This window comes from Acetobacter lovaniensis, from assembly GCF_014207635.1.
Lineage (GTDB): Bacteria > Pseudomonadota > Alphaproteobacteria > Acetobacterales > Acetobacteraceae > Acetobacter > Acetobacter lovaniensis.
On the sequence record NZ_JACHIE010000002.1, the window covers coordinates 229,456 to 287,126 of the forward strand.

Annotated in this window: 49 protein-coding genes and 2 pseudogenes (2 of these 51 only partly in view); 23 read left to right on the plus strand and 28 right to left on the minus strand. The window is 54.7% G+C overall.

The genetic code is table 11. The features are described 5' to 3' along the window. The 3 genes from HNR55_RS04280 to HNR55_RS04290 form a co-directional block, all read right to left on the minus strand. Positions 1 to 1,003 carry the 5' portion of an 8-oxoguanine deaminase gene (locus HNR55_RS04280; RefSeq protein ID WP_166111816.1) on the minus strand. Its footprint begins 446 nt before the window's first position, so the window shows 1,003 of its 1,449 coding nt (coding positions 1–1,003); the start codon lies at positions 1,001 to 1,003; the stop codon falls past the left edge of the window. 50 nt (positions 1,004 to 1,053) lie between these two features. Beyond that, on the minus strand, positions 1,054 to 3,501 hold the full coding sequence (locus HNR55_RS04285; RefSeq protein ID WP_166112115.1) for a TonB-dependent receptor: 2,448 nt from the start codon (positions 3,499 to 3,501) through the stop codon (positions 1,054 to 1,056). 158 nt (positions 3,502 to 3,659) lie between these two features. Beyond that, complete coding sequence (locus HNR55_RS04290; protein ID WP_166111819.1) at positions 3,660 to 3,848, minus strand: hypothetical protein; 189 nt, start codon at positions 3,846 to 3,848, stop codon at positions 3,660 to 3,662. On the opposite strand from HNR55_RS04290, the gene HNR55_RS04295 reads away from it, so the two are divergent. The 6 genes and pseudogenes from HNR55_RS04295 to HNR55_RS04320 all read left to right on the plus strand — a co-directional run bounded on the left by HNR55_RS04295 (position 3,844) and on the right by HNR55_RS04320 (position 9,865). Next, positions 3,844 to 5,151: an allantoate amidohydrolase gene (locus HNR55_RS04295; RefSeq protein ID WP_253545160.1), complete on the plus strand. Its 1,308-nt coding sequence runs from the start codon at positions 3,844 to 3,846 to the stop codon at positions 5,149 to 5,151. The genes HNR55_RS04290 and HNR55_RS04295 overlap by 5 nt on opposite strands. Beyond that, positions 5,148 to 6,374, plus strand: a complete 1,227-nt coding sequence (locus tag HNR55_RS04300) for a pyridoxal-phosphate-dependent aminotransferase family protein (RefSeq protein WP_166111821.1) — start codon at positions 5,148 to 5,150, stop codon at positions 6,372 to 6,374. The genes HNR55_RS04295 and HNR55_RS04300 overlap by 4 nt, the downstream gene beginning before the upstream one ends. A 33-nt stretch (positions 6,375 to 6,407) precedes the next feature. Further along, positions 6,408 to 6,812 (plus strand): oxalurate catabolism protein HpxZ, encoded by a 405-nt coding sequence (hpxZ, locus tag HNR55_RS04305; protein ID WP_166111824.1) that lies wholly within the window; start codon positions 6,408 to 6,410, stop codon positions 6,810 to 6,812. A gap of 15 nt (positions 6,813 to 6,827) precedes the next feature. Continuing rightward, positions 6,828 to 7,016 (plus strand): DUF4089 domain-containing protein, encoded by a 189-nt coding sequence (locus HNR55_RS04310; protein ID WP_166111827.1) that lies wholly within the window; start codon positions 6,828 to 6,830, stop codon positions 7,014 to 7,016. Next, positions 7,013 to 8,362 (plus strand): AtzE family amidohydrolase, encoded by a 1,350-nt coding sequence (locus HNR55_RS04315; RefSeq protein ID WP_166111830.1) that lies wholly within the window; start codon positions 7,013 to 7,015, stop codon positions 8,360 to 8,362. Before HNR55_RS04310 ends, HNR55_RS04315 begins: the two co-directional genes overlap by 4 nt. Positions 8,363 to 8,907: 545 nt before the next feature. Continuing rightward, positions 8,908 to 9,865 (plus strand): annotated as a pseudogene (locus HNR55_RS04320) (DDE-type integrase/transposase/recombinase). Positions 9,866 to 10,078: 213 nt separating this feature from the next. Here HNR55_RS04320 and HNR55_RS04325 read toward each other — a convergent pair. From HNR55_RS04325 to hisC, 6 genes are read right to left on the minus strand one after another with little or no spacing between them, the layout of a single operon-like run. After that, positions 10,079 to 11,002: an electron transfer flavoprotein subunit alpha/FixB family protein gene (locus tag HNR55_RS04325; RefSeq protein WP_166111833.1), complete on the minus strand. Its 924-nt coding sequence runs from the start codon at positions 11,000 to 11,002 to the stop codon at positions 10,079 to 10,081. Between the two features lie 2 nt (positions 11,003 to 11,004). Then, positions 11,005 to 11,754 carry an electron transfer flavoprotein subunit beta/FixA family protein gene (locus HNR55_RS04330; RefSeq protein ID WP_166111837.1) on the minus strand — a complete coding sequence of 250 codons (750 nt, stop codon included), beginning with the start codon at positions 11,752 to 11,754 and terminating at the stop codon, positions 11,005 to 11,007. After that, positions 11,751 to 12,707 carry an isopenicillin N synthase family dioxygenase gene (locus HNR55_RS04335; RefSeq protein WP_166111840.1) on the minus strand — a complete coding sequence of 319 codons (957 nt, stop codon included), beginning with the start codon at positions 12,705 to 12,707 and terminating at the stop codon, positions 11,751 to 11,753. Before HNR55_RS04335 ends, HNR55_RS04330 begins: the two co-directional genes overlap by 4 nt. 44 nt (positions 12,708 to 12,751) lie before the next feature. Continuing rightward, positions 12,752 to 13,336 carry a HutD/Ves family protein gene (locus HNR55_RS04340; protein WP_166111843.1) on the minus strand — a complete coding sequence of 195 codons (585 nt, stop codon included), beginning with the start codon at positions 13,334 to 13,336 and terminating at the stop codon, positions 12,752 to 12,754. Beyond that, entirely contained in the window at positions 13,336 to 14,721 is a 1,386-nt protein-coding gene (locus tag HNR55_RS04345; RefSeq protein WP_166111846.1) for an FAD-binding oxidoreductase, read from the minus strand. The genes HNR55_RS04340 and HNR55_RS04345 overlap by 1 nt, the downstream gene beginning before the upstream one ends. 39 nt (positions 14,722 to 14,760) lie before the next feature. Further along, positions 14,761 to 15,894, minus strand: coding sequence for a histidinol-phosphate transaminase (gene hisC / locus HNR55_RS04350; protein ID WP_166111849.1), 1,134 nt, complete (start codon positions 15,892 to 15,894; stop codon positions 14,761 to 14,763). A gap of 305 nt (positions 15,895 to 16,199) precedes the next feature. On the opposite strand from hisC, the gene HNR55_RS04355 reads away from it, so the two are divergent. The 7 genes and pseudogenes from HNR55_RS04355 to HNR55_RS04385 all read left to right on the plus strand — a co-directional run. Then, entirely contained in the window at positions 16,200 to 17,018 is an 819-nt protein-coding gene (locus tag HNR55_RS04355) for a phytanoyl-CoA dioxygenase family protein (RefSeq protein WP_166111852.1), read from the plus strand. Between the two features lie 24 nt (positions 17,019 to 17,042). Next, positions 17,043 to 17,933, plus strand: coding sequence for a substrate-binding periplasmic protein (locus HNR55_RS04360; protein WP_198911909.1), 891 nt, complete (start codon positions 17,043 to 17,045; stop codon positions 17,931 to 17,933). A 5-nt stretch (positions 17,934 to 17,938) separates the two neighbouring features. Next, positions 17,939 to 18,655: an amino acid ABC transporter permease gene (locus tag HNR55_RS04365; protein WP_166111855.1), complete on the plus strand. Its 717-nt coding sequence runs from the start codon at positions 17,939 to 17,941 to the stop codon at positions 18,653 to 18,655. Next, on the plus strand, positions 18,652 to 19,434 hold the full coding sequence (locus tag HNR55_RS04370; protein WP_166111858.1) for an amino acid ABC transporter ATP-binding protein: 783 nt from the start codon (positions 18,652 to 18,654) through the stop codon (positions 19,432 to 19,434). The genes HNR55_RS04365 and HNR55_RS04370 overlap by 4 nt, the downstream gene beginning before the upstream one ends. A gap of 105 nt (positions 19,435 to 19,539) precedes the next feature. After that, the gene (locus HNR55_RS04375; RefSeq protein ID WP_166111861.1) at positions 19,540 to 21,006 is read left to right on the plus strand and encodes a purine-cytosine permease family protein; all 1,467 of its coding nucleotides are present in this window, start codon (positions 19,540 to 19,542) and stop codon (positions 21,004 to 21,006) included. A gap of 431 nt (positions 21,007 to 21,437) precedes the next feature. Further along, complete coding sequence (locus tag HNR55_RS04380; protein ID WP_242005431.1) at positions 21,438 to 23,981, plus strand: TonB-dependent receptor; 2,544 nt, start codon at positions 21,438 to 21,440, stop codon at positions 23,979 to 23,981. 316 nt (positions 23,982 to 24,297) lie between these two features. Continuing rightward, positions 24,298 to 24,818 (plus strand): annotated as a pseudogene (locus tag HNR55_RS04385) (IS5 family transposase); the annotation flags it as partial. Positions 24,819 to 24,896: 78 nt separating this feature from the next. Here the strand turns inward: HNR55_RS04385 and HNR55_RS04390 are convergent. The 5 genes from HNR55_RS04390 to HNR55_RS04410 all read right to left on the minus strand — a co-directional run bounded on the left by HNR55_RS04390 (position 24,897) and on the right by HNR55_RS04410 (position 31,647). Continuing rightward, positions 24,897 to 25,994 (minus strand): alpha-hydroxy acid oxidase, encoded by a 1,098-nt coding sequence (locus HNR55_RS04390; protein WP_242005432.1) that lies wholly within the window; start codon positions 25,992 to 25,994, stop codon positions 24,897 to 24,899. 95 nt (positions 25,995 to 26,089) lie between these two features. Further along, the gene (hutH, locus tag HNR55_RS04395; protein ID WP_166111866.1) at positions 26,090 to 27,649 is read right to left on the minus strand and encodes a histidine ammonia-lyase; all 1,560 of its coding nucleotides are present in this window, start codon (positions 27,647 to 27,649) and stop codon (positions 26,090 to 26,092) included. A 3-nt stretch (positions 27,650 to 27,652) separates the two neighbouring features. Then, positions 27,653 to 29,350 carry a urocanate hydratase gene (gene hutU, locus HNR55_RS04400; protein WP_166111869.1) on the minus strand — a complete coding sequence of 566 codons (1,698 nt, stop codon included), beginning with the start codon at positions 29,348 to 29,350 and terminating at the stop codon, positions 27,653 to 27,655. Between the two features lie 98 nt (positions 29,351 to 29,448). Next, complete coding sequence (gene hutG, locus HNR55_RS04405) at positions 29,449 to 30,243, minus strand: N-formylglutamate deformylase (RefSeq protein ID WP_166111871.1); 795 nt, start codon at positions 30,241 to 30,243, stop codon at positions 29,449 to 29,451. 30 nt (positions 30,244 to 30,273) lie between these two features. Further along, entirely contained in the window at positions 30,274 to 31,647 is a 1,374-nt protein-coding gene (locus tag HNR55_RS04410) for a formimidoylglutamate deiminase (RefSeq protein WP_166111874.1), read from the minus strand. Between the two features lie 153 nt (positions 31,648 to 31,800). On the opposite strand from HNR55_RS04410, the gene hutI reads away from it, so the two are divergent. Both hutI and hutC read left to right on the plus strand, forming a co-directional pair. Continuing rightward, on the plus strand, positions 31,801 to 33,030 hold the full coding sequence (gene hutI / locus HNR55_RS04415) for an imidazolonepropionase (RefSeq protein WP_166111877.1): 1,230 nt from the start codon (positions 31,801 to 31,803) through the stop codon (positions 33,028 to 33,030). 101 nt (positions 33,031 to 33,131) lie between these two features. Further along, positions 33,132 to 33,860 carry a histidine utilization repressor gene (hutC, locus tag HNR55_RS04420; protein WP_166111880.1) on the plus strand — a complete coding sequence of 243 codons (729 nt, stop codon included), beginning with the start codon at positions 33,132 to 33,134 and terminating at the stop codon, positions 33,858 to 33,860. Between the two features lie 23 nt (positions 33,861 to 33,883). Here hutC and HNR55_RS04425 read toward each other — a convergent pair whose 3' ends face one another. Together HNR55_RS04425 and HNR55_RS04430 are read right to left on the minus strand one after the other, a co-directional pair. Next, entirely contained in the window at positions 33,884 to 35,029 is a 1,146-nt protein-coding gene (locus HNR55_RS04425) for an acyl-CoA dehydrogenase family protein (RefSeq protein ID WP_166111883.1), read from the minus strand. A 55-nt stretch (positions 35,030 to 35,084) separates the two neighbouring features. Further along, positions 35,085 to 36,239, minus strand: a complete 1,155-nt coding sequence (locus tag HNR55_RS04430) for a CaiB/BaiF CoA transferase family protein (RefSeq protein ID WP_166111886.1) — start codon at positions 36,237 to 36,239, stop codon at positions 35,085 to 35,087. Between the two features lie 95 nt (positions 36,240 to 36,334). Here HNR55_RS04430 and HNR55_RS04435 point away from each other — a divergent pair, with 95 nt between their 5' ends. Next, on the plus strand, positions 36,335 to 37,228 hold the full coding sequence (locus HNR55_RS04435) for a LysR family transcriptional regulator (RefSeq protein WP_166111888.1): 894 nt from the start codon (positions 36,335 to 36,337) through the stop codon (positions 37,226 to 37,228). Between the two features lie 475 nt (positions 37,229 to 37,703). On the opposite strand, the gene HNR55_RS04440 is transcribed toward HNR55_RS04435, so the two are convergent. Next, positions 37,704 to 38,791, minus strand: a protein-coding gene (locus HNR55_RS04440; protein WP_166111891.1) for an IS3 family transposase whose coding sequence is annotated in 2 segments (ribosomal slippage) — positions 37,704 to 38,530 and positions 38,530 to 38,791 — 1,089 coding nt in all. Because the reading frame shifts where the segments join, the coding sequence is not laid out codon by codon here. A gap of 75 nt (positions 38,792 to 38,866) precedes the next feature. Here HNR55_RS04440 and HNR55_RS04445 point away from each other — a divergent pair. Next, positions 38,867 to 39,583, plus strand: coding sequence for a UxaA family hydrolase (locus HNR55_RS04445; RefSeq protein WP_415453760.1), 717 nt, complete (start codon positions 38,867 to 38,869; stop codon positions 39,581 to 39,583). Between the two features lie 265 nt (positions 39,584 to 39,848). Here the strand turns inward: HNR55_RS04445 and xdhC are convergent, their stop codons facing one another. The 8 genes from xdhC to HNR55_RS04485 all read right to left on the minus strand — a co-directional run bounded on the left by xdhC (position 39,849) and on the right by HNR55_RS04485 (position 49,337). Beyond that, positions 39,849 to 40,712 (minus strand): xanthine dehydrogenase accessory protein XdhC, encoded by an 864-nt coding sequence (gene xdhC, locus HNR55_RS04450; protein WP_166111897.1) that lies wholly within the window; start codon positions 40,710 to 40,712, stop codon positions 39,849 to 39,851. Beyond that, entirely contained in the window at positions 40,693 to 43,074 is a 2,382-nt protein-coding gene (gene xdhB, locus HNR55_RS04455; protein WP_242005449.1) for a xanthine dehydrogenase molybdopterin binding subunit, read from the minus strand. Before xdhB ends, xdhC begins: the two co-directional genes overlap by 20 nt. A gap of 10 nt (positions 43,075 to 43,084) precedes the next feature. Further along, entirely contained in the window at positions 43,085 to 44,590 is a 1,506-nt protein-coding gene (gene xdhA / locus HNR55_RS04460) for a xanthine dehydrogenase small subunit (protein ID WP_166111903.1), read from the minus strand. Positions 44,591 to 44,652: 62 nt separating this feature from the next. Next, positions 44,653 to 46,113 (minus strand): nucleobase:cation symporter-2 family protein, encoded by a 1,461-nt coding sequence (locus HNR55_RS04465; protein WP_166111906.1) that lies wholly within the window; start codon positions 46,111 to 46,113, stop codon positions 44,653 to 44,655. 3 nt (positions 46,114 to 46,116) lie between these two features. Beyond that, positions 46,117 to 46,449, minus strand: coding sequence for a hydroxyisourate hydrolase (gene uraH, locus HNR55_RS04470; RefSeq protein ID WP_086646588.1), 333 nt, complete (start codon positions 46,447 to 46,449; stop codon positions 46,117 to 46,119). Continuing rightward, entirely contained in the window at positions 46,446 to 46,964 is a 519-nt protein-coding gene (gene uraD / locus HNR55_RS04475) for a 2-oxo-4-hydroxy-4-carboxy-5-ureidoimidazoline decarboxylase (RefSeq protein WP_166112127.1), read from the minus strand. The genes uraH and uraD overlap by 4 nt, the downstream gene beginning before the upstream one ends. A 26-nt stretch (positions 46,965 to 46,990) precedes the next feature. Continuing rightward, a complete protein-coding gene (gene puuE / locus HNR55_RS04480) occupies positions 46,991 to 47,887 on the minus strand; it encodes an allantoinase PuuE (protein WP_166111909.1) in 897 nt (298 codons plus the stop codon). Between the two features lie 28 nt (positions 47,888 to 47,915). Further along, the gene (locus HNR55_RS04485; protein WP_166111912.1) at positions 47,916 to 49,337 is read right to left on the minus strand and encodes an NAD(P)-binding domain-containing protein; all 1,422 of its coding nucleotides are present in this window, start codon (positions 49,335 to 49,337) and stop codon (positions 47,916 to 47,918) included. 151 nt (positions 49,338 to 49,488) lie between these two features. Here HNR55_RS04485 and HNR55_RS04490 point away from each other — a divergent pair, with 151 nt between their 5' ends. Both HNR55_RS04490 and guaD read left to right on the plus strand, forming a co-directional pair. Then, positions 49,489 to 50,391, plus strand: coding sequence for a LysR family transcriptional regulator (locus HNR55_RS04490; protein ID WP_086646586.1), 903 nt, complete (start codon positions 49,489 to 49,491; stop codon positions 50,389 to 50,391). A 21-nt stretch (positions 50,392 to 50,412) separates the two neighbouring features. Further along, positions 50,413 to 51,762 (plus strand): guanine deaminase, encoded by a 1,350-nt coding sequence (gene guaD, locus HNR55_RS04495; RefSeq protein WP_166111915.1) that lies wholly within the window; start codon positions 50,413 to 50,415, stop codon positions 51,760 to 51,762. Here guaD and HNR55_RS04500 read toward each other — a convergent pair. After that, complete coding sequence (locus tag HNR55_RS04500; RefSeq protein ID WP_166111918.1) at positions 51,759 to 53,351, minus strand: gamma-glutamyltransferase family protein; 1,593 nt, start codon at positions 53,349 to 53,351, stop codon at positions 51,759 to 51,761. The two genes, guaD and HNR55_RS04500, sit on opposite strands and share 4 nt — an antisense overlap. Positions 53,352 to 53,572: 221 nt before the next feature. On the opposite strand from HNR55_RS04500, the gene HNR55_RS04505 reads away from it, so the two are divergent. Then, positions 53,573 to 54,169, plus strand: a complete 597-nt coding sequence (locus HNR55_RS04505) for a nucleoside 2-deoxyribosyltransferase (RefSeq protein WP_166111922.1) — start codon at positions 53,573 to 53,575, stop codon at positions 54,167 to 54,169. 13 nt (positions 54,170 to 54,182) lie between these two features. Here the strand turns inward: HNR55_RS04505 and HNR55_RS04510 are convergent, their stop codons facing one another. Next, positions 54,183 to 54,569, minus strand: a complete 387-nt coding sequence (locus HNR55_RS04510) for a hypothetical protein (RefSeq protein ID WP_166111925.1) — start codon at positions 54,567 to 54,569, stop codon at positions 54,183 to 54,185. A gap of 162 nt (positions 54,570 to 54,731) precedes the next feature. On the opposite strand from HNR55_RS04510, the gene HNR55_RS04515 reads away from it, so the two are divergent. After that, a complete protein-coding gene (locus tag HNR55_RS04515; protein ID WP_166111928.1) occupies positions 54,732 to 55,520 on the plus strand; it encodes an META domain-containing protein in 789 nt (262 codons plus the stop codon). 306 nt (positions 55,521 to 55,826) lie between these two features. Further along, on the plus strand, positions 55,827 to 56,519 hold the full coding sequence (locus tag HNR55_RS04520; RefSeq protein ID WP_166111931.1) for a hypothetical protein: 693 nt from the start codon (positions 55,827 to 55,829) through the stop codon (positions 56,517 to 56,519). An 87-nt stretch (positions 56,520 to 56,606) separates the two neighbouring features. Here HNR55_RS04520 and HNR55_RS04525 read toward each other — a convergent pair whose 3' ends face one another. Beyond that, positions 56,607 to 57,002, minus strand: a complete 396-nt coding sequence (locus HNR55_RS04525) for a hypothetical protein (protein WP_373318177.1) — start codon at positions 57,000 to 57,002, stop codon at positions 56,607 to 56,609. A 252-nt stretch (positions 57,003 to 57,254) separates the two neighbouring features. Here HNR55_RS04525 and HNR55_RS04530 point away from each other — a divergent pair, with 252 nt between their 5' ends. Beyond that, on the plus strand, positions 57,255 to 57,671 hold the 5' portion of the coding sequence (locus HNR55_RS04530; RefSeq protein ID WP_166111934.1) for a YoaK family protein. The gene runs 258 nt beyond the window's last position; 417 of the gene's 675 nt are visible here — the first part of the coding sequence; its start codon is at positions 57,255 to 57,257; its stop codon lies off the right edge, out of view.

Consider the following 57,671-nt stretch of genomic DNA (forward strand, 5'->3'; position numbering starts at 1 on the left):
CACCCAGCAGGCTGGCCCCATCGTTGGAGGCGGAGCCATCCACCCCCAGCCCCACACGCACACCCGCTGCCTGCATCTGCCGCACCGGGGCGATCCCCGATGCCAGCCGCATGTTGGAACACGGGCAATGCGCGACACCTGTTTGCGTGCGGCCAAAACGGGCCATGCCATCCGCGTCCAGCTTTACACAGTGCGCGTGCCAGACATCGGCCCCGACCCAGCCCAGTGCTTCGGCATATTCTGCCGGGGTCTGGCCAAAGCGCTCGCGGCTGTAGCTGACATCATGCTCATTTTCGGCCAGATGCGTGTGCAGCATGGTGCCTGTGGCACGGGCCAGCATTGCCATGTCCCGCATAAGCTCCCGGCTGACCGAAAAAGGCGAGCACGGTGCGCCCGCGACCCGCAGCATGGCAAGGGGTTCGGGGTCATGGTAGGTTTCGATCAGGCGTTGCGTGTCGCGCAGAATATCGGCCTCACGCTCCACCAGCGCATCGGGTGGCAGGCCACCCTTGCTCTCCCCCACGCTCATGGCACCACGGCAGGCATGGAAGCGCATGCCCATGGCAAAGGCGGCTTCTATCTGGTCATCCAGCCTGCACCCGTTGGGAAAGATGTAGAGATGGTCACTGGTTGTGGTGCAGCCTGAAAGCAGCAGTTCCGCCATGGCCGTGCGGGTGGAGACCTGCACCATCTCCGGTGTAAGCCCCGCCCAGATGGGGTAGAGCGTCTTAAGCCAGCCAAACAGGGAGGCATCCTGTGCCTGCGGAATAACCCGTGTGAGCGACTGGTACATATGGTGGTGGGTGTTCACCATACCCGGCAGCACCACATGGCCCTGCAGGTCTATAACGTGGTCAGCGCCGGGCGGGGGCGCAACCTGCCCCCCACCCAGCGCCACAATCTGCCGCCCTTCTACCAGAACCCACCCGTTTTCCAGTTCGGTGCGTGCGTCATCCATACACACCAGTCTGGTTATGTTTGTGAGCAAAGTGCGGCGTGGCATGCAAACTCCTGTAACGCCCGGCAGAACCGGGCGTGTTGCTGGCGGATACCTTAGAAGGACGTGGACACGGAACCTACCATGGTAAAGCGTGGCTCCACCATGAAGGAGTTGCCATAACCCAATCCACCCGTGCTGCTACCGCTGCCGCTCCACACCGGGTGCGAGTTCAGGTCACTCCCCCGGTAAACAGCCCCCATGGCCCCCGTGCGGACGATAGACCCGGTCAGGTTGGTAAAGTTCAGCTTGAACGTAGGCGATTTGAGGAAACCAAACGGCTTGAAGTGATAGCCGAGCGAGAGCGTGTTGGTCACATACCCCGGAATACGCTGGTCGTCGGCAATGCTGACAGACTGCGGGCCGGTATAGTGCACGGAACCGTTCGCAAAAAACCCTTTATAGGTATAGGTCAGACCAAAGTTTGCCATAACCCGCGGGGCCATGATGGCCTGCGTGCCCTTGGAGTGGATCATCGTATTGTCGTTGGGATCATACACGTTGCTATCCTGCGTAGCGTGCAGATACTCGACCGACGCATACGGGCTGAAGCCATGGTAGGACGTGCCCGCGATCATGAAGTCGAACCCGCGCATGGTCTGGCCACCGATGGACATGGGTTTGAACTGGTTCATCCCCATATACTGGTCCACAATACGGTTTGTAACGTTGTAGTTGAAGAAGGACATATCAACCATAACGTATTTGTTGTGGTAGCGGTAACCCAATTCTTCCTTGATGGAATACTGGTTTTTGGGAATGGGTGTCCCCGCGTACAGCCAGCCCAGATCGGTGGCACTTGGCTGACGGTAATCCCCCTCCGCGTTCACGTAAATCTGGTTGTTCTCGTTAATCTGGTAGCTGATGGACAGCTGAGGCAGAGGCTCGGTTGTATTCGCGCCCGAGTTGGAGCCGGTCGGGTGGTTTGTATTCCCCATCCAGCCATTATTCCAGGTGTTGGACATGACAAACTTGAACCCGGCATTGATCAGCAGGCGGTTGTTCAGGTAGCGCGACTGGTTCTGGATAAACAGCGAGTGCAGTTCATACCCTGCGGTCTGGCCGAAAGTGGAACCAACCAAATGTGCAGACGCAGTAGGGCCAGAGGCTGCCCCATTGGCCAGAGTTGTTGCGGTTGGGTAGGACTGAATGGTCTGGTTGTTTTCGTACCAGTAACCAAAGCTCAGGTGGTTGTGCTTATCAATATCATACCCAAGTTTGGCGACCACACCGACCTGTCGCGCCTCATTTTCCAAAAAGTAGTTGGTCATGTTGGTACCAGATGGCACGGCCTGACCCGTTGACGCATAGTTCCCGCCTACGAGGCTATTTGTCACAGGGTTTGTATAACCGGCCACCCCACCGGGGGAGGCATCCCAACCCTGCCCGAAGCTGAAATAGGGCTGGATGTCGAATGTCAGCTTTTTGGGCAGAACAATATGCACGGGAGCGGTCAGGAAAATCTCGTTCCAGTGGTCGTTATTGTTGCGCCAGTAATTGACATCCTGCGGGTTGGCAGAGCGGCCATAGCCTTGGCCCGTGTGCTTGTATTGGGAGAACTGCTCCGCGGTCGGGTAGTTGTCGATCACGAAATCTTCGGAGTTCCATGACAGGAACAGATGGGCGTTGGACCCGTTGTCCCAGTCCTTGCGCACGCCAAAATCGATATGTTTGCGCTGGTTGCTGCCTGCGCCCATCCAGCTCCGGTCATGCGTGTTGGAGAACGAGAAAAAGCTCTTGATCCCGGTCCTGCCGATCTCGCCGGATTCCAGACGGATGAACTCGCGCGAGAGGTTGTTGGTGCCGTAGGAAAAATCGACCATGCCGCCCATTTTTTCGGACGGCAGATGCGTGCGCGAGTTCAAGACCCCACCTGCGGCGGACATCACCGGCAGGTCACGCGCGGCACTGCCGGGGGTGACGCTGACTTCATCCAGATTTTCCGAATCAATGTCTTCGGTCAGGTATTTGGCAGCTGCGGCCGGTGCACCATCCACCATGAGCGCCATATCAAGGTCTGTCAGCCCGCGTGACTGGATGGACCCGCCCTGCATCCCCGATGCATCGGGGGTCATGACGTTCAGGCTGGGCAGGTTCTTGACCAGATCAAGCGGTGTGGAGGTGGGGCTGCGCATATTGATGTAGTCTTTGGTCACAGTCTGCACCGCATGAGGGGCCACTTCCAGACGCATCATGCCACCACCGCCTGAGCGGGCCGTACGGTTGGATGCAACCGATACTTCCTCTGCGCCACCAGCCTGCACCGATTTGTTGGCTGGCACGGCATGGGCATGCCGGGCCGATACCCTGGCGGCCGGAGCATGCCCTGCCTTGCCAGCAACCGGCACGCTCTGGCCAGCCGTGGCGGCAAAAGTCTGCCCCACACCCTGCACGCTGGCGCAGAGACCGGCAACACAGGCCAGACAGGTCAAGGTCGCAAGGCGCTGCCGATAGGTCAGGGATGAACCGACAGAACGGCGAGGGAGAAAAAATCGGGAAGGCATGGTGAAGTCTCCCAAAAGCAGAAGCTGGAGCAGGGATAAAAGCGGCGGGTCAGGCATTATCGCGGCGTGTTCCCCAGCCGGTTACCTCAGGCGGGGGATGTTCCGAAACGCTGCCCATGAACGATACGATTCCGATATATAATTGCGAGTTCCCTTTCTCACAAAATAAAAAAAAGCACTTTCTCATTGCTTTTTTCAGCACGGGGGCCGCGCTCAATTTTGCAACGCGAAATTGCCTTTTTTGCTTTTGGGAGAACGGACCAAATCCGTCTATGATTACCAGACCACGCCAGCAGCTCTGGCAAAACCCGATCAGGCATTTGCATACCAAGGACAGAACCAATCACCCAGACCCCGCCCTTCCCCCAAGGCCCGGCAGAGGCCAGCAAAAAGGACTCCCGTCCGGTCAACCGGTGTGACCACCTTGGCGCACACCCTTTTTCCGACACGCAGGACGGTCTTTTTCGGGCTTACCTGTCCCCTGCCCATGCCGCCACCTGCAAACAGGTTACCCTGTGGATGCACGAGGCAGGCATGACCACCCGCACGGATGCGGCAGGCAACCTGATCGGCCGTTACGAAGGGCAGGCCCCCGGTGCCCCAGCACTCCTTATCGGCTCACATCTGGACAGCGTGCGTAATGCGGGCCGTTATGACGGCACGCTGGGTGTCATGCTGGGCATAGAGGTCGTGGCCCATCTGGCCGCTCAGGGTGAACGCCTGCCTTTTGCCATCGAGGTCATCGGGTTTGGGGATGAGGAAGGCTCGCGCTTCCCTACCTCCATGCTTACGTCACGCGCGGTGGCAGGCACGCTTGACGCCCTCCCCCTTGACACGGTGGATGCCAGCGGCACCACCTTGCATGATGTTCTGCGCCAGAATGGTCTGGACCCCGCCCGCTACCTTGAAGCAGCCTACAGACCCGAACAGGTTGTCGCTTATCTGGAAGCCCATATAGAGCAGGGTCCCGTGCTGGAAACCGCCGGGCTGGGTGTTGGCGTGGTCACGGCCATTGCCGCGCAATACCGCTTCAAGGTGAGCATACAGGGTGTGGCGGGCCACGCCGGCACCATGCCCATGTCCTTGCGGAAGGATGCGCTGGCCGCAGCCGCACAGGCCATGGTGGCCATCGAACGCATTGGTGCAAATGGCCCGCCCGATCTGGTGGCAACCGTTGGCCAGTTGCATGTCGGCCCCGGTGCCAGCAACGTTGTGCCCGGCCAGACCACCTTCAGTCTGGATATCCGCGCAGGCACAGCGCAGGTGCGCGACCAGGCCACCACCCGGATTTGCGAAGCCTTGCAGAACATTGCAGACGAACGCGGCGTGGACCTGAGCATTGAACTCCAGAACGACCTGCCCGCCACCCCCTGCAACCCCGCACTAACGGCCTGCCTTGCGGCATCCGTCACCCGCATAACCGGGCAGGCGGCGCACCATCTGGTCAGCGGTGCGGGGCATGATGCCATGGTCATGGCGGCCCTGACCCCGGTGTGCATGCTGTTCCTGCGCTGCCATCAGGGAATCAGCCACAACCCCGCAGAAGCCGTGCGGCATGATGATGCCCATACGGCTTTTCTGGTCATGCTGGATTTCATACGCGCATTTGCCACCACAACCGCACACAAACCAACGGAGTTTTCTGCATGAGTTCCACGTTTTTCCGGCAGATTGACCCACCCCAGCGGATGTTGATGGGCCCCGGCCCCATTAACGCGCATCCGCGTGTGCTGCGCGCCATGTCGGCTGACATGCTGGGCCAGTTTGACCCGGAAATGACAGAGTACATGAACGAAACCATGGCTCTGTACCGTCAGATTTTCATGACACGGAACCAGTGGACCTTTCTGGTGGACGGCACGGCCCGCGCAGGGATTGAGGCGGCTCTGGTCTCCCTTGTGGAACCGGGCGATAAAATCCTGCTGGTGCGGGCCGGGCGTTTTGGCCTGCTGCTTTCCGAAATTGCAGAGCGCATCGGGGCGGAAATCTGCGCACTCGACCTGCCATGGGGGCAGGTAGCCACGCTGGAACAGATTGAAGACGCACTGAAAACCCACAAACCGGAAGTGTTCGCCTGCATTCATGGTGATACCTCCACCACCATGGCCCAGCCCCTGGAAGGGGTTGGAGAACTCTGCCGCAAATACAACGTGCTTTCTTACACGGATGTTACCGCAACGCTGGGCGGCATGGCCATTAACACGGATGTGTGGGGGATTGATGTAGTCTCCGGCGGGTTGCAGAAATGCATGGGCGGGCCCCCCGGCTCCGCCCCCATAACCGTGTCGGACCGGGCGGCGGAACACATTATGGCCCGCCGCCATGTGGAAGCAGGAATCCGGGCCGAAGGCACGGCCAATGGCAACCGGGCACGCATTTTGTCCAACTACTTCGATCTGGCCATGGTCATGGATTACTGGTCGGAAAAACGCCTCAACCACCATACCGAGGCCACGACCATGCTCTACGGCGCGCGAGAAGCCGCCCGCATTGTGCTCGAAGAAGGTCTGGATGCCCGCTTTGCCCGCCACGCACAGGCCAGTGCATGCCTGATTGCGGGGCTGCGCGCCATGAACCTGCGCATTTTTGGGGATGATGCCCACCGCATGACCAACGTAACCGGTGTGTGGATCCCCGATGGTGTGGATGGCGAGGCCATACGCACCCGCATGCGCGATGATTTTGGCATAGAAATTGGCACGGCCTTTGGCCCACTGGCAGGCCGTATCTGGCGCATTGGCACCATGGGGTACAATGCCGTCAAACATAAGGTGCTGTTAACTCTTGGCGCGCTGGAAGCCTGCCTTGCTGCACAGGGCCACACCCTGCCCCGTGGTGCGGCCGTGGACGCCGCACTGGCCGAATGGCCATAACCCCAAGGCCACCCGCAAAAGGACGGCACGCGCATGACATTGGATGACGCCCAGACCATCCTCGCACTCACGCACTGCTCGGACCAGTACGAACGCGCACTGGCCGAAAACGATGTGGCCGCGCTGGACGCCCTGTTCTGGCAGGGGCCACAGACCGTGCGCTACGGTGTGGGGGAAAACCTTTACGGCGCGGAAGAAATTGCCGCCTTCCGCCGCAACCGCACAGGTGGCTCGCCCCCGCGCACCATGTTGCGCCGCGCCATAACCCCCATTGGCACTCAGGCGGGGGTTGTCAGTCTGGAATTCCGCCGCATCGGCTCCACCCGCACGGGTCGGCAGATGCAGACATGGATCAACACGCCCGATGGCTGGAAAATTCTGGCGGCCCATGTATCCATCATGGCCGAACAGCCAGAAACCGAACGCCCCACACTGTAAGGAAAGGAGCATGCCATGACCACGCCTCCCTTCTCTGATGAGGTTCTTGTCGCTGCCCGTGCGCAGGCCATGGATCTTGACCTCCCCCCGGCCTGTATTGCTGGCGTGATTGTCAACACCCGCCTATTGCAGAACTATGCAGCCCTTGTAAGGGATTTTCCACTCCCCGACACATGCGAACCAGCGGGAGACTACACACCATGACCCGCTTTGCAAGCGCACTGGGTATTGCGCAGGACATCCGCACAGGCAAACGCAGTGCGGCCTCCGTCATGCAGTCGGTGCTGGCTACCATCAACCAGCATGATGCCGCCATTCACAGCGTAACCCACCTGTTTGCACAGCAGGCCATGGAGCAGGCTCAGGCAGTGGATGCCCTGCTGGCCCGCAAAAAACCCCTGCCCCCGCTGGCCGGTGTGCCTTTTGGGGTCAAGGACCTGTTTGACATTCAGGGCCATGTCACCACCGCAGGTTCCATTGTGCTGCGCAATACTCCCCCCGCCACGCAGGATGCCACCATTGTGGCCCGCCTGCGCGCAGCCGGAGCCATTGCCGTTGCCACACTCAACATGGATGAATTTGCCTACGGTTTTGCAACCGACAACGCCCATTACGGCATAACCCGCAACCCGCACGATACAAGCCGTATGGCCGGTGGGTCCTCCGGCGGGTCGGCGGCCGCTGTTGCTGCCGGTTTTTTACCGCTCACACTGGGGACAGACACCAACGGGTCCATCCGTGTACCGGCATCATTATGCGGGGTATGGGGGTTAAAACCCACATTCGGCCGCCTCCCGCGGGAGGGGGCCTATCCTTTTTCCGCCAGTCTGGACGTAGTGGGGCATTTTGCCGGAACGCTGGATGACCTTATGGCCGCCTTTTACATCATGGCGGACACACCAGCCGAACCCGAACCCCAGACCCTGCGCGCCGCATGCCTTGGCGGCTGGTTTGCGCAGAACCTCAGTCCCGCCCTTGCTGCGGCCATAGGCCGGGTCTGCCAGCATCTTGGTCTGTCAGGCAGTGTGGAACTGCCACAGATACCAACTGCCCGGGCTGCATCCTTCCTGATTACAGCGGCAGAAGGTGGCACGCTTCACCTGCCCCGCCTGCGCGCAGCGGCGGAGGAATACGACCCCGCAACCCGCGACCGGCTTCTGGCTGGCGCCATGCTGCCTTCCAGCACCTATGTGCAGGCACAACGCTTCCGCCGCTGGTTCCGCCGGCAGGTGCATGCCATGTTTGAAGAGGTGGATGTGCTGATTGCTCCTGCCGTTATGTGCGAAGCCCCCCGACTGGATGACCCCACCATCATGGTTGACGGCAAACCGGCCTCCGCCCGTGCCAATCTGGGCCTGTACACACAGCCTATCAGCCTGCCCGGCCTGCCCGTACTCTGCCTGCCGCTCAGGAACACCGGTACCCTGCCTCTGGGCCTGCAACTGGTAGCGGCTCCCGGGCGCGAGGCGGCCCTGTTCAGTCTGGCACGCAAGCTGGAACAGGCTGGTCTGGCCGGACGCTGCCCTCTTGAGGCGCAACAGGCTGCGTAAAAAACACAACTCCATCCCCAGACCCGTTATCAACCGCGCACCGGCAGCAACACCGTGCCCCCAACGGATAAACCCTTGCGTTGTTATTATGACCAAAAGACTATCCGTTAACCTGAGCAACTCTTGGAGACGCAAAAATTAATTTGCATAATCTGGTAAAATTACTCAGCCATCATCCATATAATATATATAAATCAATGATTTGGTAGAAAAATCAAGCTTCTCTCTATTGAGAAACGTTTGAGAAAGTGCCGGATTTTTACTCCGGCAGAAAACGTAGGTGTCTTAGTGGCTGTTATGAAAGTCCATTACCGGCCAAAAACCTTGAGTCATACTAACGTCATTTACCGAATAAATGGCAGTTAGCTGCGCTCATAAAAACAACCTGGTTGAGTCTTAACTCAACCAGGTTGTTTTTCATTTAGTCGATGGGAGTAGCCAACCCCTCTTGCTGGCCTCATTTTGCAACCATTCAATGATACCTCTAAGTGTTTAGTCTCAGGATTTGCTGGTGTAATATTTTCACATGAGTGGAAGGAAGCCTTATGGGACAGATACGTCACAGGAGCGCTACGACCACGCACGCCATGCGAGCGGCAATACAATGATCACAGGCTTCGCTCACGGCACTGAGTGAGGAGTTCGGGATCAACCCGAAAACGGTAGCAAAGTGGCGGCGACGCCAGAGTGTTGAGAATCTGTAGACTGGTCCCAGAGAGCCGCGCTCAACTGTCCTGTCCGAGACGGACGAAGCGATGATCATGGCTTTTCGTTGGCACACTTTACTGCCTCTGGATGATGACCTTGATGCTTTGCAGGCCAGTTCCCGCATCTGACATGCTCAGCGCCGCATTGCTGTCTTCAGCGTCAGGAAATTTCACGCCTACCTGACATTGAAGGGGACAAACTGACGCGACAGCGCTTCAAACCCTATCCGATCGGGTTCTTCACATTGATATTGCCGAAGTTCAGACTGCCGAAAAAAAGCTTTACCTTTTCGTCACCATAGACCGCACAAGCAAGTTTGCAGTGACGCAACCAGAGGACAAAGCCAACAGACGAACGGCCTGAAAATTTCCCGAATATCTTCTGCGCATCGTTCCCTATCGGATACGGACCATGCTGACCTACAACGGCATCCAGTTCGCCGAGCAACTCCGCAACCAAGACGCGACTTGGTCAGGTTCCATGCGTTTCGACATGATCTGCGAAGCCAACGGGATCAAGCATAGCCTGACAAAGCCCAATCATCCCTGAACCAACGGGCAGGTCGAGCGGATGAAGCGTACGATCAAGGAAGCAATCGCCCAATGTTTCCATTACGACAATCACGAGCAGTTGAGGACGCACCCCAATGACTTCATCGCGACCTATAACTTCGCGCGAAGGCTCAAGACCCTGAACGGTCTTATACTCCACGAATACATCTGCAAAACCCGGACTTCAGAACCAGAAAAATTCATCATCAATCCAAGCCATCAAATCCCGGGACTAAACAATTAGCCAGCATTCCCTGAAACAATCAGGAACAGCCATTCAGGGTCAGCGCAAGACAAAATATATTTATCTGTATACTACAAACCGGTTGTCTTTATTTGAACCAGCCCCCCACACACACAGATCTTCCAATTAAACTATTTTAATTTCCAACGGCTTAGCAGATTCAGGCGCAATAACAGTTTTCACCGCCGTGCCCACACTCCATATGTTACAAAATTACACCAAAGCCTTGGTCAGTTGTGGCACCACATCGAACAGGTCTCCCTCAATCGCATAATCCGCAATCTGGAAAATGGGAGCATCTGGGTCTTTATTAACAGCCACAATTACGCGGCTATCCTTCATGCCAGCCAGATGCTGAATGGCACCGGAAATGCCAAAGGCCAGATACAGTTCCGGCGCAACAATTTTACCTGTTTGGCCAATCTGATAGTCATTCGGCACAAACCCAGCATCCACTGCAGCACGCGATGCGCCAATGGCGGCCCCCAATGCGTCGGCCAATGGTTCAAGAATTTTAAATTTCTCTTCGCTTTGCAAACCTCGTCCACCAGAAACTACAACCCGAGCGGTTTCCAGATCCGGACGTTCTGAAACTGATAGATGTATTGCAATAAATGTGGAAACCACAGATTCCGGCACAGAAGCAGCAACCTCAATAACAGCTGCCTCTCCTGTAAACGGTGCGGCGTCAAACGCGGCACTCCGAACCGTCAGAACCTTTTTCTTGTCACGGGATTGCACTGTTGCCAGAGCATTCCCTGCATAAATGGGACGAACAAACGTATTGGCATTCACAATACAAATAACATCCGGTATAGGCTGCACATCCAGCAGTGCCGCAACACGCGGCAATACATTTTTGCCGAGTGTGCCAGCAGAAGACAAAATATAATCATAACCAGCAGCAAGAGAGACAATAAGGGCAGCCAGAGGCTCTGCCAACTCATGAGCATAACATGGGTCTGTCGCGTGCAGAACTTTGGAAATTCCCCCAATGCTGGCTGCGGCTTGAGCAACGGCATGTCCCCCTGTTACCAGCACATGGACATCACCCAACCGAGTTGCAGCCGTTACGGCACTAAGCGCCGCTTTTTTTATCTGACCATCTTCATGGTCTAGCAATACCAGAGAAGTCATTGTCAGATCACCTTTTGTTCATAGCGGAGGTGTTCGACCAGTTCACTTACCGAGCCTACCCTAACACCAGCAGAACGCGACGGTGGAGCCGTCACAGAAACAATGCTCAAGCGAGATGCAACATCCACCCCAAGGCTTCCGACATCAAGTGTTTCAAGCGGTTTTTTCCGCGCCTTCATAATATTAGGCAATGAGGCATAGCGTGGCTCGTTCAAGCGCAGATCCGCCGTAATAACGGCTGGAAGCCTGAGAGAAATCTCTTGCGTGCCCCCATCAATTTCTCGGCTGACATGGACCTGACCCGCAACCATATCTACCTTACCCGCAAACGTGCCCTGCCCCCAACCCAACAAACCAGCGAGCATCTGACCGGTTGCATTCATGTCATCATCAATGGCCTGTTTGCCAAGAATAACCATGCCGGGTTTTTCTCTCGCAACAAGAACCTTGAGCAGCTTGGCAATACCCAGTGGTTCGAGGTTTTCTTCAGAAAGCACAAGAATAGAACGGTCCGCACCCATTGCCATAGCAGTCCGGAGGGTATCCTGCGCCTGCTGCACGCCAATGGATACCGCCACAACCTCCGTCGCAACTCCTTTTTCCTTCAGACGCACAGCTTCTTCCACTGCAATTTCATCAAAAGGATTCATGGACATCTTGATGCCTTCGGTTTCCACACCGCTGCCATCAGTCTTCACTCGAGGCTTTATATTGTAATCTACAACCCTTTTAACCGGGACTAGAATTTTCATGATATTTTTTTCTTTTGTGAGTCACTGATACGCCCCATGATATATGCCCCCGCTGTAACAGGAGCATAATGAGACGCTTGTGTTTCAGGCAAACCCAGATCGTGCGGGTCAATAATCGCACCAAAATCAGGATCGTAAAATGTAGCTATGGAAAAGCGCTCTTTTCCTGATTTGTTTAAAACACGATGCATGTTTGACCGGTACCGATCATTGGACCAGCGACACAACAGATCACCAATATTAATAACTAAAGTACCAGGAATTGGCACCGCAGACACCCATTCGTTCTGTAAGTTCTGCACCTCCAGACCACCGGTATCATCCTGCCACAATAATGTAATGCACCCATAATCAGTATGGGGCGCAACGCCATAGGTTATACTTTCGGATTCAGGGCACGCTTCCGCAGGCGGGTACCAGATTGCCTGAGTCCGCTGCAATGGATAATGATATTTTTTTTCGAAAAAACTGCTGTCCAAATTCAAGGAATTTGCAACTGCTTTCAAAAGTACCTGACCACATGCACCAACTGCCTTATAATACTCTAAAAATGCCTCCCGAAAAGCCGGACGGCCTTCTGGCCAGATATTGGGACCTTGCAACTCGTTTTGTGGTAGCGATTGTCCAGATGCAGGAGGAAATTCAGGACCAATCTGGTAAAATTCCTTACAATCCGGATGATCCGCACCGTACATAATGGTACGGTTGAGAGCATTAAACCCACGCACTGCCTGCTTGGGCCGGTAGCGGTCTTTTTCAGAAAGCGGAAGATGGAAAAAATCCAACGCCTGCTTTTTTAACTCTGTTATACAGTTCTCAGAAATTCCATGATTTTTTATATAACAAAATCCAGATGACACAAACGCATCATGAATCTGCTTTCCCACCAAGACATCATCGCCTTCACGGGCTGGAGCAAGATCAATAACGGGAATAAAGTTATCTTGCGTCATGTTCTTATCTTATCCCTTTTCTTGAACATAGAACTCTCAGAATTTTATGTTCTTATGTAATATAAGGAGCTTTCTTCTTCCATCGGTTCCAGAACAGTGTTCTGCACAGTTTCAGATGTGCAATACCAAACTGCTCCTGCCGTAACAGAGTGTTCCACACCTCCTGAGCACATGATCCAGCGTCCTGTTGAAGGAAACAAAAAATAATTATTTTTTGTTTGACCAGTGTTCCGGATAGAAAATCTTTTTTGATGCAGAACAAAATCCTCTTTCTGCTCTGCATGTCCTGAATGGCGAAGCATCAGATTCAGGGCCCGCACAGCCCCACTCGGACATGACGACAACACCTCGTCCTCCCCGGCAAACACATACGGCTCGCAAAATGCTTCAAGCGTATGGCACCATGCTCCGGTCTTTTCACGCAGGACAAGTGCGCCCCTGCCAAGAAGTGCGATGGAACGTTGCCAGCCAGCAAAAGCAGAAAATGGCGCATCGTACAAAAGATCGGCAACACTCAGCCGCCACGCAGGCAAAGTGTGCGTGTTATCCTCTGCGATAATCCGCGTTACACCCTGACCATTGCGCCACGGCATAGCGGTTACATGTGTAAAAAGACGCCGCTGCCACATCAGTTAACCGGGTCCGGCAGCATTTTACCGGGATTAAGAATATTGTTGGGATCAAAGCTCGCTTTAAGCATCCGCATAACATCCAGCGCATCACGCCCATGCTCGCGTTCCATAAACTCCTTTTTGCCCAAGCCAACACCATGTTCACCGCTACACGCCCCGCCAAGAGAAAGCGCACGACCAACTATTTTACGATCCAGCTCAAGCGCACGCTCCAGCCCATCGTCTTCAGGAGGCACAAGAATAACCGTATGGAAATTCCCATCCCCCACATGGCCCACAATCGGCGCAATAAGACCGGATTCCTCAATATCGTGCTTGCAACCAGCAATTAGTTCTGTCAACGCGGAAACAGGTACAACCGCATCTGTTGCAATGCCACGATGGTGAGGACGGTAAGCAAGACAAGCCCAAAACACATTATGTCGCGCCTTCCACAGTTCGTTCCGTTCTTCTGGGTTATTGCTCCACATAAACCCCTTGCCATTATTGTCAGCAACAATTGCCTCCATCGTTTCCACCTGCTCACGCACAGCAGCAGGAGCACCATGGAATTCAAAAAACATGGTTGGCAAAACTTCATAACCAGTCAACTTAGAATACTGGATACAGGCATCCATCTGCACTTCATCCAGCAACTCCATCCGCCCGATCGGAAGACCGATTTGCATAGTGGTCACGGCTGTATTAACGGCATCTTCCAGTCGGTCAAACTGGCAGACCGCCGTGGCTATGGCTTCTGGCAATCCGTGCAGACGTAGCTGCACTTCCGTAATAATACCAAGAGTGCCTTCCGAACCAACAAACAGGCGTGTCAGGTCATAACCCGTTGCAGATTTGCGCACACGTCCACCTGTACGAACAATACGCCCATCTGCCAGAACAACCGTAAGGCCGAGTGCATTTTCCCGCATGGTGCCATACCGCACAGCAGCCGTACCTGATGCACGCGTGGCGCACATGCCGCCAAGCGTTGACTCGCCTCCTGGATCAACCGAAAAGAACAGCCCCGTATCGCGCAGGTAAGCGTTCAACGCGTGCCGCGTAACACCTGCCTCCACCCGACAATCCAAGTCCTCTGCATTAAGCTCGACAATCCGTGTCATGCGGGAAAGATCAAGGCTAATCCCCTGCTCGCTCGGCGTAACATGCCCTTCCAGTGAGGTGCCACCGCCAAACGCCACCACAGGCACGCCATGCTGATTACACGTCCGCAAGACTGCAGAAACCTCTTGCGTGCTTTCCGCAAAAATGACTGCACCGGGCAAACATGCTGGCTGCCACCCCTCACCATGCGCATGATGGTCACGCATGGCCTCGCTGCGGGAAATACGGTCCCCAAACATTTCAGCCAAATCGTTTAAAGCATGTTCAAGCGCAGCCATAACTAACTTTCCTGATCAGAAAACGAGCAACCTGTTGGATTACAGAACTAAATCAGCCAGAGCCCGCAGCATTATGTTATTTTCCTCAGGCAAACCGATGCTTATGCGAATCCAGTTTTCAAAACCTGCTTCCTTCCAGGGCTTTATGATAATGCCCCGCTCCAATAATGCCGTGGACAGCTTGTCAGCCAGCATGGGAGTACGAACAAAAACAAAATTCGTCCATGTAGGAGCAACAAACAGTCCTTGCGTAACAAGAAGCTGCACCACCCGTTCTCTTTCTGCAACGGTTTTGCTTACACAGTCCTGCATATATGCGGTATCGGCCAGTGCGGCACATGCAGCCACCTGCGCAGGCATGTTGGTATTGAATGGATCACGCACACTATCCAACGTAGCCGTAACATCAGCCGAAGATGTCAAAGCATAACCAATACGCAAAGCCGCCAGACCATACGCCTTTGAGAAAGTGCGCAGAATAATCCACGGCCGCGCCTGTTTTTCCAAAATAGCGCGCGCATCAGGATAATCTGGGTCTTGTTCCGCATATTCCCGGTAGGCTTCGTCCACCACAATCAACGTGTCAGGCGGGCATGCTTCTATCAGCGCGCGCAGAGCCTCACCCGTCATCATGCATCCGACCGGATTGGAGGGATTGGCGAACATGAGAAGTTTGGTGGGCTGATGCACCGCCGCCAGCATTGCTGCATAATCAAACGTAGCTTCAGCAGTAATAGGTACTGCATCAACTACAGCCCCCATCATGCGTGGACAAATCTCGTGCAGACCGAAAGCGGGCCTAACAGTAACAACCCGATCTCGGGGAGAAAGATAGGCCTCGGCAATCATCCGAATAATCTGCTCGGACCCGTTGCCAACCAGAACGCGATCATGCGCAATGCCACAGGTCTTAGCAATATCGGAGCGCAATGTTGCGGCTCCGGCATCGGGATAACGCCCCAAACGACCCATCAGCACATCCCATCCGGATTTTACCAGATCAGAAGGCCCATATGGATTTTCATTACTACCAAGTTTGACAATATTTTTAAGGCCATAGCGCCGCTGGACTTCCTCTTCTGAAAGACCAGAATTATAGCGCGGCAACCCGGAGACCTCTGGTCGACATAATGGCTGCCGAGCCAATAGCGAAAGAGCCACAGTGTCTGACATCGTGAAGAAACCTCCTGCCTAACGTGGTAGGCCTCATTAATGTATAGACATGTTATGGCTGTAAAGAGCAAAAATCTGCCATTCTCCAATTCAATGACTGATTTCATCACTACTCATCGCAAAAATGACAGAAAACCGGGAAAATATTACACTGTCAAAACGACAATGAAAAAGTCTTAATATACCAGCAAAGTCTGCATTCCCGGCAAAGTCTCCAGCGCGTCGCACGTCAGCACGTTTCTGCTTGACCGTCAGTGTACATACAACGTATGGTTTTGATATCGGAACGTAAGGAAAAAATGCTTATGGCACTTCCTATATCTCCACCCATATTAGACGAAATGACGGTTCGTACTTTTCAGGCCGAGGGTGTAACCATTGTACGTGGCGCCTTTACTGACTGGATAGAACCTTTGCGCGCGGGTCTGGCTGCTACCATGGCTGCTCCTAGCCCTTTGGAGCGCTCCTACCACCCGGAAGGGTCTGCTCCTTTTTTTCAGGATCTATGCAACTGGCAACGCATTCGTCAGTTCCGGGACTTTGTTGAAAAATCCTCGGCTGCCCAGATCGCTGCACAGCTTATGGAATCGCAGGAAGTCCGCTTTTTCCATGACCATGAACTTGTCAAAGAACCCGGCACGACCCTGGTTACACCCTGGCACCAGGACAGTCCGTATTATTGTGTGACAGGCGACAAAACACTCAGCCTGTGGATTCCTCTGGACCCTGTCTCCAAGGCACAATGTCTGGAATGTGTTGCAGGCTCACACCTATGGGGTGTCACCCATCGTCCTCGTCGCTTTGATGGTTCACGTCTTTATGAGAATGATACAATGCCCGAAATGCCGGATATTGATACAGACCGTGATGCCTATGCCATTCGGAGTTGGGATATGGCGCCAGGCGACGCCATCGCATTTGACTTTCGCATGATTCATGGCGCACCCGCTACTACTGACAGCACGCAAAGACGACGCGTCTTTTCAGCCCGATGGGTAGGAGACAACGCACGCTTTGCAGACCGTGCCGGCAAAGGGTCTCCTCCATTTTCGCATGTTGTCCTGAAAGAGGGAGACCTTTTGGATGGTCCAGACTTTCCCTTGATTTACAAAGCTATTTCCTAATCAATACGAGGAGGAGGGATTGGCATGAAAAACTATTATCTTTTTTTGCCCCGTATCCTTCTTCTTGCGGGTTGCATGGCGTTCACCTCCGTGATGTGCGCCCCCGCACAAGCGGATTGCCTGGATGACATTCATAAAGCGGGTGTTCTTACGGCAGGCAATGCCTTGTTGGGCGCGCACCCTTCCCTTTGGCAGGAAAAAGACGGCACTTATCACGGCATTGATGCCGACCTTTTGCAGGAACTGGCAAAACGTCTGGGGATTCCACACTGGCAATTTATTATTACCGAATGGACCTCTCTGATCCCCGGACTGAAAGTAGGTCGATGGGATATTGTGCTCTCTGACCAGACCATTACTGAAGAGCGCATGTTTTATGCGCATATTGCCTACTCTCACCCCTATTTTCTGCTTTATGACCGTATTATTGTGCTCGGAAACTCACCCTTGCACACTGTGGCGGATCTTAAAAATGCAACCTTAGGGTCCGTTTTAGGCACAACCGATTCCCTTACGGCGCATTCTCTGGTTGACAGAGGACTGGCTGCGAAAGTCAGTGAGTTTAATACATTTGGTGACCCCTTTGTCGCGCTCAAAAATGGCCAAATCGACGCCATTGTCGTTGATCAGGCAACATTGCAGTCTCAAAAAGAACATTTTGCAGACCTTCGCACCTTAGGACCACCACTTTTTTACGACGCCAAACCGGCGTGGAAAGAAGCACAGGCCAAAGCCCACTATAAACTCGGCAGTGAAGGTGTTGTAGTGCGCGGCAACTGCCCGCGCCTATTGGACGAGATTAACCACGCCATGGACAACATGAAGCAGGACGGCACCATCCGCACAATTTTAAAGCGCTACCATGTTTGGGAAGCGCTTGAAGACCACCTTACCCAGAACGAACAGACGGAGTAGAATAGATGTCTGTTTTTTGGTCTGAAGCACAGGAATATTTCCCATTTTTGTTAGTGGGAGCCAAAGTTACTCTTGAACTCTCTCTTATCAGCATGCTGGGAGGTATGGTTCTGGGTTTTTTAGCAGCCATTGGTCGCCTATCAGAAAGGCGTTTTATACGCTGGCCCTTGGAAGTCTATGTGGAAATATGGCGCGATACTCCGCTTATTGTACAGCTTTTACTCATTTACTTCTCACTGCCTGAATTTGGTATTGTTCTTTCTGGGTTCTGGGCGGGTGTTCTGGGCCTGACCTTAAATTTGTCAGCTTATCTTTCGGAAGTCTATCGTGCGGCCATTATGGCCGTTGACCCTGGACAAAGAGCGGCGGCAATCTCTTTGGGCATGTCACCTTTTCAAGAGTACCGCAGGCTTATTATGCCACAGGCTTTTGTCGCCTGCCTCCCCACACAGGGCGGATATTTTATTGCGCTACTCAAAGACTGCTCTTTGGTTTCCTTTATTTCGGTCAATGAACTCCTGCGTCATGCAACCATTGTCATATCCAATACATTTGACAGCATGAACATATATCTGATGGTTGCCGTAATCTACTTCTGCATGAGTTTTGCCAGTGCGCGTTGTGTCGGTTGGCTGGAACGCACCCTGACCCCTGAACGCAGAAAAACAGTGGGCGTAAAACCGATCATGTCGGAACTGGCAGAAGAGGATAACACCTTATGAGCCGTGCACCCTCTCCCGTTCTTCATCTTGAGCAGGTCTATAAATCCTATGGAGAAACGACTGTTTTACGCGGTGTTGACCTGAAGGTTTTCCAAGGTGACGCTGTTTTTCTGATCGGTCCCAGTGGCGGAGGCAAATCAACCCTCTTACGCTGCATCAATTTTCTTGAATACCCAGATGCCGGAACCATTACTGCTCTAGGGGAAAAGCTTTGCAGCCAGAACCGCACTCATTTTGAAATTGCTCCAGAAAAAACACTGCGCCATGCACGAGCCCGCATGCCCATGGTTTTTCAGCAATTCAACCTGTTCTCACATCAGACCGTGTTGGAAAATGTTATGGAAGGCCTCATAACCGTTAAAAAAATTCCACGGCTGGAGGCTATGACTTTGGCACGTACGGCACTTGACCGTGTTCACATGCTCCAAAAACAGAACAATTATCCAGATCAACTATCCGGCGGACAAAAACAACGCGTAGCGATCGCCCGTGCACTGGCCATGGACCCACCTGTTATTTTGTTTGACGAGCCAACCAGTGCGCTTGATCCAGAACTGGTCAGTGGCGTGCAGGCCATTATACAGGACCTTTCCGCGCAGGGGCTGACTTTGCTGGTAGTCACCCATGATCCCGCTTTTGTACAGTCCACAGCCCATACAGTCTGTTTTTGTGGTGATGGCTACATTCTGGAAAGCGGCACGGTGAATGATATTTATGGCAATCCTCGCAACGAGCGCGTACGTAAATTCGTTCAATCTTCAGGTATCCAGCGTGTCTGATTCTCTTGTTTTTATTTCGATAAAGAAACATGATAGCGCTCTCGTAACCATACTCCAGCAAGCAAGCGCACACTCTCAGACGCACACGGCATTCAGGACCCAAGCATGACTTTAAACCAGACCAATGCACACGCCCCTGCCAGTGCTGCAACCATAGAACAGCGCACGATTTACCCCATCCCTCATTCTGAACGCATGGGGCATCCACGTGACCTGTTTTCTGTGTGGTTTGGCACTAACACGACCATTCTTACCGTTATTACGGGAGCACTGGCGACAATCATGTTCCAGCTCCCTCTCACAGCGGCCTGCGTGGCCCTGCTCCTAGGTAATCTGGTCGGGGGCGTTTTTATGGCTCTGCATGCAGCGCAGGGACCACGTCTTGGCGTGCCACAAATGGTGCAAACATGCGGGCAGTTCGGCTCAATGGGTGCCGTTCCCATGATCTTGCTTGTTGTGTTCATCTATGTCGGATTTTCGGCTTCGAATCTTGTTGTAGGAGGAGAAGGATTTCAACTAGCCTTGCCCTGGCTAGGTTACACAGGCGGAGTGCTGGCCGTTACCATACTCTCGGCTTTTCCTGCATTCTGGGGTTACAGAACCATCCACACCATTACCAAGCTCATATCCTGGAGTTGTGGCATCGCGATTATATGGGCTCTTGTTTGCATTTTTGGTAACACGCAAGCTTATGTGCTTCTGGGCAGTTTTGGCCATACCTCATTGTCTGGCTTTATGGGGGCTGTGTCGGTTGCGGCTCTCTGGCAACTGGCTTATGCGCCTTACGTTTCCGATTATTCACGTTACCTGCCTAACAGCAAACAGGGGGCACGACATGCTTTCCACGCCACCTACTGGGGATCAGCGCTCGGCACACTTCTGCCTATGTTTCTTGGAGCCATACTCGGCATCATCACTCCAAGAGGCAATGAAGTCCTACCTACGCTCATGCAGTATCTTGGTGGGTCTGGCTCCCTGATCATGACCATGCTTGTCATTGGTATTACAGTCGCCAACGGCATGAGCATTTATTGCGGAAGCCTGTCATCACTCATGCTGCTACAAATGTTCTACCCTAAAAGTCACTTTGGCGTACGGACACGTATTGCTGTTACGGCGAGCCTGATGCTTTTTGTACTGATCCTGACTATGCTCATGACTCATGATTTTATGGAAACATATACAGATTTCCTAAATCTTCTCATGATTATCATGATCCCGTGGACCTCCATCAATCTTATTGATTACTATCTGGTGCAGCACGGTTCTTACGATGTACCGTCTTTTTTTCGGTCAGATGGAGGTTGTTATGGGTATTACAATGTTCCTGCTCTCATATGTTATGCGCTAGGCATTGCTGTCCAAATTCCTTTTGTATCCAACCATCTTTATACAGGTCCATTAGCGCTACAACTGGGGCGTACAGATATCTCCTGGGCGGTTGGTCTGGTTTTAACATCGCTGATCTATCTACTCATGACAAAAAATATCTCCCGACCACTTCATTCTGAAAATCTGTACAACAAGGTCGACAGTGATGATGATAGCACCAATGCTGGATCGTCATTCTGACACGCTCTCAAAATACCCATCGGCATGAACGGATCAATGCGCTTACGGTGAATGAGCTGCCTGATCGAGAAAAGATCAGGCAACTGGCGCGCAAGAACCGCGACCTACGGTAGATCTGTAAGATCCCGCTTAATGCCTCTACATATCCGCTGGTTCATGCCATAACATGCTCCATTGATGAAGCACCGGCGGGTATATGGTTCCGGGCCAGACAGAAAAATCCCTCTGTTCCACGTCCACAATTCAAGCATTGCCTGAACAGACGTACCACCCGCCATCATATCCTGAAACAGGGTTAGGCGTAGATTCAGCACTCTCCACCCAATGCAACTATAGTGCTTATCCATCTGACATCTGCATTAAAATTCTCTCAAAAACCACAGATAAAAAATATTTCGATTCCGTTTTAAAATTCTATTGACCTAACTCGTATGGACAACCTAGGGTTCCTACATATCTTGGTTCGCCAAAGAAACGAGTCACGAACCCAAGACGATAAAATATCTTGTCTATATCTATTTTTATCCTGCGCCTCTAGCAGCCCGGTGGAGTTCAGACGCATGAGACACAGCACCTTTTCTCTGACCAGACTTTTACTCTTCTCCTCCATGTTCATCTCTGTTGGCAGCGCAAATGCCCTGGCAGCAACATCCACAGCAACCGATAAGCCCTCCAAGGTTGTTGCAAAGCGGAAGGCCGCCCCCACGCATGAACCGGCAAGCTATCTGAGCTCCACCTCAGAACAGTTTGAGGTCACATCAAGCCATGTACCCCATGGTGCGGTTGTTACCATCGGTCAGAAGCTTTTGTCCCAAGCCCCAGCTGGAACCAATCCACTTAAAACTCTGGCGCAGTTGCCGGGTATCATGTTCCAGTCTGCCGAACCACAAGGTATTGATATTTGGTCTAACCAAGTGTTCATGCACGGTTTTCAGCAACAGCAGATCGGTATGACTCTGGATGGCATGCCATTGGGCGAACAGAGTGTACGAAACTATAATGGCCTCAACACCATTCAGGCCATTTCATCAGAAAACGTGTCGCGCATTGTCGTATCCCAGTCAGCTGGAGCGGAATCGGTTGCAGCGACCAACAACCTTGGCGGCTCGTTTGACTATGTCTCACGCGATCCCTCCCACAAACTTGGTGGCACAATAAACCAAGGCTTTGGTAGCTATGGGAATTTCCATACCTTTCTGCGTGGTGACAGTGGTGACCTGAACAGCTCAGGAACCCGCTTCTATACCTCTTACATGCGTCAGGACGGACAGATATGGAAGGGAACGGGCGACCAGTTCATGCAACAGGTCAACGCCAAATTCGTACAACCCATCGGGCAAAGCAGCAGTGTTTCCGCTTTTTTCGACTGGGCTGACCTACACCAGTTCTCTACGGCCGATGCATCGCCCGAAGTGCTGAACAACGTAGGTTATAATGTTTCCAACTACTACAATGGCAAACAGAGTGGTCTTCAGCAGGCAATCAATGCGGCGAATGGCCAATACCCGGCGGGCTTTAACAAGCTACAGGACCCTGCGGACTCTGCTTATTATGATGCCGTACTGAACACAACCGACACTTTTGGTGGCATTAAGGCGCACCTGCAACTCACCGACAAACTCACGTGGGACACAACTGCTTACGGACACGGTGAAACCAACCAGACGACATGGACAACTCCTTATTACCCCTCCCCCAACGGCTCGCCTCTTTCCGAACTGGTCAAAGAGCCGTCCATCCGACGTTTTGGTATGATTTCCCAACTGCACTACAACATTGCACATAACGAAATCAGTGGTGGCGTATGGTATGAAAACAACCACTACCAGTCACCCATGTATGCCTATTCAATGCCCAATATTGTTAACGGGCAATTGACATCACCACTGCCCGATCCTCTTGGGCATTGGTCAGACCCCTTCGCCAAAATTTATAACCAGACATACAACACCAATACCTTTACCGCTTTTGTGCAGGACACTTACCGGATTTTGCCCAATCTTGCGCTACATTTTGGCTTTAAGTCTGTTCTGGCAACAACCAATGTTGGTAACGGCTACATTAACGATGACTACTATGGCGCAGGTTCCAACATTACGAGTGGCGTTGGGCTAACAACGTCCAAACCCTTCCTGCCACACATCAGCGCCGACTGGCACTTCCTCAAACACCATGAACTGTTTTTTGATATTTCAGAAAATGTTCATACATACGCACAATCTGGCTACAAACTCTCCGCATCGCCTTTTGCGATCTCTCAAACCGCATTCGATACAGGCCGCAACTCTTTCCGTCCAGAAACGGACTGGACCTATGCTGCTGGCTACCGCTACAGCAGCCAGATCATTGGTGCCTCCGTTTACGCCTACCGCACCAACTTCAACAACCGTTTGCAGCAAGTCACATCAGGTTCCGCCGTCAATCCCATTTCCACCGTTGCCAACGTGGGTGGTGTCACCATGAACGGCGTGGACGCGGCAATTACCATCATGCCCATCAAGAACCTGTCCTTTACGAACAGTGTTAGCTACAACCATGCGACTTATGACAATGATCTGGTAGAATCTGGCACTCCCTACCAAACACGCGGCAAACAGATTATCAATTATCCGCGCTTCATGTATAAAACACGCCTGTCATATGAATGGAAAGGCCTGACAGCTTACGTGGATGCAAGCTACACGGGCAAGCGTAACTACAGCTATATTGGGGACGTCAAGGTTCCTTCATACTGGATGACCAACTTGGGCGTACAGTACAATCTGGCCAAACTGCCCGCCTTCAAAAAGTCGGTTGACTTTGTACATGACCTGACTCTCAACCTGAGTGTTACCAATATTCAGAACACCCGCTATATCGCCACCATGGGCGAAAACGGCAACCCGCTCAGCATTTCCAAAGGAGCGATGGACTTCCAGTCCATGCTGGTAGGTGCGCCGCGTATGTTCTTTGGATCAATCAGCACCAATTTCTGACCTGACTCTACTTTCGAACACGACCAAAATCCTGCCACGGTTAGCCTTGTGGCAGGATTTTTTCATATTCTGGCCAATCTGTTTTCCAACACAATAGCATGACGGCAAAGCCAGTCTTACTCTACCAACAAGAGATATAGACACGTGCCGGATAGTAACTCCCTTCATAAACACCAGTCTCGCATTGTAACCGATGGTGTTGCGCGGGTTATACAACGTGCGTTTTACGAGCGACTGGTCTAGGCTCAGGACCTATTAATTTATTGAACTGAGCGAGAGGTTGTGATTCACAGGCTTACCGATGGAGGGTGGGCCTGTGAATGATGTGTTTACGCTGTCTGAGCGCCAGATGGAGCAGATTGAGCCGTTTTTCCCTCTGGCGCACGGAGTGCCACGCGTGGATGACCGGCGTGTTCTGAGTGGGATTGTTTATGTAATCCGTAACGGTCTTCAGTGGAAAGACTCTCCGAAAGCGTATGGTTCGCACAAGACTTTGTATAATCGCTTTATCCGGTGGAGCCGCCTCGGTGTTTTTGACAGGATCTTTGTCGCCCTGACAGAACAGGCTGGCCGTTCGAAGCGTCTGATGATCGATGCAACACATCTCAAAGCACACCGGACATCGGCGTCCCCGCTCAAAAAGGGGCTTTTCCCCGCCATATCGGACGGACAAAAGGCGGCCTGAACTCAAAACTTCATGCCATGTGCGATGATCAGGGCCGACCTGTCCGCCTTCATCTGACTGCTGGACAGGTCAGTGATTTCAAAGGTGCTGATGTACTGCTGGCGGACCTGTCGGATGAGACAGAGGAAGTCATCGGTGATCGGGGATACGACCGCGGCACTCATACATTCATGTCCGCAATCCACATCGCAGCAAACTTCATCTTCTATCTTAAAGAATGAGTCCTGAGCCTAGCTCCTGCGCAGCATGGCAGGTCCGGCACTGCGCAGAGTTTCCACGCACGTTGTACCAGCAAGCGCCATAACATCACGAATTTCACCTTGCAGCCCATCAATCATCTCGGTCAGTGTGGCTTCTCCACCGGCTGCCAGCGCCCATGCCCACGGCCGCCCCAACGCGACCAGAGAACTTCCCTGCGCCAGCGCGCACACCACATCTGCCCCACGCCTGACACCACTGTCCATGACGACAGAGCAGGTTGGTCCTGAAGATGCAACAATATCTGGTAGCACGTCCAACGTAGCAGGAGATGGGTCCAGTTGACGCCCACCGTGATTGGAAACCATAACACTATCTGCTCCCACTGCCACACAGCGCGCCGCATCATCAGGATGCATGACACCTTTAACCACAAGATTGCCCCCCCATTGCGCACGCAGCCATTCCAGATCTTTCCATGTCAGGCTGGGATCAATTTGCGATGCAGCGGTTTTAGCCTGCTCCAGCAATGTTCGCCCCAACCCATATGGCTGTAAATTCCCCAAAACTGGCATGCCATGCCGCACCATATTCAAGCTCCAGCGCCATGCCCGCGCAAACGAAAGCATTTGCGCCACAGACGGGTTGGTCAGACGCCTGAATCCGTTTTTTTCATCCCGCGGTCTCAACGGTGTAATCGGGGTATCAACTGTCAGCATAAGTGTACGCACGCCACATTGCCTGGCGCGGTTTATCATATCACGTGTGATCTCACGATCACAAAAAACATAAATCTGAGCCAGGATATCCGTACCTTGCACGGCGCAGATATCCTCCAAGGATGTAATGGAAAATGTTGAAACACAAAAAGGAATTTTTTTCTTTTCTGCGGCACGCGCCGCCATAAGGTCCGCTCCGCAACGCATCATACCCGCAAACCCGACCGGAGCCAGCATAAATGGGGCCGCACAGTCATAACCCAACCAACGTGTGGCCGTAGAAACCTGCGAAACATCACGCAGGCAACGCGGCACTATGGTCCATTTTTTAAACGCATCCCTGTTGGCCTGCACACTGACTTCGCCATGCGCGCCTCCTGCCACATAATCCCGAAACAAGCGGGGCAGCATCCGTTCTGCTTTTTGTTGTAAGTTCTCTAATCCTACAAACACCATAAGCATACCTTACGTAAAAACCCCCGGGCTGGATGACCCGGGGGCATTCATCAGCCCGGCAATACACCACACTCAGGCAAGGGTACCAGCGCTTTTACACGCTCAGCCATAACGCCTTTGGTGATCAGGGCGCGCATAGCTTCAATATCTGGTGTGAAAAGCCTGTCCTGCGCAAAGAACGTAATTTTCTCACGCACGGCATCTTTTGCCGCCTGCAACGGTTGAGACGTTGCCAGCGGGGCCAGAAAGTCCAGCCCCTGCACCGCAGCCAAACATTCGATAGCGATGATGGTGCAGACATTCTCCACAATATCTTCCAGACGTCTGGCAGCAAAGGTGGCCATGCTTACATGATCTTCCTGATTGGCCGATGTTGGCAAACTGTCCACACTGGCAGGATGCGCCAATGTCTTGTTTTCCGACGCCAGAGCCGCCGCAGTGACCTGAGCAATCATAAAGCCGGAGTTCAGTCCGCTATCTTGCACCAGAAACGGCGGTAGACCACTCATCTGCGCGTCCATCAACATGGCAAGACGACGCTCAGAAATGGCCCCGATCTCAGACACGGCAATGGCAATTGTATCCGCTGCAATAGCCACGGGCTCCGCATGGAAATTACCACCCGAAATCATTTCATCCGTATCGGCAAAATGAATGGGGTTATCCGATACCGCATTTGCTTCCGTCACCAACGTTACAGCCGCATTCCGCAATGTATCCAGACATGCCCCCATAACCTGTGGCTGACACCGCAGGCAGTACGGGTCCTGCACACGTTCATCCCCCTCCCTGTGGGAATCACGGATGGGCGAGGCCTCCAGCAGGCTACGGTAAACTGCCGCCGTTTCAATCTGCCCGCGTTGACCACGCAGCACATGCAGGCGCGGGTCAAATGGTGCATCAGTGCCCCGCGCGGCATCCAGCGTCAGCCCCCCGGCAACAAGTGCTGCCTGAAACACGCGCTCTGCCTTGAACAGGCCAGACAATGCCAGCGCGGTGGAAACCTGTGTGCCATTAAGCAGCGCCAGACCTTCCTTGGGGCCCAGCACAATTGGCGTCAGCCCTGCAGCTTTCAGCGCCTCAGCACCCCTCAGCTTTTCACCCCTGTAAAAAGCGTGTCCTTCACCAATCAACACCGCACTCATATGGGCCAAAGGCGCTAGATCACCAGAAGCGCCAACAGAGCCTTTTTCTGGAATAACCGGCACAATACCGCTGTTGAGCATGGCGAGCAGAAAAGTTACGACCTCTTTACGCACACCCGAAAAACCTCTGGCCAGACCATTGGCTTTAAGCAACAGAATCAGGCGTACAACGGCTTCGCTCATGGGAGCGCCAATACCTGCGGCATGGCTAAGCACCAGATTGCGCTGAAGATCCTTGAGCCTGTCATCTGGAATGCGGGTTTTGGCCAGCTTTCCAAACCCCGTATTCACCCCGTAAACAGGCTCTCCACGCGCAACAATCCGTTCTACAGAAAGGGCAGCCTGATGCAGAACGTCCTCCGCCTCAGCGGCCAGTTCCACTTTGATGGATGTTGAGAAAAAGAAAGAACGGATTTCGGCATAAGTTAATTTGCCGGGGTGCAGAGTGAAGGATGCAGCAGTCATGTTTTAGGCTCCACGCGTAATCATTGGCAGATCAAGAGATTTTTCGTGAGCGCAAGATACGGCAATATCGTACCCGGCATCCGCGTGACGCATCACGCCTGTTGCGGGATCGTTCCACAGAACTCGTTCCAACCTGCGGGCAGCTTCTGGTGTGCCATCCGCCACAATAACCATGCCCGAATGCTGAGAAAAACCCATACCCACACCACCACCATGGTGCAGGGACACCCATGTGGCCCCAGACGCCGTGTTCAGCAGCGCATTGAGCAGGGGCCAGTCGGAGACCGTGTCGCTCCCGTCACGCATGGCTTCGGTTTCCCGGTTCGGGCTGGCAACGGAACCACTATCCAAGTGATCGCGACCAATAACGATCGGGCCTTTGAGCTCGCCGCTGGCCACCATTTCGTTAAAAGCCAGCCCCAGACGATGACGGTCACCCAGACCTACCCAGCAAATGCGCGAAGGCAGCCCCTGAAACTGGATTTTCTCACGCGCCATATCCATCCAGTTGTGCAAATGCACATCATCTGGCAGCAGTTCCTTGACCTTCTGATCGGTCTTGTAAATATCTTCCGGATCACCAGACAGTGCCGCCCAGCGGAACGGACCAATGCCACGGCAGAAAAGAGGGCGAATATAGGCAGGCACAAAGCCAGGGAAGGCAAAAGCGTCTTCCAGCCCTTCTTCAAAAGCCATCTGGCGGATGTTGTTGCCATAATCGAACGTGGGAATACCCATACGATGGAAAGCCACCATAGCTTCCACATGCTCACGCATGGACTGGCGCGCGGCCTTTTCCACGGCGACAGGGTCAGTCAGGCGTTTATGTTCAGCCTCTTCCAGCGTCCAGCCTTTAGGCAGGTAGCCATTGCGCGGGTCATGGGCCGATGTCTGGTCTGTTACCGCATCGGGGTGGATACCACGACGCACCAGTTCGGGGAACACGTCTGCCGCATTGCCCAAAAGCCCGACAGAAATAGCCTCCCCTTTTGCGCACGCATCGTTAATAAGCTCCAGAGCTTCGTCCAGCGTATCAACACGACGGTCAAGGTAGCCAGTGTCCAGACGTTTCTGAATGCGGCTCGGCTCACATTCCACAGCCAGCATGGACGCACCAGCCATGACAGCCGCCAACGGCTGCGCTCCGCTCATGCCACCCAAACCACCCGTCAGGATCCAGCGGCCCTTCAGGCTACCACCATAATACTGGCGACCCATTTCTACAAAAGTTTCGTATGTGCCTTGAACAATCCCTTGTGAACCAATGTAAATCCATGAACCGGCAGTCATCTGGCCATACATCATCAGCCCCAGACGATCGAGTTCGTTGAACTTGTCCCAATTTGCCCAATGCGGCACAATATTGGAATTGGCGATCAGCACGCGCGGCGCATCAGAATGGGTGCGAAAAACACCAACCGGCTTACCTGACTGTACAAGCAAGGTCTGATCATCTTCCAGAGCCTGCAAGCTGCGCACGATCTGGTCATAGCATTCCCAGTTACGTGCCGCACGGCCTATACCACCATAGACGACTAGCTCAGATGGGCGTTCAGCCACTTCCGGGTCCAGATTATTCATCAGCATCCGCAAGGCAGCTTCTGTCTGCCAGCTTTTAGCTGATTTTTTGGGCCCGGTTGGAGACCGAATTACGCGATCATTTGCAAGGCGATTATTGGAAACTGCGGATGCGTCACTCATTTTCAGTCCCTTGTTCGTACTTGTATATACCTTCTTTTTAGGCGTCGAACATTTTCATTGTCAATTAGCAATGTTCTAAAAAATCACCTATTTTCGTCTTATGGCTTAAAAGCCAGTGCACACCTCAAAAACTTCGCCAATGCCTGCTTTAAACGCTCGGTTTTTGCTGGGCTCAAAGGCCACGGCTCTCCTTCGCTTTCAAGATAGGTTGTCTGGGCAAGCTCCAACTGCACCGCATGAATATGCTGACCCGGCTGCCCATAATGGCGAGTCGTGTAACCACCTTTAAAACGCCCATCCAGCACATGCGTGTAATGGGGCAACGTGCCCGCTTGCGCACCCAGCGCCCGAGCGAGTTCTGGCGCGCAGGAAGCCCCCATATTTGTACCAAAGTTCAGGTCTGGCAGAACCCCTTCAAACAAACGCGGTATTTTGGAGGCGATAGAGTGACCATCCCACAGAACAGCCCACCCCCATTTCTCCTTTATACGTGTCAGCTCCTGCTCAATCCGGGCATGATACGGCCTCCAGAACAGGTCGGTTCTTTCCGCCACCTCCTGTTCATCAGGGATTTGAGCATCCTGATAAATAGGCTGACCGGAAAATGTCAGATGAGGCACAAGGCCCGTGCTTGGTCGCCCAGGATACAGAACACCATCATCGGCCCCACGGTTAAGGTCCACCACATAGCGCGAATAGTTGGCACGCAAAATACCAACACCTAAACTATTCGAAAAATCATATAATTTTTCCATATACCAGTCAGTATCTGGCAAGGTTCTCCCATGCTCGGTCATACGTTGCGCAAGGCCATCAGGCAAAAGCTGCCCGGCATGGGGTAACGTTACAAGAACTGGTGCATCACCTGGTATAAAGGAATAAACTGCTTCCATCTGACCCTGACCTTTCCTGCTTGCCATCCCTTAAATTTCAGAAAAAATTGTGCGCACGACGTTATGAAACTGCTTTGTCAGAGCCTCCTGGTGTGGATGACGGCCATCTCTGATGCGCCATTTCCCCGCGCACATTACATGCTTGACCGGCAAAGCCGGGACAGAAAACAACGCCGCATCCAAAACGGCGTCTCCCTGCAAATCAGGGAGTGGTAGACATTCTGTATCCAGCACGCATATATCAGCCCGCGCGCCTTCAATCAGCCCCCACTGCGCCAGACCACAGGACTGAGCCCCTCCAGCAAGAGCCTGCCGATAAAGCCAGCCGCCAGTTGACCCCAGTTCATCTTGCGGAAGAGAGACACAACGACTTTGCGCAGACAAACGCAGACCATATTCCAAAAGACGGAGTTCTTCTGCTGGGCTGATCAGCACATTACTATCCGACCCAATGCCAAAACGACCTTTTTGCGCCACGTACGACACCAGCGGGAAAAAACCATCACCCAGATTGGCTTCCGTAACCGGGCAAAGCCCCGCTACTGCCTGACTTTGTGCAATTTTCGTTACTTCCAAAGGTGTCAGATGCGTTGCATGCACCAGACACCACCGGGCATCGACCGGCACATGGTCAAATAGATAGTTCACCGGTCGCTGCCCCGTTGCAGCAAGGCACTGCTCCACCTCCCCGACCTGTTCTGCAATATGAATATGCACAACCCCACTCAATGCAGGGTCCTGTGTCAGCGCCATAACATCCGCCATGTCAACTGCACGCAGGGAATGTAGTCCCAGACCGGCAGAAACCAGACTATTCTGCTCACTCTGCTGCCGCACCGCCTGTATGATATCCACAATCTGTTCGGGATTCGTGGCAAACCGCTTCTGCTCTTCAAGCAACGGACATCCACCAAAGCCAGAATACATGTATAATGTTGGTAAAACTGTAATACCAATACCAGAATTCTGGGCAGACGAGGCAATGCGCAACGCCATTTCTGCTGGATTTTCATAAACATCGCCATTTTTATTATGATGCAGGTAATGAAACTCCGCAACCTGCGTGTAACCGGCACGCAGCATTTCCATATATAAAAATGCAGCAATGACTTCCATTTGGTCCGGCGTTATCCGTCCGGCCAGACGATACATAAGGTTACGCCATGTCCAGAATGTATCTGACGGGGTTTGCCTATGCTCTGCCAGACCGGCCATTCCACGCTGAAAAGCATGGGAGTGCAAACTAATCTGGGGAGGCAGCGCCACGTCCACCTTTTCTGCCCCCACAGAAGGCTCGGTATTGGCACGAACTGAGGAAAAAGTGCCATCTTCCCCCACAACTAATGAAACATTCTTGTGCCAGCCATCTGAAAGAAAAGCCTGCTTCACAAAAAGCTCGGTCATGCAGCCTTATCCATATCTGTTTGTGTTGCGCCCTACTCCCGGCTGAACCGCCAACAGCAGAGTCCTGCCTTTGTCATTTTGGAACCATAACGGATTTGACTTATTTGTATATACCTTTGTATGGTATCTCATACACAGAGAAAGCAGAATGCCATGTGGGATACACTCTGGACGGACGTTCATCTGGCCACCATGGCCCCGTCGCACATCACTCCGACAGACCCATACGGGTGCATAAAAAATGGTGCCATCGCAGCAAGTGATGGTAAAATTGTATGGGTTGGCGCAGCTATCGATCTGCCTGATTTACCCCAAAACCTTGCCAGACAAGTCCATCATATGGCTCATCAGTGGGCAACCCCGGGGTTGGTTGATGCCCATACCCATCTTGTCTATGCAGGTGATCGTAGCAACGAATTTGCACGACGCCTGGAAGGGACGAGTTACCAACAGATCGCGCGGGAAGGCGGAGGCATTAACGCCACAGTCAGCGCGACCCGTGCGGCATCGGAAGAAGCGTTGCTGGAACTGGCCATAAAACGCGCCAAACGTATGCTTGCTGGGGGCACAACAACAATTGAAATCAAATCCGGCTACGGTTTGACATTGCATGATGAGCTTAAGCTCCTGCGTGTTGGCCGTGCTTTGGAAAAACATCTTCCTGTGCGTGTGCATACGACTTTTTTAGGCGCACACGCCCTGCCACCTGAATATACCGGTCGACAGGATGCTTATGTTTCAGCTCTTGTCGAAGAGATGCTTCCTCGCATAGCTGAAGAAAAACTTGCCGATAGTGTTGATGCTTTTTGTGAAAGCATTGCATTTTCTCCTCATGAGGTAGAACGTATTTTTGAAGCTGCCACAAAACTGAACCTGCCCGTACGCATTCATGCGGATCAGATGTCGGATAGTAACAGTTGCGCGCTTGCCGCACGCTTCATGGCACTTTCAGCGGACCATGTTGAATATGCAAATGAGGGTGGCATAAAAGCGATGGCCGCAGCAGGCACGGTTGCCATGCTGCTACCTGGCGCTTTCTACTTTATCCGCGAAACCAAACTCCCCCCCATAGACCTGTTCAGAATACATAAGGTGCCAATGGGGCTTGCCACTGACTGCAACCCGGGCACATCTCCTGTTCTGGACATGACAACCGTCCTGAACATGGCTTGCACCCTTATGCGGCTGACTCCAGCCGAAGCACTGCATGGGGCAACCACTGTCGGCGCACAGGCTCTTAATATGCAAAAAGACATTGGACTGTTGCAGGAAAGCTATTCCGCTGACATAACATTCTGGCCTGTATCAGGCCCGCACGAGCTCTCTTATTGGATTGGAGGCGTAACGCCAACAGCCCGTGTTTTTAAAGGACAGATGGACTGAAACCTCAAAAAAAGGCATTGAGACACCTTAATATCTATACAGGATAAAAAAAGACCCATAATTTAAAGAGCACGCCCCTCCCGCCTAAAGGACCAGTCCATATGATGCAGACCACCACGATCGCCCGCCCCCAGTTACGTTACGAGCAGGTCAAGCAATATATTATTGACCATATCAACCGGGGAGACTGGAACGTCGGGGAGAGACTGCCATCCGAAAGTGAACTGGTTGAGACACTTGGCGTGTCGCGCATGACTGTGCACCGGGCATTGCGGGAACTCATGACCGAAGGGCTGGTCACCCGTGCGCAAGGCGTAGGGACTTTTGTAGCCAAACCTGTGCCGCGCGCCACACTTCTTGAACTCCATGACATTGCAGACGACATTATAGCCGCAGGGCATGTGCACACACAAAAACTGATTACACTCGAAGCCATAAGGGCAGATGTTGATCTCGCCATGGCGTTCGATCAACGACCTGGCGCCAAACTTTTCCATTCTGTTATTGTACATTTTGAAGATGACATCCCCCTACAAGTAGAAGAACGCTACGTTTCTCCACATTTTGTACCAGACTATCTGGAGCAGGATTTTACAAACCTGCATCCACACCGCCTGTTAACACATATTTCTCGGCCTGATGAAATGGAGCATGTTATTTTTGCCATTACACCAGACAAGCAGCTTCAACATCTTTTGGAACTGGATGAACCCACGACAGCATGCCTTCAGTTAGTACGCCGCACGTGGGTTCAGGGTAAAACCGTTATGAAAGGTATTTTTACCTACCCCGGCAACCGCTATAGTCTGGGTGGTCGTTACCAGATTTAAAACCTGTATCGCAAAAAGCCTATTTAACTGGTAAGCAAACGCCCAATGACAGTTCTCTGAATTTCGGACGATCCCTCATAAATACGCATGATCCGTGCGTCTCGCACAAACCGTTCCAATGGCAGTTCCTGCGTGTAACCATAACCACCATGCAACTGTAATGCCCGATCTGTGACAAAACTGACCATCTCACTGGCAAAAAGTTTCGCCATTGACGCAGCCATTGTAAATGGCTGCTGGCATGCCCTTAAATGAGCAGCTTGCAGTGTTAGTCCCCAAGCTGCCTCCAGCTGGCACCCCATGTCCGCAAGTGTCCATTGCACGCCTTGACGCATGTTTAATGGTTTGCCGCCCACCATACGCTCCTTTACCCACGCCGTCGTACAGACAAGCGCTGCCTGTGCAATTCCAAGACAGGTGGCGGCGACATCAAGCCGACTATTATCCAACACTTTCATGGCCAGTTTGAAACCATCACCTTCGTGACCCAACAGGTTGCTGGCAGGTACACGACAGTCCAATGTCAGAGCGTAAGCCTTACCGCCACGAATACCCATCAGATTTTCTGCCCGATCAACCACTAGACCGGCTGTATCACGTGGCACAATAAAAGCAGATATTCCCTTATGACCCAGATTTTTATCTGTTTTGGCAAAAACAATCAGTGTTCTTGCTTCCTCCGCGTTGGAAATGAATTGTTTAGCGCCCACTATTCGGTAAAAACCATCCTCGTGTATCGCATGGGTTGTTAATTCTGCAGGGTTTGAACCGCAACCGGGTTCAGTCAACGCAAATGCCGCCAATCCTTGACCTTGCGCCAAAGGAGTTAAGAACTGTTCACGTTGCGCATCACTTCCCCCTAGGAGCAAGGCATCCGTGCCCAGAAAATGCGCCCCGAGCATGGAAGCTGTTGCGGCACACCCTTGCGCAATGATACTTATGGCCAGAATGATGCTGGCAGGTTTTAACGCAACACCACCAAACTGTTCTGGGATGTTCATACCTGTCAACCCAAGCTCTGCCAAAGCGGGAAGGTGGCATGCGGCAGATAGATTATCCCTATCCAGTACAGCCGCCATTGGTGCCAGTTTTTCCTGAGAAAAACGTTCAAGCATTTCGGCTAGGATTTTATCCTCGTCTGTCAGACCAAGCCTGTTACAGAAACTCATCTCATGTCTCCTTTAAAACCCATTTTTCTTTTTAAAAATAAGTATTTTTTATAAATTAAGAGATAAACTCATGCGTATGTTCACCCAATCTGGGTGCATGTTTTAATCGAACTTGTGACAACCCACCAAAAATAGCAGGCTGACGCACAAGACACTGCGGCGACAACCGATGATCTTCCAAAGGTACAAGCATATTTCTAGATTTAACCTGTTCTGATGAAAGCGCCTGAACAACATCAAGCAATGGTCCGCACGGAACTCCTTCCGATTCAAAAATGGAAATAATATCGACCACATGGCGTAATCTAGACCATTTTTCTATATGATCCCGCAAAATGCTTTCATATTGGTTTCTTGATGAATCTGTTATAAACCGATCATCATTCAACAAGCTTTCTGCATCAATAACTTTACAAAGTTTTGAAAAGAGCTTGTTATTCAGAACTGCTAGAGAAAAATACCCATCCAACGCGGCATAACACCCAAATGGTGCTGACAAAGGATGCCTGTTGCCAACACGCACCGGCGTTTCTTCTGTAAATAGACTGGATGTTGTTGACGTGACCATTAAGGACAGCATCGAGTCAAACATGGCAAGATCAATATAGCGCCCCGCAGCATTCCGTCCGCCTTTGCGCTCGCGCTCAAACAACGCGGTTATCAGCGCCCACGCACCAAACAACCCAGCGACAACATCCGCCACAGCTTCACCCACCAGTGTGGGAGGGCCATCAGGTTGACCTGTTACACTCATAAGGCCGCACAATCCTTGTATAATCACGTCATACGCAGCTTTATTCGCCCACGGCCCTGTTTGGCCAAAACCGGAAATACTCAAAAATACAAGAGACGGATTGAGCACGCTCAACTCATCCCATCCTATACCCAGACGGGCAGCAACCCCTGGACGAAAGTTTTCAACAACAACATCTGCCGTTGTGACCAAATGCCTGACTGCTTTTTGCCCTTCTGACGTAAGCAGATCAACGACAACACTTTTTTTGCCTCTGTTAACCTGCGTAAAAAGAGCACTTTCTCCATTTTTAAACGGTGCGACATGGCGGTAATCATCACCAGCAGGTGATTCAATCTTGATAACCTCCGCTCCCATATCGGCCAGAAGAGCAGTACAATAGGGACCAGACAAGACACGACTAAAGTCTACCACCCTCACACCAGACAATGGCTGATTTGGTAAATTATTTGACATATCTTATCCTTTTTGAATTTCTCTTTCCTTGTCAGTTGACTTTAGATATCTCTGCGTATAAAACAAATAATATCTTCTTATTGTCTAGATAACTTATGATGATCTCATTTACCCTGCGACAACTGGAATACTTCCTTGCTGTAGCCGATACAGGGAGTACTGTTGCCGCCAGTCTTGCGGCCAATGTATCTCAACCGGCCATTTCCAAGGCCATTCGTGATCTTGAAGAATGTTGGGGAGAAACTTTATTCCTGCGCCTCCATTCCCGTGGTCTTATATTAACCACTGCCGGAGAGCGACGTGCGATTCTTGCACGCTCCCTCATTAAAAAGGCATCAATTTTAAATTATACAGATGGTAAAATTACACTTAATGGTCAAATAAAAATCGGACTTCTTTCTACACTATCACCATTATATGCGCCTTATATTATAAAAAAATTACAGGAATATTTTCCAAACTGCATTATATCTTTTACTGAAGGTGATATTCATGCACTGGAAAGTGGAATTACCCAAGGTCAACTAGATGCAGCTGTTCTATACGATACACCCAGCACATCAAAAGCTAAACGTCTACCCGTTATGGAACTTACACCTTACCTTTTACTCCCTGATAATCATCCTCTTTTAAAATCTGCCCACACAGAAATAAGTTTACATGATGTCGCCAATGAGCCCTATATTCTTATGGATCTTCCCCATAGTGTAGAATATTTTCTATCCATTTTTTATAATAATGACATTCAACCCCGCATAACCTATCGCAGCGGTTCCATAGAAACAGTGCGTTCTCTTGTAGCACATGGATTGGGGTATTCTATATTGACCACATCCCCCAGAGCGGCGCAATGTTACACAGGAAAAGTGGTTGTCGAAATTCCATTAAGAAATATTCGTCCACAAAAACTCTCCCTTCTTCTGCCTGACAATGAGGAAACCGGCTTACTCGGACTAACTATAAAAAATGCAATTCTGAATAATTATTAATAAATTACGAATTTTTATCATTTTTTGATATATGCGCGTAATTCAAATTACTTTATGTAGTTAAAAAATTTAAATAAATACAAGTGAACTAATAAAAGTTATATAATTTACTTGATATATTAAGTGAATTATTTTTAAATTCTTAAATTACTATAATATATTAAAGAAATTCAACAACAAAGCTCAAATCTCCTCTTGCTCCAAGTGCTATATCACCAAACAGAGACCCCAACTGGACACTGCATTCAACACCAGAAAACGAATCACAAGCCGGGTACAATGGTGTAAAAAGAAAAACAGATCGGAGTCCCACATGACAATCGTCACACTGTGACATCCTCTTGATAGTAGTGACGATTTATCAAAGGATGAAGGCTATCGAGGTGATAAGGACGAAGCTCCGGCAATTGGCGAAGATCTTATCGTCTCGGATTATGGTAATCCCCCCCTTTTTAGTGGGGTTCTGACTGAGAATTCAGGCAGCTTCTTTTAGTTTCTGGGCGGGTGTGACCCCGCCGTTCCCCATGTTGGGTCTGTCATTGTTATATGTCCAGAGCCATTGTGTTGCGACTTCCTGCACGTCCTGAATGGTTTCAAACAGAGACTGCTCAAGCCATTCCTGCCGGACAGTTCTGTTGTAGCGTTCGATATAAGCGTTCTGCTGCGGATGACCCGGTTGCGTATAGATCAGGGTAATCCCCTGCTTTTCCGCCCATGAAACCAACGTATGACTGACATATTCAAGGCCATTATCCATTCTGATAGCCGCTGGTCTGCCACGCCACTCCATAACCTGTTCCAGGCAGCGGACAACACGACAGGCCGACAGGGAAAAATCAACCTCTATCGCCAGTCCTTCACGATTGAAGTCATCCAGAATGTTCAGGAGACGAAAAGCGCGGCCATCCAAAAGCCTGTCCGCCATAAAATCCATGGACCAGACCGTGTTGGGAAGGACCGGAACCGACAGCTTTTCAGGCTTTTCGCGAACCAGACGCCTGCGGGGTTTAATCCGCAGGTTAAGTTCCAGCTCCCGATAAATCCGATAAACCCGCTTATGGTTCCAGGGCTGTCCCTGCACATTACGTAGATACAGGAAACACAGGCCAAATCCCCATCTTCTGTGAGCCTGTGTCAGTCCCGTCAGCAGATCGGCAATCCTGTCGTTCTCCTCAGCCGGTCGTGGACGATAGCGAAAGCAGGTCTCGGATATCTCAAAAATCCGACAGGCCAGCGCAATGCTGACCCCGTGATGCGCCACAGCCTGTGCGGCCAGTTCCCGGCGCTGGGCTGGCCGCTTCATTTTTTTCCCAAAGCCTCCTTCAGGATATCCGTCTGCATGCTCAGATCCGCATACATCCGCTTCAGCCGACGGTTCTCCTCTTCCAGAGCCTTCATCTGACTGATCATTGACGCATCCATGCCGCCATATTTCGCACGCCACCGGTAAAACGTGGCGTTGCTGATCCCATGCTCCCGGCACAGATCAGGAACAGAGACCCCGCCCTCAGCCTGGCGGATCACACCCATGATCTGGGCATCAGTAAAGCGATCACTCTTCATCAGAATCTCCTCATCCTTACGCTGAGAAAATTCTCATTCAAAAGCCACTCTTTTTATGGGGGGATTACCCTTGCCTTGCAATGCGGTGGATCGGATGGGTATTCGGGCATTACGGCAAACCCCGCTCTGGGGCATGCGGTCGATCTTCTGGTCGCACAGGGTGGTTCAGCCATTCTGACCGAAACTCCGGAAATTTATGGGGCGGAACACCTGTTAACCCGCAGGGCAGCACGGCGCGATATTGGCGAAAAACTCGTCAATATCATCCATGGATGGGAACAATACGCAGAGCGCGAACATGGCAGCATTGATAACAACCCCACCCCGGGCAACAAAAAAGGGGGGCTGACAACCATATTGGAAAAATCTCTGGGTGCCGTCGCAAAAAGGGGTTCCACCGCGCTACAGGGTGTTTGCCAATATGCCGAACCCATTGATGCGCGTGGGTTATTGTTCATGGATGCCCCCGGATATGACCCAATGGGCGCCACGGGCCAGATTGCCTACGGGGCAAACCTGCTGGCGTTTACAACTGGCCGAGGCTCCTGTTTTGGATCCCGCGTTGCACCTACGATCAAGATCGCAACAAACACCACCATGTATAACCGCATGCAGGATGATATGGACATCAACTGCGGGCGTATTCTGGATGGGCATTCCAGCGTGACGGACATGGGTGAAGAGATTTTCCGCTTCATTCTCCGCATGGCTTCAGGAGAGCACAGCAAGAGTGAAGCCCTCAATGTTGGTAACGAGGAAATGGTCCCATGGATGATCGGGGCCCAGATGTAATGTAAGGAGCCGTCAAAGAGTGTTTTTACGGCCATAACAGCGCAGGGAGGATGCTCTTCCCTGCGTCGTTATCCTCCGCCGGAGAAAAATGGAGTATTCCAGTCAACCAGAACGCGGCGTGAGACAGACCCGCCATTCCATTTCATTCCGTTTTCAGAATTGGCGCGTCATGTGCTCTGGAGAGTCTGACGTCTTTGCCCGCAATCTGTTCTTCCCCGATCGTGCCTGCGTCAATGCTGCACACTTGCCGCACAGAGTTGAGGGGTCAGGCACTGGCGCCCATACTGGCCCCTGCAAACCCTTCCTCCTGCTGCGCGGGATGGAGCAGTTTTTCCACCACTTCGGCGGCTACAAGAGCCGCTATCACCTCGGGGCGTTTGTCCCGCACGCCCCTATCCCCTATGGGGCAGACCAGTGCCGCAAGCTGTTCTGGAGAAATCCCCACTTCTGAAAAGGATTTTTCAAACCGCAAGCGTTTTGTGCGCGAACCGATAAGCCCAACATAGGCCAGACCGGGCTGCAGGAGCGCTGCCTCCACAATCAGCGCGTCCAGTGTGTGTTCTGGCGTTAACACCAGAACACCCGCACCGGGCTCCGCCGTTGTCAGAACATCGTCCCACGCGGCGGTCACGCGTGCTTCCACGCCTTCGGGCACATGGCCAAACTCATGCGCGCGCGGGTCCACCCAGACCAGACGCAGCGGCAAAGGGGCCAGTGCGTAGGCCAGCGCACGCCCCACATGCCCCGCCCCAAACAAAAACAGGGTTGGGCGCCGGGCGTTCTGCTGGGCAAGTTGCTGTTCAAGCTGTGCACATAACGGAGCACTCAGCACTTCCAGCCTTACGGCCACGCGGCCACCACAGCACTGGCTGACATTACTCCCCCCCAGCACTATCTGGCGCTCGCACAGTGCCTCGCCCGACTGGAGCATGGCACGGGCATGCTGCTCGCACGCCAGTTCCAGCGCGCCGCCGCCAACCGTGCCCGCCACAACGTCCTGCCCGACCAGCATGAATGCTCCCTCCTCCCTTGGGGTGGAACCGCGGGTAAGCGTTACGCGCGCCACTACCAGAGGCTGAGGTGCCTGCCGCCAAAGACCAAGTAACTGCTTAGGTGTGTACCTGCGCATGACCCACTCCACCTTGCTGGCGCAGGCGCTCGGCCACGCGCAAAATCTGTTCGGGCGTTGCCGGAGCATTCAGCCCCGGATAGGTGCGGTAGTTGTCCACACTGGCCAGCGCATCGGAAATGGCATGCAGCACCGCCAGACCATGCACAAACGGTGGTTCCCCCACCGCTTTGGAGCGGAAGATGGTTTCCTCCCGGTTGGGCACGTTTTCCATGAGTTTAACATTAAAAATACGTGGCCGGTCGGAACAGGCTGGAATCTTGTAGGTACTGGGCGCATGGGTGCGCAAACGCCCCGATGTATCCCAGAACAGTTCCTCCATGGTCAGCCAGCCCGCGCCCTGCACAAACCCGCCCTCGATCTGCCCTATATCAATATCCGGGTTAAGGGAGAGACCCGCATCGTGCAGGATGTCCACCCGCTCCATGCGGTTTTCCCCCGTAAGCAGGTCCACCACAACCTCCGCGCAGGCCGCACCGTAAGCAAAGTAATAAAACGGTCGGCCACGCCCTGTTGCACTATCCCATGAGATTTTGGGCGTTTTGTAAAACCCTGTGGAGGAGAGAGAAATACGGGCCATATACGCCGCATTGACCAGTGTGGCGAACGGCACCGTAGCCTCCCCCACCACCACACCGTCGGCTGTAAAATGCACCTGTTCGGGGGAAACCTGCCATTTGGCAGCGGCAAAGTTTACAAGCCGATCCTTGATGGTGCGCACAGCTGCCAGCACGGCCATGCCGTTCAGATCCGCACCACTGGACGCGGCGGTAGCAGAAGTATTGGGGACCTTGCCTGTCGTGGTGGCGGTAATGCGCACCCGCTCATGGGGTAGCCCGAACTCGCGCATGGCAATCTGCACCATTTTGGTATGCAGGCCCTGCCCCATTTCTGTCCCGCCATGGTTCACCTGCACCGAGCCATCGGTGTAAACATGCACCAGTGCCCCAGCCTGGTTAAAATGCGTAGCGGTAAAGGAAATACCAAACTTGACCGGCGTTAACGCAATACCACGCCGCAGGTACCGGCTTGTCTTGTTAAACTCCCTGATCTGTGCGCGGCGTTTGCGGTAGTCGCAGTCCTGCGCAAGTTGGGTCATGACCTCCCCGGCAATGGAATCCTCCACGGTCATGTGGTACGGAGTGACGTTGCGTTCGGTCGTGCCATACACATTACGCAACCGCACATCCAGCGGGTCCAGCCCGGTGGCAAAGGCAATCTGCTCCATCATCCGTTCAGCCGCAGCAGCCCCCTGCGGGCCACCAAAACCGCGAAATGCCGTGTTGGACTGCGTGTTGGTGCGCAGCGGCACCGAGCGCAGGCGTACGTCCGGGTAGTAATAGGCGTTATCGGCATGGAACAGGGCGCGGTCCGTTACCGGGCCGGACAGGTCGGCCGACCAGCCACAGCGGGCAGCCAGCTCCATATCCACCCCCAGAACACGGCCCTGCGCATCAAAACCCACGTCATAATCAATCACAAAATCATGGCGCTTGCCCGTGATCATCATATCATCATCACGGTCAAGACGGAGTTTGGCAGGGCGGCCGGTGCGCGCGGCGGCAAGGGCTGCCAGACAGGCCACAATGTTGGCCTGAGTTTCCTTCCCGCCAAAACCACCGCCCATGCGCCGGACTTCCACGGTCACAAGGTTGTTGGGGCAACCCAGCACGTGGGCCACCATGTGCTGGGTTTCGGTCGGGTGCTGGGTGGAGGAACAGATACGCATTTCCCCGTCCTCTCCGGGCCAGGCCAGCGCGGCCTGCCCTTCGAGGTAAAAATGCTCCTGCCCGCCAATGGTCAGTTGGCCTGCAAGCCTGTGCGGGGCATTGGCCAGAGCCTGAGCGGCGTTACCCCGTGTCATTTCCAGCGAGCGGCAGACCAGTGCTCCCCCTTGTGCGCGGGCCTGCTCTATGTTCAGCACTGTGGGCAGGTCCTCGTACTCCACCCGTGCCAGCACTGCGGCCTGGCGGGCTGCATGGCGGGTTTGGGCCACCACGGCAAACAAGGGCTGACCACAGAAAAACACATGGTCTTCGGCCAGCAGGGGTTCGTCCCCCGCCCCCACGGAGCTGATCTGGTTATGGTGCGCTATATCGCGCGCGCTCAACACGCAAACCACACCGGGGTAAGCCTGCACCGGCCCCAGATCCATGCTGATGATGCGCGCATGGGCGCGGCTGCTCAGGCCAAGGGCAACATGCACCGCATTGGGCGGTGTTGGCATATCATCCACATACCGCGCCTCCCCCGCTACGTGCAGATGCGCGCTCTCATGCCTGAGCGAGGAAGACGCCGCACCGGCCACCTGTGCGGGACCATGAGGTGCCGGGCCTCCGGCTTCAGCCGGTTGTGCTGCCATGGTGTAGGGGTCAACCATGCGCCACCTCCTGCCAGTTCTGTAGTGTTGGGGCGTGGTGCGGGGGGCTGTCCCTATCAGGCTCAAACAGGCGGACCAGCAGGTTGGCGGCAACCGTTGCACGGTACCACGCACTGGCGCGCATGTCTGACAGAGGGGTAAAATCCTCTTTTATGGCCGCTTGCGCTGCAAGGAGTGTCACAGGGGTACGCGTCTGCCCCGTAAGAGCAGCCTCCGCCCGGCTGGCCCGGCAGGGTATGCCCGCCATGCCGCCATAGGCCAGACGGGCCTGCTGTATGGTGCCATCCTCTGCCATAACCAGCACAAAGGCCCCCAGCACAGCAGAAATATCCTGATCAAACCGCTTGGAAACCTTGTACACTCCGCACACGCTCCCAGCAGGCAGCGGCGGAATAAGCACGCCTTCTATAAACTCGCCGGGGCGGATGTCCTGCTTGCCGTATTCGAGAAAAAACGCTTCCAACGGCACAACCCTGCGTTCAGGCCCGCAGCGCAGGTGGAGTTGCGCCCCTGCGGCCATAAAAATGGGCGGGCCATCCCCAATCGGTGACGCATTGCCGATATTGCCGCACACGGTGGCTGCATTGCGGACCTGCGTAGACCCGATACGCCGCAGCGTATCCGCAGCAGTTGGCAGATGCGCGACCAGATGGGGCATGGCCTCCGTATAGGTAACACCTGCTCCTATCCACAACGCGCCATCGGGGCGGGTGTGGATTTTGTGCAGGTCGCGGGCGGTACGCACGGCAATAATATGGGGGAGCTGGCGCAATCTTTTGGTGACCCACAAGCCAACATCGGTCCCCCCTGCCACCAGCATGGCCGCGGGGTCCTGCGCATAGGCAGTGGCCAATGCCTCCACCGTAGCAGGGAGTGTGACACGCCCCTGCGGGCTATGCAGTTCCACCGTTTTGCCATCCTGCAGGGCCTGTAGGCGCGCGCTCAGCTCCGCCGTGCGGGCACTTATGGGTTCACCATGCCGGGCGCAGTAGGCTGCGGCTTTTTTCATGGCGCGCACAATGGGGGCATACCCCGTGCAACGGCACAGATTGCCTGCCAGTGCCTCGTTTATAATCCGCTCACCATCCAGCGTGCCCTCAAGTGCCGCCAGATCCGCGCGCGTGGACAACGCAACCATGGACATGACAAACCCCGGTGTGCAGAACCCGCATTGCGATCCGTGCTCGTCCACCATGGCCTGCTGCACCGGGTGCAATGCACCATCGGGGCCACGCAGGTCCTCCACGGTCAAGAGCTGCGCGCCATCGAGCATCCACACCATGTGGATACAGGCATTCACCGCGCGCCATACCAGATGCCCCTGCTCCAGCCGCCCGACCAGAACGGTGCAGGCACCGCAATCCCCTTCGTTACAGCCTTCCTTGGTGCCGGTGCGGGCCTGCTGGTCGCGCAGCCAGTCCAGCAGGGTCAACTCCGGCGGCAGGCTGGACAGATGGTGGAGGGTATCCCCCACATAAAAGCTGATGTGCTGGCGCATGCGTGCCCTCCCGGCTTATGTTTTTATGCGCATCTGGCACAGAGTATGCGAAACGCCGATGCTTACTCGGTCTGGGCGCGGCCAGCCTGCCCAAGGGCCGCCTGAGGTTTGTCCTGCGCGCCCACAACGTTCCAGACCGGGGTTTCGAGTATGACCGTATCCTGTTCCACCGTTTGCTCGGAGGAACACAGATTGCCAAAGTTGAACACCAGATGCAGCACAATGGCAGACAGGGCACCCAATGTAATACCGCTGCCAAAAATAACCTGCATCCATGCGGGAAAATGGTCAGCAATATGGGGCTGTGCTGTTGCCAGCATGCTCAGCCCGATGCTGGTGCCCACAATAACCGTGTTGTTCAGATTATCAAAATCCACTTTGACAAGGGTCTGAATCCCCACCACAGCCACGGCGGCAAACATGGCCAGTGCGGCCCCACCCAGTACCGGCAGGGGCACACTGGCAATAATGGCGGCAAGCTTGGGCAGGCAGCCAAGCCCCATCATGATAAACGCCGCCGCCACCACAACCCAGCGGCTGGTCACCCGTGTAAGCCGCACAAGGCCCACGTTCTCGGCTATGCAGGTGTAGGGAAAGGAGTTCAGCACCCCACCAATTATGGTTGCCAGACCATCCGCACGGATCGCCCGCGTGATGTCGGCTGAGGAAATATCCTTTTTAACAATGGAGCCCGTGGCAAACACATCCCCCGTGGTTTCCAGCATGGTAATGATCATGACCACCAGCATGGACAGCACTGGCACCACATGGAAGGTAGGCATGCCAAAGTAAAAAGGCTGCGCAACGGTCACCCACGGGGCAAACAGCACGCCATCAAAACTGGCATCGCCCAGAAACCACGCGGTTAACGTGCCAGCCACCAGCCCGAACAGAACGGCAATGCTGGCCACAAACCCCTTGAACATACGCTGGATGAACAGGATGGAAACCAGCGTACCCAGACCATACGCCACATTGCGCATGTTAACCGGGTTTTGCATGACCCCGGTACCCTGCCCGTTAACAATATCATTCGCAGCCACCGGCAGCAGGGCCAGCCCGATAACCAGAATAACAGACCCCGTGACCACAGGCGGGAAAAACCTGACCAGCCTGCCAAACCACGGTGCCGCCAGAAAGGTAAAAATCCCCCCCGCAATGACCGCGCCAAAAATCTGGGGCAGCCCCTGCACGCCCCCACCTGCCGCCACGCCAATGGCGATCATGGGGGTAACGGCCACAAAGGTCACCCCCTGCAACAGCGGGAGCTTGACCCCGATATAACGCCCAAGCCCCGCGGACTGGATGAAGGAGGCAATGCCACAGGTAAACAGGTCCGCCTCGATCAGATGCTCAAGTGCGGCACGGGGCAGACCCATGGCACCCGCCAGCAGAACAGGCACAATAACGGCGGCCGCATAGAATGTGAGCACATGTTGTAGGCCATAGAAGCCAAGCTTCCAGACCGGGAGCATCTGGTCCACGGGGTGGACGGTCTGTGGCGTGTTGCTGGCAGGTTGCATGGCTTAACTCCCCCTGTAGGTCGAATAGGCGTATGGGGCGACCAGCAGGGGCACATGGGCATGCCCGCTGCCGCCAAGACCAAAGCAGATTGGCACAATATCCAGAAACGGCGGGTCCGCCAGCGGTGTGCCCTGCTGGCGGAAGTAGGCCGCGACCTCAAATTCCAGGCAGTAGGCACCGGCTTCCAGCTCAAGCGCTTTTAGCTCCGGGCAGCGGCCATCGGCATCGGTCTGCCCTGCAAACAGAACGCCTGTGGCCCCACTCAGGCGCAACGCCACCCCCACCGCCGGACGGCCGGAAACCGTGTTGAGAACATGGGTTGAAAGAGAGCTCATGCCACCACCTTATCGTGCAGACGTAATGCGGCTATTGCGTCAATCTGGCTCAAGGCCTCGGCCAGTTCGGCTTGGGGCGTACTGGCAAGCCGCTGTTCCATGGCTTGTGCAATAACCTGTTTGGCATGCCCGCCCACCTTGCGCACACAAATAACAAACGGCATGCCGAACTTGTGTGTGTACGCATCATTCAGGGCGCGAAAATGCGTGTATTCCTCAGGCGTTAACCGGTCCAGCCCTGCCCCGCCCTGCTCCTGTGCGGAGGCTGCGGTCAGCCCCGGGTCCACCCCCAGACGGTGCCCAAGCTCGGGGTGGGCACGCACAAGTGCATACTGTGCCGCCTCGGGCGCGGCACGCATGGCGGTGGAAAACGCCGCACACATGCCGCCAAGGTCTGCAAACGGGCGGCTTTTGGCTGCCTGCGCCGCAACCCATGGGGAATGTTCATACACACTCCCAAACGCCTCCACAAAAGCGGCATCGGACATGGCGTTGACCTGCGCCAGAGTGAGCATGGCGGGGGCGGTCATGCCAGAGATGGTCATGCCGGGTGCACCTTCTGCCAATGGCGGGCAATATCGGCCCGGGTTGCCACCCATACATCGGCATGGGCTGCCACATGCTCCAGAAAGCGGGCAACAGCCAGTGCCCGTCCGGGCTTGCCTGCCAGACGGCAGTGCAGGCCAACGGACATCATACGCCCCCCTTCCTGATAGAGCATGTCAAACGTGTCGCGCAGGTAATGGAAGAACTGCTCGCCCTCGGTAAAGCCGTTCAGGGCGGCAAACTTCATGTCATTCACATCCAGCGTGTACGGTACAATCAGTTGGGGTTTGCCGTAGCGCCGGTCGTAATAGGGCAGGTCATCGGCGTAGGAATCCGCATCATACAAAAAGCAGCCTTCCTCCACGACCAGACGGGCGGTATTGGGGCTGGTGCGGCCCTGATACCAGCCCAGCGGCGGAGCACCCGTAACCTGCGTGTGCAGGGCTATGGCCTCGCGCATATGGGCGCGCTCCACATCCTCTGGCACGTTCTGGTAATCTATCCAGCGCAGGCCGTGGGTTGCAATTTCCCACCCACTGGCCTGCATGGCGGCAACGGCTGCGGGGTTGCGGGCCAGCGCCATGGCAACACCAAAAACCGTAACGGGCAGGCCCGCTTTTGCAAACAGGCGGTAAAGCCGCCAGAAGCCGGCACGACTGCCGTATTCATACAGGCTTTCCATCTGCATGCAGCGCGCACCGACAATGGAGGACGTACCTACCATTTCGGACAAAAATGCCTCGGACCCGCGATCATTGTGCAGGACGCAGTTTTCCGCGCCCTCTTCGTAGTTGATCACAAACTGCACGGCTATACGCGCGCCACCGGGCCAGTGTGCATCGGGCGGGGTGGCGCCATAGCCGATCATGTCACGCGGGTATGTCTGGTTCATTTTTATCCCGTTTTACGCTTGGTTTTTTTCAGGCCTGCTCTGGCGGCGGGTCAAAGCTGGTCAGTTCATCCACGTTATAATCCAGCAGGCTTTGCAGGTGCAGGGCTCCGTCCTCCACAAACAGGCTGCGGCCTATGCAGTTGGTCAGTTTTTCCACCCCGAAGCGCATCCCGCTAATGGTTGCCCCGGCAAGCCCCATGCTGGGCATGGCAGAGAACGTAAAGTTGTAGATGCACTGCATCATGGGGGCGAGCGGGTCATTGGCTTCCAGCGGCTGGAACTGGAAGGCGTTGCTCAGGTAAGGGTGGCTGCCCAGCAGGGCGCTCTGCTCATCTGCGGGGGCTTCAAACCGGTCTTTCCACAGGGCAACGCGGCTGGCGATGCGCCCCAGTTCGGCCCGCTTGGTCAGGTCGATAATAAAGCCTGTGCCAATAATCAGGAAGTCGAACTCCATCTCGCCTTTTGGTGTGGTCACGACCACGGCCCCGTTTTCCTCCCGCACGGCGGTCCAGGGGGTGCCGGGGTGATAGGCAAAGTTGGGGTGCTTGCGGCAACGCCAGAACGTATCCTGCGGGGGCGGCTGGTTCAGGTCATAAATCTTGTACATAAAGCGCCAGCGCAGCAGGTCCGGCAGATCGGCCAGATAGCTGAGAAAGCCTGCGTTTTCCATCCAGCGATAGGGATTGACTGTGGGGATCTGCTTGCGGCGCAGGCACAGGTCCACGCTGGCAGCGCCATGTTCCAGCACGGTTGCCGCGTTATCAAACGCCGAGGCACCAGCCCCCAGCACACCAATGCGCTTGCCGCGCAGGGCTTCAAAGTCAATCTGTTCACAGGTATGGGCATAACGGCTTTTGGGCAGCCCCTCGCGGATAAAGTCGGGGACATGCCACGCCCCACCGCCTTCTATGCCGGTCGCCAGAACCACACGGCGCGCCCAGACCACATGCTCGGCCCCACCTGCGCCGGTAAAGGTCAGCCTGAGCAGCCCATCTTCCCACGCAATATCGGCCAGACGGTGTTCGTTTTTAACCGGCAGGTCCAGCACATCACGCAGCCAGAGCAGATAATCCTGCCAGTCCCGACGGGAAATCTTGTCCAGATCACGCCAGGCCTGCTCGCCGTATTTTGCCTCAAACCAGGATTGGGGGGTCAGGCTGGGAATACCAAAGTCCGGCCCGGTCACGTGCTTGGGCGTGCGCAGGGTGATCATGCGCGCAAAGGTAACCCACGGCCCTTCTTCCCCCTGTGGGGCCATGTCAAAAATACAGGTGTTGGCCACGCCGCGCCGCCGCAGGCCAAAACATGTGGCAAGCCCGCCCTGCCCACCGCCAATAATGGCCACGTCCAGCACATCCTGTCCGTTATGCTGATGGGGAATGCACCAGTTGCCCGAGGCAAACTCAATTTTGGCAAGATCGTCCCGAACACGTCTGTTTAGCTGTTCCATACCCATTTATCAGTCCACATTATGCAGATCGGGAATCCTGCGTGGTTCCTGATCGCGTCAAATAAAATCAGACTTACTGTTTCACACACGTATCGTTCTTGTATATGACTTAATTCAGCATGGTGCGTTCGCAAAAAGAGAGCAAAAGCTGATGCCCGTTTTTTCCCGCTTCCTGCGGTATTTCATGGCCGTAGCCCAGCATGGCTCTATTAGAAAAGCTTCGGACGAGTTGCATATTGCCGCATCCGCCATAGACCGGCAGGTGTTGCAGGGCGAAAAAATTCTGGGCACCCAGCTCTTTGAGCGCCTGCCATCGGGCCTGCGGCTGACCACGGCGGGGGAACTGCTCCTGACCTCCTGCCGCCGCTGGTCCCGCGACCTGAACGCCCTGCAAACCCAGCTGGATAACCTTAAAGGCCTGCGGCAGGGGAGCACGGATATTCTTATCCCCGACGCGCTGACAAAGGGTTTTCTGCCCACCCTTCTGGGCAAGCTGCGCCAGACACATCCGGGCATTATGGTGAGCGTGCATGTGCGCAAAAGCCACGATATGGGGGAACTGCTGGTTAAGGGTCACGCCGACTTCGCGCTCATGTTCAACCCCGGCCACATGCGCGAATTAACAGTACGCACCCACAAGGAAATACCACTGGGCTTTGTCTGCCTGCCCTCGCACGAGATCGCGGAAATGACCGAAGCCCGCTTCAGCCTTGCAGCGGAATACCCCATGATCATCCCGGCCCCTCCGCTGGCCCTGTGGCGACCCATTGGGGTGCTGGAGGCGGAAACGGGGGTCAAGGTCGCAACCGTGGCCAAGGCCGACAATATCCAGATGATCAAATCCATGGTGCTGGAAGGCGCGGGAGTGGGGATTCTAAGCTATCTGGATGCGTATGATGAGGTGCAGAAAGGCCAGTTGGCCTTTACCCCCATTACCAACCGCAAGCTCCCCCCGCTGACACTGGCCCTGTGCGTGGACCGCTCGCGCCAGCTTTCCACCGCCGCGCGGTTTATTATTACCGAAATTGAAAACTTTTTTGCCGAACAGTTCTAACGGCCCGAAAGCACGCCCCCAATGCCCCACACCCCGGACCGCCACGCCATAAGAGGCAGTTACGTTACCTTTTGCGCCAACCCCTTTACCACGCCCGATGCACTGGTGCTGGAAGAGGACGGGCTGATTATTATGGAACACGGGCGCATTACCCAATGCGGCCCCTACGCCACCCTGTCCCCCCTGCTGGGAGACAACACCCCCCTGACCCACTACCCCGATTGCCTGATCAGCGCGGGTTTTATAGATGCCCATGTGCATTACCCCCAGATTTCGGCCATTGCCTCCTGGGGGGAGCAGCTTCTGCCGTGGCTGGAACAGTATATTTTCCCCACCGAGGCAGAATTTGCCGATGTGGATGTCGCCCGACGGACGGCAAGGCTGTTTTTGTCCGAGCTGCTGCGTAACGGCACCACAACGGCCGCGGTGTACTGCACGGTGCACCCCCAGTCGGTCGATGCGTTTTTTGAGGAATCCGCCCGCCTTGGCACCCGCATGATCGCGGGCAAGGTGCTGATGGACCGCAACTGCCCCCCCAACCTGCAGGACACCGCCCAGAGCGGGTACGACCAGTCCGCCGCCCTTATTGCGCGCTGGCATGGCAGGGACCGCCAGCTTTATGCCGTAACCCCGCGCTTTGCCATAACCAGCACGCCAGAACAGCTTGAACTGGCGGGCACGTTATTCCAGCACACGCCGGGACTGTACATGCAGACCCATCTGGCCGAAAATCTGGACGAAATAGCCGCCGTGCGCAGCCTGTTCCCCAACCGCTCCTCCTATCTGGATGTGTACGCAAAAGCGGGGCTGGATGGGCCACGCGCCATATTTGGCCATGCCATTCACATGGCTGAGCATGACTTTGCCCACTGCCACCATTCAGGCTGTACGCTGGCCCATTGCCCGACCTCCAACCTGTTCCTCGGGAGCGGTGCCTTTGCCCTGTTTGACGCGCTCAAACCCACCCGCCCGGTGCACGTGGCACTGGGGACAGACGTTGGAGCAGGCACATCGCTCTCGCTGCTGGCCACAATGGGGGAGGCTTACAAGGTGTCACTCATGGCGGGGGATACCCGGCTTTCCGCAGCACAGGCACTCTGGCTGGCCACGGCGGGGGCTGCACGCGCCCTGCACCTGCACGACCATATTGGCCTGATAGCCCCCGGCATGGAGGCCGACCTCTGTGTTATGGACCCCGCCGCCACCCCACTTATGGCCCAGCGGAGTGCCCGCTGCACCAGTCTGGCCGAGCGCCTGTTTACCTTAATGGTTCTGGGCGATGACCGGGCCATACGCGCCACATGGGCCAATGGCCGACTGGTGCATGCACGGGCAGAGACGCAGGCGGATACAGCGGCGCATACGGGCTAGTAAGCCCCCACGCACCCATCGCTCCGGGGGTCTGCCGCCCCTTCAAACAGGCCACTGGCATGGCGCACCACGGCCCCGGCGTGGCCCATCATGCTGGTAAAGGGGGCCACGCGCTCCACCTCGTGCCCGGCCTGCTCCAGCCGGGCGATAACCCCCGCATCAAACCGGCTCTCCATTTTGAGCGAATGGCTGTGGCTGCCCCATGTGCGCCCCAGCAGCCAGCGTGGCGCGGTAATGGCCTGCTGCAAGGGCACGCCAAACATGGCGTAGCGCGTAAACAGGGCGGCCTGCGTTTGCGGCTGCCCTTCGCCCCCCATGGTGCCATAAACCATGACCCGTCCATCATCAAACCGGGCCAGTGCGGGGTTAAGGGTGTGGAATGGCTTGCGGCCGGGCACAAAGGCATTCCATGCCCCTTCCTCCAGCAGGAAAGACGCGCCACGGTTCTGCCAGAGCAGCCCGGTCTGGGGCAGGAACACACCGGAGCCGAATTCAAAATACAGGCTCTGGATCATGCTGACTGCCACCCCGTGGGAGTCCACGGCCCCCATCCAGGTTGTGTCCCCCATCTGTGCCGGTGCGGGCCAGGGCATGGCACGGTGGGGATCTATGCTGGCTGCCATGGCGTTAAAGCGGGCCGTATCATCCAGAAAACCCTGTGCGTCCTCGCTCATCCAGCGCGGGTCGCCCACATGCGCGTTCCGAAACAGGAAGGCATGCTTGGTGGCCTCGACCAGCGCATGCACATAGGCAAAGCCATCCACCTCCTGCACGTTGAGTTTTTCAAACAGTTTGAGAATGGCGAGCGAGGCCACACCCTGAGTTGGCGGGGGAGCATTAAAAACCTGTGCGCCCGCCACACGGGCATGCAGGGGGGCTGGCGTTGCCACCGCGTGGTGGGCAAAGTCCTGCGCGCGCAGGGGGCTGCCAGCGTGGGTCAGGTCCGCCAGCAGCCTGCGGCCAACATCGCCAGTGTAAAAACTATCCAGCCCGTGACGCACCAGACTTTGCAGGGTTTCGGCCAGTGCCGGGTTTTTGCGTATATCCCCCGCCTGCGGCAAGCACCCCTGTGGGGCATAGGCTGCGGCAAAAGCAGCATTGCCCAATAGTTCGACCTGTTTTTCCGCCAGCAGGGAGGCTTCACTCGTGGTCAGGGCGTAACCGTTCCGGGCGTACCAGATGGCATCTTCCAGCACCACGTCCAGCGGCAGGGCGGGCTGGAGTGCCGCACTGCGCTCAAGTGCCGCCTGCCAGCCCGAAACCGTGCCCGCCATGGTATTGGCCGCCATGCCCCCCCGCCAGGGTACGCTGGTATGGCCTGCGGCCGTGTAGTCCTGCGCACTGGCATGCAGGGCGGCGGCGCCACAGGCTTCCAGCACCTCGGTCCGGCCATCGGGGTAGGAGATCAGCCAGAACGCATCCCCCCCCATCCCGGTCATGTGCGGGTAAACCGCGCACAGGGTTGCGGCCATGGCGGTAACCGCCTCCAGCGCCGTGCCGCCTTTTTTAAGAATAGCCAGACCGCTCTGGCTGGCCAGATGATGCGGGGATGTGACCATCCCCCGGGTGGACTGAAAACTATGCAGCATGGTCTGGGCGGCTCCCGCTCTGGTATGGCCTGTATTGTACGCAGGATACCGCGCTTTTGCGCCATGCCCCATAAACAAAAAAAGCACACCCCCATTGCCGGAGTGCGAGAGCCACCCGGCACTGGCCGCCCAAGCACCCCCTTGCCCACCTTTACGCCTGACAGCACACACAAAATCTGACAACCATACCACTTTGCCCACCACCAGCAGGACCCAACGCCATGCCCCAGAACCATGCAGGCACCCGGCCAGAGCAAAGCACCACACCAGAACCGGCCGTGTACCTGGCCGGGCCGGGCGTTTTTGCGCTGGATGCCCGCGCACAGGGGGCACAACTGGTGGCGGCCTGCACGCGCGCGGGCCTGCGCGGCCTATACCCGCTGGATGCCGCACTCGACCCAAAGGTCCATGCTGGCCCCACGGCCCTTGCCGCAGCCATAGCCCGCACCAATATGGGCCTGATCCGCCAGAGCCGGGCTGTTATTGCCGATCTTTCCCCCTTCCGTGGCCCCAATGTGGATGATGGCACCGCGTTTGAAATAGGGTATGCCCACGCGCTCGGCCTGCCGGTTTTTGGCTATGCCAGCACCACCACCCCCATGGCCGCCTACCCCGAACGCGTCCTGGCCAGCGGGGAGAGCATGAGCACGGTCATGCTGGACAACCGCACAACACTGGTGGATGCCCACAATATGACAGTGGAAGATTTTGGCTTACCGGTGAACCTGATGATTGCAACGGTTCTGGCCGATTCCGGCACTGTTTTTTCCTCCGCCCAAGGGGCGATCATGGCCGCGGCGGCCCATCTGCTCACGTGAATGCGGGGGCAGGTCAGCCTGCTCCATCAGCGGTCAAGGCTGCTTCACACCGGACGTAGGAATCCTTGTCCCTGAAAAGGAACAGCACATAATAATCAAGTGCCCGCCCACGCCTGCGCGTGGTGTGGGTGTAGAATGGATACACATCCTGCACCGCCCCATACCCCGCAGGCAGCGGGTCTGATGCCATAATCGTGTTCACACGGAACAGCGGCACATAAACATGCACCGGGCCGGGATTGCGGCGCACATGCCACAACTGCCGGCGGAACTTGCGCAGACGGTCTGGCAGAATGAACACCATATTTTCTTCAATAAACCGTTCATCCGGCTGGGGGCTGCGCAGGTAGCGCGCATCGTCCGGCATGTCGCAAAAGTAAGTATAACCCTGAATAATCATACCCTGCTTTTAATCTCCCTATCCCCGGCAGAACAGGCCCCGGCCTGCACCTTATACCCCCAGTCCCCACCTGCCCCACACGCCATGGGCAAGAAAGCCGTTGTGCCCACACGCCAAAGGGCCATACTGCTTACGGTCCGCAATAGCATGAGGAGCCATGCCATGGCCCTGCCGCGTCTTCGTTCCCTTCTGGCGTCCTGCGCCTTGACCCTTGCGGCGGGCTGTGCAACGCAACCACAGCCGCTGAACACACCCGGCACAGACAACGGCGTGTATGAAGCCCGTGGGAACGAGCCATTCTGGAACTTCAGCATGGCAGCAGGCACACTGGCCCTGAGCACCCCCGATGGCCCCCGCCTGACCCGCATGATCACCCGGGCCTATACCCGTGGCGACACCCGCCATTACGAGGCCCCCGATCTGGCCGTAACCATAAGCCCCACCCCCTGCCAGGACAGCATGAGCGGGCAGATGTTCACACAAAGCGTGCGCATTACCACCAAGGAACAGACCCTTAACGGCTGCGGCGGCAACATTGTGCCCCCTACGCAACTGAATGCCGCACGCTGGGTTGCCACACAGCTTGATGGCCATACACTGCACAACGGCAATGTTCTGCCCGATGCGCACGACAGCGCCACGGACGAAAACCCCGACCCGGCGGCAGACATGTTTACCCCCACGCTGGATATTAACGACAGCGGCAAGGTATCCGGGTCAGATGGCTGCAACCGTTATGCCGGTGGCCTTGTTTTTGGCCATGATGGCAAGGTGAGCCAGTCGCCACAGGCGGGCATGAGCACGCTCATGGCCTGCCCGGGTGCGCATGGTCGTGTTTCTGTCCTGTTTTTGGACCTGTTGCACAATGTGCAGTCCTGGAGCATAGAAGAGGGAACCCTTGTGCTCCATACACGGGAGGGAAAAACCATGCGCCTCCGGCAAACTTTTTAAAGCGCTGCCACGGCATAAAATTCATATGGACCGGGTTTTGTGCCGCCTTTTTCCTGCGTATGTAAAATACACACAAACACCCCGCAAAACCGCACAAAGGAACTGGTCCATTTTTTGCCACAGTTCCAAATAAAGATTTCATACCGTCACTAAAGGTAGTTTTTAACAATAAATTTACATTTTTTGTGCAAAAGAGACTGAGTGTATTTTAAGCATAACCTTTCCCAAAGGATTCAAGGGCACGTCATGATACACCGCATTTTAAAAATCCTATCTGCTTCATCCCCTATTCTTTAAAGTACAACCATGCCCAACAGCCAACTTTCCGGGCCTTTTATTCTCACCAAAGCCAGATTTTACGATAAGTTTGTGGAGCTCACCCACGACCATAACCAAAAATTCCGCACAATTATCCATAGCATCAATCAGGAAGAACTGCTGGCCATAACCCTGCGTGCATTCAAAGGAGCACAGTTGCGGGTTGCCAGTATTCTCAGCGTTGCAAAACGCTTTGCCGACCTGAACGGTACGATTCCGTTTGAAGTCAGCGCCAATCTTTATAAGAATTTTCTCAAGGCAACAGCGCGCGATACTGGCATTTATACAAAAATTACCTTTGCGGAATACCTGTATTATTCAATCCATTATGAACAATGCAAGGAAACCTATAACGCCGAAACACTTATTCCTACCATTTACAACCCGAGCCAGCCACTCGGACGGGTGATGGGTGGGCATATTGCGCTGGAAATTGTGCTGCTGAACGTCTGCCAGGCCAATGCCCGACGCCTGAACGAGACAGAATGGCTGGACACAACTCCGGATATGGACTGCCATACCCAGATCATGCACATCCTGCTCCGCCACCAGCTTCTGACCTTTGAAGATGTGCAGGAAGAGTTTGAGCGGATTATGCTATACGCAACCGGATTTGTGCTTGATACCGTACGCACGCTCTCTTCCCGACATACCCCGCCTGCCTCCACGCCGGAGACCTGATGCAGGCAGGGCCACGCACAGGCATACCCTGCCACACCATGCAGCGGCCCTGCCCCTAAAACCGGACAGGCAGGTCATCAAGCCCGATTACAGGCGTTCTTCCCCCTGCTGGCTGGCGGGCTGCTGTGGCTGGGCGGAGCCAGGCTGGGCACTGGAGGGGGCCATTGTACTGCCCGGAGTGGTGGAATGCTCCACATCATAGGCTGTGGCTTTCTGCTCGTAGGTGCCTTTTGCGCCGGGATGTTCCTGATCGTACAGTTTGGCTTTATTCCGCGCTTCCTTACGATATTCATGCCGACGGTACATACCAGTGACACACCCGGCCGTAGCGCCCAGCATGGTATGGTTCGCCAGATGCCCGCCAACCGCACCTGCCGCGCCATATTTAAGGCACCCACCCGGTTCGGCCCGTACAACGGTTGCGCCCACTGTTGCCGCCATAAGGCTGGCCAGTCCCAGTGTCATCACGCGGTGCAGTCTCATACGCCTGTCTCTTTCCCATTCCCAAACTAGCCCTGAATTCAGAACCTGTGTTTTTCATACCTGTATCTGGTGGCGGCATTATGGCTTTTAAAGAGCCATTTTTCCATTGGACGCGCTCCAGCCCCAAAGTCCGGCGAAACCCTTGTAACCGTCAGGCGGAAGCTCCCCCGCTCAGGTGATGTTTGCAGCGTTCTGCCCTCTGGGGCACAGTGCATACCCCGCTTTTCAGCCTGAGCACACAGCAAGCCCCGCATGCCAGACGTCCCCGCCACCCCCGTAGCTGTATCCGCCCGCCGCATTCTGGTGCTTGGCATTCTGGCAGGGCACATAGATGCGCTCAGCTTTGCCCATCTGGGTGGCCTGTTCGCCTCGGCCATGACTGGCAACACCACGCATCTTTCCGCAGCACTTGCCCATGCCAACTGGCACTACGCCGTGCTGCTCGCCTGTATACTGGCCGTTTTTTTTGGCGCGGGCTTTCTGGCCAGTCTTGTGCGCCTGCTGTGGGGGGCCGCCAGTGGCGTAGGACTTATGGCGCTTTTGCTGCTGGCTGTGCAGGCGGCACAGTTTGGGGCACATGCGCGGCTGAGCGAACTTGTACTGCTCCCCACCCTTATGGCTGTTCAGGGCGAGAGCATTGCCCGCTTTTCCGGCAATGCAATCCAGACC

Bases quoted from the DNA above. Each gene is read 5' to 3' on its own strand.
- HNR55_RS04330 (WP_166111837.1), bottom strand. From the start codon at position 11,754: ATGAAAATTCTAGTCCCGGTTAAAAGGGTTGTAGATTACAATATAAAG.
- guaD (WP_166111915.1), top strand. From the start codon at position 50,413: ATGCCCCACACCCCGGACCGCCACGCCATAAGAGGCAGTTACGTTACC.
- HNR55_RS04465 (WP_166111906.1), bottom strand. From the start codon at position 46,113: ATGCAACCTGCCAGCAACACGCCACAGACCGTCCACCCCGTGGACCAG.
- HNR55_RS04375 (WP_166111861.1), top strand. From the start codon at position 19,540: ATGACTTTAAACCAGACCAATGCACACGCCCCTGCCAGTGCTGCAACC.
- HNR55_RS04410 (WP_166111874.1), bottom strand. From the start codon at position 31,647: ATGACCGAGCTTTTTGTGAAGCAGGCTTTTCTTTCAGATGGCTGGCAC.
- hutG (WP_166111871.1), bottom strand. From the start codon at position 30,243: ATGGAAGCAGTTTATTCCTTTATACCAGGTGATGCACCAGTTCTTGTA.
- hutI (WP_166111877.1), top strand. From the start codon at position 31,801: ATGTGGGATACACTCTGGACGGACGTTCATCTGGCCACCATGGCCCCG.
- HNR55_RS04315 (WP_166111830.1), top strand. From the start codon at position 7,013: ATGACCCGCTTTGCAAGCGCACTGGGTATTGCGCAGGACATCCGCACA.
- HNR55_RS04505 (WP_166111922.1), top strand. From the start codon at position 53,573: ATGCCCCAGAACCATGCAGGCACCCGGCCAGAGCAAAGCACCACACCA.
- HNR55_RS04490 (WP_086646586.1), top strand. From the start codon at position 49,489: ATGCCCGTTTTTTCCCGCTTCCTGCGGTATTTCATGGCCGTAGCCCAG.
- HNR55_RS04485 (WP_166111912.1), bottom strand. From the start codon at position 49,337: ATGGAACAGCTAAACAGACGTGTTCGGGACGATCTTGCCAAAATTGAG.
- HNR55_RS04380 (WP_242005431.1), top strand. From the start codon at position 21,438: ATGGACAACCTAGGGTTCCTACATATCTTGGTTCGCCAAAGAAACGAG.
- hutC (WP_166111880.1), top strand. From the start codon at position 33,132: ATGATGCAGACCACCACGATCGCCCGCCCCCAGTTACGTTACGAGCAG.
- HNR55_RS04430 (WP_166111886.1), bottom strand. From the start codon at position 36,239: ATGTCAAATAATTTACCAAATCAGCCATTGTCTGGTGTGAGGGTGGTA.
- hpxZ (WP_166111824.1), top strand. From the start codon at position 6,408: ATGACATTGGATGACGCCCAGACCATCCTCGCACTCACGCACTGCTCG.
- HNR55_RS04510 (WP_166111925.1), bottom strand. From the start codon at position 54,569: ATGATTATTCAGGGTTATACTTACTTTTGCGACATGCCGGACGATGCG.
- HNR55_RS04325 (WP_166111833.1), bottom strand. From the start codon at position 11,002: ATGACTTCTCTGGTATTGCTAGACCATGAAGATGGTCAGATAAAAAAA.
- HNR55_RS04425 (WP_166111883.1), bottom strand. From the start codon at position 35,029: ATGAGTTTCTGTAACAGGCTTGGTCTGACAGACGAGGATAAAATCCTA.
- hutH (WP_166111866.1), bottom strand. From the start codon at position 27,649: ATGACTGCTGCATCCTTCACTCTGCACCCCGGCAAATTAACTTATGCC.
- HNR55_RS04365 (WP_166111855.1), top strand. From the start codon at position 17,939: ATGTCTGTTTTTTGGTCTGAAGCACAGGAATATTTCCCATTTTTGTTA.
- HNR55_RS04310 (WP_166111827.1), top strand. From the start codon at position 6,828: ATGACCACGCCTCCCTTCTCTGATGAGGTTCTTGTCGCTGCCCGTGCG.
- HNR55_RS04285 (WP_166112115.1), bottom strand. From the start codon at position 3,501: ATGCCTTCCCGATTTTTTCTCCCTCGCCGTTCTGTCGGTTCATCCCTG.
- HNR55_RS04520 (WP_166111931.1), top strand. From the start codon at position 55,827: ATGCCCAACAGCCAACTTTCCGGGCCTTTTATTCTCACCAAAGCCAGA.
- HNR55_RS04525 (WP_373318177.1), bottom strand. From the start codon at position 57,002: ATGAGACTGCACCGCGTGATGACACTGGGACTGGCCAGCCTTATGGCG.
- HNR55_RS04500 (WP_166111918.1), bottom strand. From the start codon at position 53,351: ATGCTGCATAGTTTTCAGTCCACCCGGGGGATGGTCACATCCCCGCAT.
- HNR55_RS04300 (WP_166111821.1), top strand. From the start codon at position 5,148: ATGAGTTCCACGTTTTTCCGGCAGATTGACCCACCCCAGCGGATGTTG.
- HNR55_RS04370 (WP_166111858.1), top strand. From the start codon at position 18,652: ATGAGCCGTGCACCCTCTCCCGTTCTTCATCTTGAGCAGGTCTATAAA.
- HNR55_RS04360 (WP_198911909.1), top strand. From the start codon at position 17,043: ATGAAAAACTATTATCTTTTTTTGCCCCGTATCCTTCTTCTTGCGGGT.
- HNR55_RS04390 (WP_242005432.1), bottom strand. From the start codon at position 25,994: ATGCTGCCCCGCTTGTTTCGGGATTATGTGGCAGGAGGCGCGCATGGC.
- uraH (WP_086646588.1), bottom strand. From the start codon at position 46,449: ATGAGCTCTCTTTCAACCCATGTTCTCAACACGGTTTCCGGCCGTCCG.
- xdhC (WP_166111897.1), bottom strand. From the start codon at position 40,712: ATGCGCAGGTACACACCTAAGCAGTTACTTGGTCTTTGGCGGCAGGCA.
- xdhA (WP_166111903.1), bottom strand. From the start codon at position 44,590: ATGCGCCAGCACATCAGCTTTTATGTGGGGGATACCCTCCACCATCTG.
- hisC (WP_166111849.1), bottom strand. From the start codon at position 15,894: ATGTCAGACACTGTGGCTCTTTCGCTATTGGCTCGGCAGCCATTATGT.
- HNR55_RS04345 (WP_166111846.1), bottom strand. From the start codon at position 14,721: ATGGCTGCGCTTGAACATGCTTTAAACGATTTGGCTGAAATGTTTGGG.
- uraD (WP_166112127.1), bottom strand. From the start codon at position 46,964: ATGCTCACTCTGGCGCAGGTCAACGCCATGTCCGATGCCGCTTTTGTG.
- HNR55_RS04355 (WP_166111852.1), top strand. From the start codon at position 16,200: ATGGCACTTCCTATATCTCCACCCATATTAGACGAAATGACGGTTCGT.
- xdhB (WP_242005449.1), bottom strand. From the start codon at position 43,074: ATGGCAGCACAACCGGCTGAAGCCGGAGGCCCGGCACCTCATGGTCCC.
- HNR55_RS04340 (WP_166111843.1), bottom strand. From the start codon at position 13,336: ATGTGGCAGCGGCGTCTTTTTACACATGTAACCGCTATGCCGTGGCGC.
- hutU (WP_166111869.1), bottom strand. From the start codon at position 29,350: ATGAGTGACGCATCCGCAGTTTCCAATAATCGCCTTGCAAATGATCGC.
- HNR55_RS04435 (WP_166111888.1), top strand. From the start codon at position 36,335: ATGATGATCTCATTTACCCTGCGACAACTGGAATACTTCCTTGCTGTA.
- HNR55_RS04515 (WP_166111928.1), top strand. From the start codon at position 54,732: ATGGCCCTGCCGCGTCTTCGTTCCCTTCTGGCGTCCTGCGCCTTGACC.
- HNR55_RS04335 (WP_166111840.1), bottom strand. From the start codon at position 12,707: ATGACGCAAGATAACTTTATTCCCGTTATTGATCTTGCTCCAGCCCGT.
- puuE (WP_166111909.1), bottom strand. From the start codon at position 47,887: ATGAACCAGACATACCCGCGTGACATGATCGGCTATGGCGCCACCCCG.